At 64.9% G+C, this 48,954-nt stretch carries 46 protein-coding genes; 16 read left to right on the top strand and 30 right to left on the bottom strand.

Annotation, left to right across the window (positions count from 1 at the left end):
- The first annotated feature begins 41 nt into the window (after window positions 1-41).
- Complete coding sequence (locus I6F28_RS05555) at window positions 42-1,190, top strand: alpha/beta hydrolase (protein ID WP_275945411.1); 1,149 nt, start codon at window positions 42-44, stop codon at window positions 1,188-1,190.
- 93 nt (window positions 1,191-1,283) lie between these two features.
- Window positions 1,284-2,756, top strand: a complete 1,473-nt coding sequence (locus tag I6F28_RS05560; protein ID WP_225139429.1) for an amidase — start codon at window positions 1,284-1,286, stop codon at window positions 2,754-2,756.
- Between the two features lie 144 nt (window positions 2,757-2,900).
- On the opposite strand, the gene I6F28_RS05565 is transcribed toward I6F28_RS05560, so the two are convergent.
- Genes I6F28_RS05565 through I6F28_RS05575 form a run of 3 tightly spaced genes read right to left on the bottom strand, consistent with a single transcriptional unit; the run spans window position 2,901 to window position 6,005 of the window.
- Complete coding sequence (locus tag I6F28_RS05565; RefSeq protein WP_035997137.1) at window positions 2,901-3,989, bottom strand: Zn-dependent alcohol dehydrogenase; 1,089 nt, start codon at window positions 3,987-3,989, stop codon at window positions 2,901-2,903.
- A 44-nt stretch (window positions 3,990-4,033) separates the two neighbouring features.
- Complete coding sequence (locus I6F28_RS05570; protein WP_225139430.1) at window positions 4,034-5,818, bottom strand: acyl-CoA dehydrogenase family protein; 1,785 nt, start codon at window positions 5,816-5,818, stop codon at window positions 4,034-4,036.
- On the bottom strand, window positions 5,802-6,005 hold the full coding sequence (locus I6F28_RS05575; RefSeq protein ID WP_109142287.1) for a hypothetical protein: 204 nt from the start codon (window positions 6,003-6,005) through the stop codon (window positions 5,802-5,804). The genes I6F28_RS05570 and I6F28_RS05575 overlap by 17 nt, the downstream gene beginning before the upstream one ends.
- A 34-nt stretch (window positions 6,006-6,039) precedes the next feature.
- Here I6F28_RS05575 and I6F28_RS05580 point away from each other — a divergent pair, with 34 nt between their 5' ends.
- Both I6F28_RS05580 and I6F28_RS05585 read left to right on the top strand, forming a co-directional pair.
- Window positions 6,040-6,741, top strand: a complete 702-nt coding sequence (locus I6F28_RS05580) for an SDR family oxidoreductase (RefSeq protein WP_225139431.1) — start codon at window positions 6,040-6,042, stop codon at window positions 6,739-6,741.
- Window positions 6,742-6,863: 122 nt separating this feature from the next.
- Window positions 6,864-7,694: an enoyl-CoA hydratase gene (locus tag I6F28_RS05585; RefSeq protein WP_225139432.1), complete on the top strand. Its 831-nt coding sequence runs from the start codon at window positions 6,864-6,866 to the stop codon at window positions 7,692-7,694.
- 115 nt (window positions 7,695-7,809) lie between these two features.
- Here the strand turns inward: I6F28_RS05585 and I6F28_RS05590 are convergent, their stop codons facing one another.
- Both I6F28_RS05590 and I6F28_RS05595 read right to left on the bottom strand, forming a co-directional pair.
- Window positions 7,810-8,433, bottom strand: coding sequence for a GNAT family N-acetyltransferase (locus I6F28_RS05590; protein ID WP_225139433.1), 624 nt, complete (start codon window positions 8,431-8,433; stop codon window positions 7,810-7,812).
- 68 nt (window positions 8,434-8,501) lie between these two features.
- Entirely contained in the window at window positions 8,502-8,705 is a 204-nt protein-coding gene (locus I6F28_RS05595; protein ID WP_128266734.1) for a DUF1127 domain-containing protein, read from the bottom strand.
- A 110-nt stretch (window positions 8,706-8,815) separates the two neighbouring features.
- On the opposite strand from I6F28_RS05595, the gene gcvA reads away from it, so the two are divergent.
- Window positions 8,816-9,715, top strand: coding sequence for a transcriptional regulator GcvA (gcvA, locus tag I6F28_RS05600; RefSeq protein ID WP_225139434.1), 900 nt, complete (start codon window positions 8,816-8,818; stop codon window positions 9,713-9,715).
- Window positions 9,716-9,849: 134 nt separating this feature from the next.
- Here gcvA and I6F28_RS05605 read toward each other — a convergent pair whose 3' ends face one another.
- Genes I6F28_RS05605 through I6F28_RS05615 form a run of 3 tightly spaced genes read right to left on the bottom strand, consistent with a single transcriptional unit; the run spans window position 9,850 to window position 12,511 of the window.
- Window positions 9,850-10,263 carry a Rieske (2Fe-2S) protein gene (locus I6F28_RS05605; RefSeq protein WP_225129048.1) on the bottom strand — a complete coding sequence of 138 codons (414 nt, stop codon included), beginning with the start codon at window positions 10,261-10,263 and terminating at the stop codon, window positions 9,850-9,852.
- A gap of 51 nt (window positions 10,264-10,314) precedes the next feature.
- Window positions 10,315-11,427 carry an amidohydrolase family protein gene (locus I6F28_RS05610; RefSeq protein ID WP_225139435.1) on the bottom strand — a complete coding sequence of 371 codons (1,113 nt, stop codon included), beginning with the start codon at window positions 11,425-11,427 and terminating at the stop codon, window positions 10,315-10,317.
- A gap of 25 nt (window positions 11,428-11,452) precedes the next feature.
- Window positions 11,453-12,511, bottom strand: a complete 1,059-nt coding sequence (locus I6F28_RS05615) for an amidohydrolase family protein (RefSeq protein WP_035997107.1) — start codon at window positions 12,509-12,511, stop codon at window positions 11,453-11,455.
- A gap of 145 nt (window positions 12,512-12,656) precedes the next feature.
- On the opposite strand from I6F28_RS05615, the gene I6F28_RS05620 reads away from it, so the two are divergent.
- Window positions 12,657-13,139 (top strand): CinA family protein, encoded by a 483-nt coding sequence (locus I6F28_RS05620; RefSeq protein WP_035997104.1) that lies wholly within the window; start codon window positions 12,657-12,659, stop codon window positions 13,137-13,139.
- 201 nt (window positions 13,140-13,340) lie between these two features.
- Here I6F28_RS05620 and I6F28_RS05625 read toward each other — a convergent pair whose 3' ends face one another.
- From I6F28_RS05625 to I6F28_RS05685, 13 genes are all read right to left on the bottom strand, one after another.
- A complete protein-coding gene (locus tag I6F28_RS05625; protein ID WP_225139436.1) occupies window positions 13,341-13,943 on the bottom strand; it encodes a hypothetical protein in 603 nt (200 codons plus the stop codon).
- Window positions 13,944-14,078: 135 nt separating this feature from the next.
- Complete coding sequence (locus I6F28_RS05630) at window positions 14,079-14,354, bottom strand: DUF1488 family protein (RefSeq protein ID WP_035997098.1); 276 nt, start codon at window positions 14,352-14,354, stop codon at window positions 14,079-14,081.
- A gap of 79 nt (window positions 14,355-14,433) precedes the next feature.
- Window positions 14,434-15,903 (bottom strand): AMP nucleosidase, encoded by a 1,470-nt coding sequence (locus I6F28_RS05635; protein ID WP_225137593.1) that lies wholly within the window; start codon window positions 15,901-15,903, stop codon window positions 14,434-14,436.
- 168 nt (window positions 15,904-16,071) lie between these two features.
- Window positions 16,072-17,403: an HlyD family type I secretion periplasmic adaptor subunit gene (locus I6F28_RS05640; RefSeq protein WP_225139437.1), complete on the bottom strand. Its 1,332-nt coding sequence runs from the start codon at window positions 17,401-17,403 to the stop codon at window positions 16,072-16,074.
- Window positions 17,404-17,413: 10 nt separating this feature from the next.
- Entirely contained in the window at window positions 17,414-19,162 is a 1,749-nt protein-coding gene (locus tag I6F28_RS05645; protein WP_035997082.1) for a type I secretion system permease/ATPase, read from the bottom strand.
- A 254-nt stretch (window positions 19,163-19,416) separates the two neighbouring features.
- Entirely contained in the window at window positions 19,417-19,686 is a 270-nt protein-coding gene (locus I6F28_RS05650) for a GlsB/YeaQ/YmgE family stress response membrane protein (RefSeq protein ID WP_225139438.1), read from the bottom strand.
- Window positions 19,687-19,788: 102 nt separating this feature from the next.
- Window positions 19,789-20,766, bottom strand: a complete 978-nt coding sequence (locus I6F28_RS05655) for an ABC transporter ATP-binding protein (protein WP_035997077.1) — start codon at window positions 20,764-20,766, stop codon at window positions 19,789-19,791.
- The gene (locus tag I6F28_RS05660) at window positions 20,763-22,178 is read right to left on the bottom strand and encodes an amidase (protein WP_225139439.1); all 1,416 of its coding nucleotides are present in this window, start codon (window positions 22,176-22,178) and stop codon (window positions 20,763-20,765) included. The genes I6F28_RS05655 and I6F28_RS05660 overlap by 4 nt, the downstream gene beginning before the upstream one ends.
- Window positions 22,175-22,372, bottom strand: a complete 198-nt coding sequence (locus I6F28_RS05665; RefSeq protein ID WP_035997073.1) for a hypothetical protein — start codon at window positions 22,370-22,372, stop codon at window positions 22,175-22,177. The genes I6F28_RS05660 and I6F28_RS05665 overlap by 4 nt, the downstream gene beginning before the upstream one ends.
- Window positions 22,369-23,430, bottom strand: a complete 1,062-nt coding sequence (locus I6F28_RS05670) for an ABC transporter ATP-binding protein (RefSeq protein WP_035997070.1) — start codon at window positions 23,428-23,430, stop codon at window positions 22,369-22,371. The genes I6F28_RS05665 and I6F28_RS05670 overlap by 4 nt, the downstream gene beginning before the upstream one ends.
- A 3-nt stretch (window positions 23,431-23,433) precedes the next feature.
- Entirely contained in the window at window positions 23,434-24,339 is a 906-nt protein-coding gene (locus I6F28_RS05675) for an ABC transporter permease (protein WP_035997066.1), read from the bottom strand.
- Between the two features lie 3 nt (window positions 24,340-24,342).
- Window positions 24,343-25,296: an ABC transporter permease gene (locus I6F28_RS05680; RefSeq protein WP_074447673.1), complete on the bottom strand. Its 954-nt coding sequence runs from the start codon at window positions 25,294-25,296 to the stop codon at window positions 24,343-24,345.
- A gap of 193 nt (window positions 25,297-25,489) precedes the next feature.
- The gene (locus I6F28_RS05685) at window positions 25,490-27,151 is read right to left on the bottom strand and encodes an ABC transporter substrate-binding protein (RefSeq protein WP_109142274.1); all 1,662 of its coding nucleotides are present in this window, start codon (window positions 27,149-27,151) and stop codon (window positions 25,490-25,492) included.
- Between the two features lie 199 nt (window positions 27,152-27,350).
- Here I6F28_RS05685 and I6F28_RS05690 point away from each other — a divergent pair, with 199 nt between their 5' ends.
- On the top strand, window positions 27,351-28,946 hold the full coding sequence (locus I6F28_RS05690; RefSeq protein ID WP_035997046.1) for an ABC transporter substrate-binding protein: 1,596 nt from the start codon (window positions 27,351-27,353) through the stop codon (window positions 28,944-28,946).
- Between the two features lie 69 nt (window positions 28,947-29,015).
- Here I6F28_RS05690 and I6F28_RS05695 read toward each other — a convergent pair whose 3' ends face one another.
- The 7 genes from I6F28_RS05695 to I6F28_RS05725 form a co-directional block, all read right to left on the bottom strand.
- Window positions 29,016-30,260, bottom strand: coding sequence for an acyl-CoA dehydrogenase (locus tag I6F28_RS05695; protein WP_035997043.1), 1,245 nt, complete (start codon window positions 30,258-30,260; stop codon window positions 29,016-29,018).
- Window positions 30,261-30,387: 127 nt separating this feature from the next.
- Window positions 30,388-31,629, bottom strand: a complete 1,242-nt coding sequence (locus I6F28_RS05700) for an acyl-CoA dehydrogenase (protein ID WP_035997041.1) — start codon at window positions 31,627-31,629, stop codon at window positions 30,388-30,390.
- Window positions 31,630-31,747: 118 nt separating this feature from the next.
- Window positions 31,748-32,875, bottom strand: coding sequence for an acyl-CoA dehydrogenase family protein (locus I6F28_RS05705; protein ID WP_035997037.1), 1,128 nt, complete (start codon window positions 32,873-32,875; stop codon window positions 31,748-31,750).
- A gap of 158 nt (window positions 32,876-33,033) precedes the next feature.
- Window positions 33,034-34,905, bottom strand: a complete 1,872-nt coding sequence (locus I6F28_RS05710; protein WP_035997034.1) for an AMP-binding protein — start codon at window positions 34,903-34,905, stop codon at window positions 33,034-33,036.
- 43 nt (window positions 34,906-34,948) lie between these two features.
- Entirely contained in the window at window positions 34,949-35,755 is an 807-nt protein-coding gene (locus tag I6F28_RS05715) for an enoyl-CoA hydratase/isomerase family protein (RefSeq protein ID WP_225139440.1), read from the bottom strand.
- Between the two features lie 245 nt (window positions 35,756-36,000).
- On the bottom strand, window positions 36,001-36,759 hold the full coding sequence (locus I6F28_RS05720) for an SDR family NAD(P)-dependent oxidoreductase (RefSeq protein WP_145637290.1): 759 nt from the start codon (window positions 36,757-36,759) through the stop codon (window positions 36,001-36,003).
- A gap of 55 nt (window positions 36,760-36,814) precedes the next feature.
- Window positions 36,815-37,393: a TetR family transcriptional regulator gene (locus I6F28_RS05725; RefSeq protein ID WP_249781772.1), complete on the bottom strand. Its 579-nt coding sequence runs from the start codon at window positions 37,391-37,393 to the stop codon at window positions 36,815-36,817.
- A gap of 235 nt (window positions 37,394-37,628) precedes the next feature.
- On the opposite strand from I6F28_RS05725, the gene I6F28_RS05730 reads away from it, so the two are divergent.
- Window positions 37,629-38,801 carry an acetyl-CoA C-acetyltransferase gene (locus I6F28_RS05730; RefSeq protein WP_035997013.1) on the top strand — a complete coding sequence of 391 codons (1,173 nt, stop codon included), beginning with the start codon at window positions 37,629-37,631 and terminating at the stop codon, window positions 38,799-38,801.
- 118 nt (window positions 38,802-38,919) lie between these two features.
- Complete coding sequence (locus I6F28_RS05735; protein ID WP_225139441.1) at window positions 38,920-40,464, top strand: acyl-CoA synthetase; 1,545 nt, start codon at window positions 38,920-38,922, stop codon at window positions 40,462-40,464.
- A 128-nt stretch (window positions 40,465-40,592) separates the two neighbouring features.
- On the opposite strand, the gene I6F28_RS05740 is transcribed toward I6F28_RS05735, so the two are convergent.
- Window positions 40,593-41,135 carry a methylated-DNA--[protein]-cysteine S-methyltransferase gene (locus I6F28_RS05740; RefSeq protein WP_036020854.1) on the bottom strand — a complete coding sequence of 181 codons (543 nt, stop codon included), beginning with the start codon at window positions 41,133-41,135 and terminating at the stop codon, window positions 40,593-40,595.
- Window positions 41,136-41,269: 134 nt separating this feature from the next.
- Between I6F28_RS05740 and I6F28_RS05745 the strand changes: the two genes are divergently transcribed.
- Together I6F28_RS05745 and I6F28_RS05750 are read left to right on the top strand one after the other, a co-directional pair.
- Window positions 41,270-42,088 (top strand): alpha/beta fold hydrolase, encoded by an 819-nt coding sequence (locus I6F28_RS05745; RefSeq protein ID WP_225111502.1) that lies wholly within the window; start codon window positions 41,270-41,272, stop codon window positions 42,086-42,088.
- 2 nt (window positions 42,089-42,090) lie between these two features.
- Window positions 42,091-42,903: an alpha/beta fold hydrolase gene (locus I6F28_RS05750; RefSeq protein WP_225139442.1), complete on the top strand. Its 813-nt coding sequence runs from the start codon at window positions 42,091-42,093 to the stop codon at window positions 42,901-42,903.
- 1 nt (window position 42,904) lies between these two features.
- On the opposite strand, the gene I6F28_RS05755 is transcribed toward I6F28_RS05750, so the two are convergent.
- Window positions 42,905-43,360, bottom strand: coding sequence for a carboxymuconolactone decarboxylase family protein (locus I6F28_RS05755; RefSeq protein WP_036020878.1), 456 nt, complete (start codon window positions 43,358-43,360; stop codon window positions 42,905-42,907).
- Window positions 43,361-43,460: 100 nt separating this feature from the next.
- Here I6F28_RS05755 and I6F28_RS05760 point away from each other — a divergent pair, with 100 nt between their 5' ends.
- The 5 genes from I6F28_RS05760 (at window position 43,461) to I6F28_RS05780 (ending at window position 48,869) form a co-directional block, all read left to right on the top strand.
- Window positions 43,461-44,360: a sigma-70 family RNA polymerase sigma factor gene (locus tag I6F28_RS05760; protein WP_225139443.1), complete on the top strand. Its 900-nt coding sequence runs from the start codon at window positions 43,461-43,463 to the stop codon at window positions 44,358-44,360.
- Window positions 44,361-44,500: 140 nt separating this feature from the next.
- On the top strand, window positions 44,501-45,178 hold the full coding sequence (locus I6F28_RS05765) for a GntR family transcriptional regulator (protein WP_225139444.1): 678 nt from the start codon (window positions 44,501-44,503) through the stop codon (window positions 45,176-45,178).
- 163 nt (window positions 45,179-45,341) lie between these two features.
- Window positions 45,342-46,142: a phytanoyl-CoA dioxygenase family protein gene (locus I6F28_RS05770; protein ID WP_057028358.1), complete on the top strand. Its 801-nt coding sequence runs from the start codon at window positions 45,342-45,344 to the stop codon at window positions 46,140-46,142.
- Between the two features lie 153 nt (window positions 46,143-46,295).
- Window positions 46,296-47,609 carry an NAD(P)H-dependent oxidoreductase gene (locus I6F28_RS05775; protein WP_109142262.1) on the top strand — a complete coding sequence of 438 codons (1,314 nt, stop codon included), beginning with the start codon at window positions 46,296-46,298 and terminating at the stop codon, window positions 47,607-47,609.
- Window positions 47,610-47,780: 171 nt separating this feature from the next.
- Window positions 47,781-48,869, top strand: coding sequence for a TRAP transporter substrate-binding protein (locus tag I6F28_RS05780; RefSeq protein ID WP_035996972.1), 1,089 nt, complete (start codon window positions 47,781-47,783; stop codon window positions 48,867-48,869).
- Window positions 48,870-48,954 lie beyond the last annotated feature (85 nt).

Raw genomic sequence — 48,954 nt, forward strand, 5'->3', positions numbered from 1 at the left:
GGGCTAACCCACCCGCCGATACTGCCCGTGTGGAGAATACGATGACCGCACTCCCCGACATTCCCCTGCCCGCCGGAATCCGCTCGCGCACCGTCGACGGCATCAACGGCTTGCGGATGCATGTGCTGGAGGCCGGTTTCGAGACCAAGGGACGGCGCTGTATCCTCTTGCTGCACGGCTTTCCCGAGCTCGCCTTCTCCTGGCGCAAGGTGATGCCGGCGCTCAGCGCGGCCGGCTACCACGTGATCGCACCGGACCAGCGCGGCTACGGACGCACCACGGGATGGAGCGCGGAGTACGACGGCCCTCTCGCGCCGTTCTCGCTTCTCAGTCTCGTGCGCGATGCGCTCGGCCTGGTGTCGGCGTTCGGCTACAGGCAGGTCGATGTGGTCGGACATGATTTTGGCAGCCCGGTCGCAGCCTGGTGCGCCTTGATCCGGCCCGACGTGTTTCGTTCGGTGACGATGATGAGCGCGCCGTTCGGCGGACCGCCGCCGCTGCCGTTCGGCACGGTCGACAATCCGGCAAAGCCCGCGGTGGAAGACCCGGTGCATCGTGAGCTCGCCTCGCTGCCGCGGCCACGCAAGCACTATCAATGGTATTATTCGACACGGGAAGCCAATGCCGATATGCAGCAGGCACCGCAGGGCGTGCATGATTTCCTGCGCGCCTACTATCATCACAAGAGCGCGGACTGGACCGACAACAAGCCCTATCCGCTGCAAGCATGGTCGGCGCAGGAGCTGGCGAAGCTGCCGACCTATTACGTGATGGACTTGCACGAGACCATGGCCGAGACGGTCGCGAAGGAGATGCCCTCGCCGGCCGCGATCGCCGCGAACCAATGGCTGCGGGACAGCGACCTTGCCTATTACAGCGCCGAGTACAGCCGCACCGGATTTCAGGGCGGGCTGCAATGGTACCGCTACGGCACATCGGGCATGCTCAATGACGAGATGCAATTGTTTGCCGGCCGCAGCATCGATGTGCCCTCCTGCTTCATCTCGGGCAAGCAGGATTGGGGCACCTATCAACGGGCCGGCGCTTTCGAGACAATGCAGCGCAGCGCGTGCACGAAGATGCTCGGCTGCCATCTCGTCGACGGCGCCGGCCATTGGGTCCAGCAGGAGCAGCCGGCCGCGGTCAGCCGGTTGCTGCTCGACTTCCTCGCCAGGGCCGGCATGGCCTGATTTGACCGGGAACCACAATCTTCATCAAACAGCCGTTGCGAGATTCGGCCAGACTGCGCATCATCTTCGAGCAACCAGAGCGGGAGAAGCGCCGTGGCCGGATCGGAATGGAGTTTCAAGAGTGCGGGCGAATTGTCGGCCGCGTTGCGTGCGAAGAAGGTCTCGGTGGTCGAGCTCACGCAGGATTCGATTGCGCGTATCGAACGGCACGACGGCAGGATCAACGCGGTGTGCGTGCGCGATTTCGATCGCGCGCTCGTTGCGGCGCGCGAGGCGGATGCGGCGCTGGCGCGCGGCGAGCACAAGCCGCTGCTCGGCCTGCCCACGACGATCAAGGAATCCTTCAACATCGCAGGCCTGCCGACGACCTGGGGATTCGTGCCGCAGAAGGGCTTCAAGCCCGTGGAAGACGCGCTGGCGGTGACCCGCATCAAGCAGGCCGGCGGCGTGATCCTCGGCAAGACCAACGTGCCGGTCGGCCTCGGCGACTGGCAGAGTTACAACGACATCTATGGCACCACCAACAACCCCTACGATCTCGGCCGCACGCCGGGCGGTTCGTCCGGGGGATCGGCGGCAGCCCTCGCCGCAGGCTATTGCGCGCTCGCCACCGGCTCGGACATCGGCGGCTCCCTGCGTGTGCCGGCATTTCATTGCGGCGTGTTCGCGCACAAGCCGACCCTTAATCTCTGCGCGGCGCGCGGCGAGACCCCGCCGCCGTTTCCAGCCGTTCCGCGCGAGGGCGACCTCGCCGTCATCGGGCCGATGGCGCGCACGGCGGCGGATCTGTCCTTGCTGCTCGACGTCATGGCGGGACCCGATCCTCTCGACATCGGTATCGCCTACAAGCTCGATTTGCCGGCTGCGCGGCATCAGTCGCTGCGGGATTTTCGTATCCTGGTGATCGACAGCCATCCTCTGCTGCCGAGCGACAGGGATGTCCGCAGCGCAATCGACAAGCTCGCAATCGATCTTGCGAAGGCCGGCGTCACCGTCGCACGCGAGAGCGCGCTGCTCCCGGACTTCGCGGAGACGTCCCGGCTTTACATGCGCATGCTGCTGGGTTTCCTCGGCGCGTTCCTACCTCCCGACGAGCTGGCGGATGCGCAGGCGCGGGCGAGCCAGCTGTCACCGGAGGACACCAGCCTTGACGCGGAGCGGCTGCGCGGCATCACCGCGAGCCACCGCGCCTGGGTCCTCGACGCAGGGACCCGCGCCGTGCTCCGCGCGCAATGGCGGGCGTTGTTCAAGAGCTTCGACGCGGTGATCTGCCCGATCATGCCGACGCCGGCCTTTCCGCACGATCATTCGCCGGAACAACGCCTGCGAACGATCAGCATCGACGGCAAGGATTACCCCTATTCCGACCAGCTCGCCTGGCCGGGCATCGCAACGCTTCCGGGCCTGCCGGCAACGGCCGTTCCGCTCGGCCTGTCGAAACACGGTCTGCCTGTCGGTGTGCAGATCGTCGGTCCCTTCCTCGAGGACAGGACGCCGCTCAAGCTCGCCGAGCTGATCGAGCGCGAGTTCGGCGGCTTCGTGCCGCCGAAGATGTTCGACGATTGATGCTTCGAAGTCCTGTAGCCCGGATGGAGCGAAGCGAAATCCGGGACAGCCGATCCGCGACAAAGATCCCGGATTGCGCTTCGCTCCATCCGGGCTACGAACTTTCATGCCCGGCTTGACCGGGCGATGACACCGTAACGGCCGCTAGCTATCGAACACGATCACGCTGCGTAGCGTCTTGCCCGCTTTCATGTTGGCAAAGCCCTCGTTGATCTCGGACAGCTTCAGCTTGGCCGAGATCCAGTCTTCCAGATGCAGTCGGCCGCGCAAATAGAAGTCGACCAGGCGCGGCATGTCGACCCGAAAGTGGTTCGAGCCCATCGAAGAGCCCTGGATCTTGCGCTCGCGCAGGAAGTCGAAGCCGTGCAGCTCGATCTTCTGGCCGAACGGGATCATGCCGACGATGGTGGCGGTGCCGCCGGAGGCGAGCATCGCAAAAGCCTGCTCGGCCGTCTCCTTGCGGCCCAGCACCTCGAAGGAATGGTGCACGCCGCCATTGGTGAGGTCGCGGACCTGCTTGACGACATCGCCGTCGGCCGGGTTGATGATGTCGGTCGCGCCAAGCTTGGTCGCGAGCTGGAGTTTTGCGGGATTGGTATCGATGGCGATGATACGGCCGGCGCCGGCGATCTGCGCGCCGTTGATCGCGGCCATGCCGACGCCGCCGCAGCCGATCACCGCCACGGTCTCGCCGGCCGTCACCTTCGCCGTGTTCACCACCGCGCCATAGCCGGTGATGACACCGCAGCCGATCAGCGCGGCGAGATCGAGCGGCATGTCCTTGCGGATCTTCACAATGGCATTCTCGTGCACCAGCATCTGCTCGGCGAAGGAGGAGAGATTGAGGAACTGGTGCAGCTTCTCCGGCTTCGACCATTGCATCCGGTTGGAGACGCCCGGCAGCATCTTCACCGTCGCGTCGGTGCAGAGCACGGTGCGGCCGGTCGTGCAATTGTCGCAGGTGCCGCAGAAGACGGAGAGACATGTGACGACATGGTCGCCGGGCTTCACATAGGTGACATCGGAGCCGACCTGCTCGACCACGCCGGCGGATTCGTGTCCGAGCACTGCCGGCAGCGGATGCGGATAGAGCCCTTCCATGAAATGCAGGTCGGAGTGGCAGAGGCCGGCGACGGCGGTGCGGATCAGCACCTCGCGCGGTCCCGGCTTCGGCAGGCTGATGTCCTCGATGACGAGCGGCTGGTTGACTTCATAGAGGACGGCGGCCTTCATCGAACACTCCCTATCGCGCTTTTTGTTTGATCGCAGCGCGCAGCCTACGCCGCCAGAACCAGTTCGCCAACCTCGCTCATGCCGGCTGCGCGATCGCCGAGCAGCAGTTCGGCCATCTTCGCCTGCGCGGCATTTTCCGTCAGCCGGAACGGATCGTTCGGCGCCACGCGGTGGTCGATCACGAGGCGCGACAGCAGCAGCCGGCGTGCATCGCCGCGCATCTCGTAAATGCGGTGTGCTTCCCAGGCGAGCGCGACTGCGCTGGCGACGTGATAGAGCGCGCTGGTAGCGCGGCGCGCATCGGCTTCGTTCTCGGACTTGGCCGCAACTTCGCGTGCGAAGCCGACGGCGCGGTCGGTGAGGCCACGCAGATGATCGCGCCAAGCCTGCGGCACCGAGGCGCTGTCGCCGAGCCGGGCGTGCAGATCGGCCGCGAGCGCGGATTCCGCGCCGTGGCGGCCGACTGCCCGCCGCAGTGCATCGATCGCGACAATGTTGCCGGTGCCTTCCCAGACCGAGCCGAGATGCGCATCGCGCAGCAGGCGGGCGGTGGCGAATTCCTCGATATAGCCGATGCCGCCGCGCATCTCGAGCGCATCGCCGCAAACCTTGCGCGCATCGCGCGTAGCGCGGAATTTCAGCGTGGGGGTGAGAATGCGCAGCAGCGCCGCGGCGTCCTGGCTGCCGGCCTCGGCACGGTCGAGGGCATCAGCAGTGAGGAAGCTCATCGACAGGCCCTGCTCCACCGGCAGCATGATCTTCAGCATCTGCCGCCGTCCCAGCGGCAGATCGATGATGCGCTGCCCGAACACGACGCGGTTGGTCGCGACCGTCATCGCATCGTGATAGGCGCGGCGCATCAGTGCGGTGGACTTGACGCCGTTGGAGAGGCGCGAGGAGTTCACCATCTCGGCCATCTGCACGAAACCACGGTCGAGCTTGCCGACGGCATAGGCGATCGCGCCTTCAAGCTTGATCTCGCCCGAGGCCATCGAGCGGGTGCCGAGCTTGTCCTTGAGGCGCACGATCCGGTAATGGTTCTGCGAACCGTCGTCGAGGAAACGCGGCATCAAAAACAGGCCGACGCCGCGCGTACCGGGGCCGGCGCCTTCAGGGCGCGCCAACAGCATCACGACCTTGGCGTCGGCATTCGAGCAGAACCATTTCTCGCCATAGAGGCGCCAATGGTCGCCTTCCTGCACGGCTCTCGTGGTCAGCGTGCCGACATCGGAGCCGCCTTCCTTCTCGGTCATGAACTGGCCGCCCTGGGTCAGCTTGCTCATGTCGGTCGAGGTCAGGCCATCCAGATATTTCGCCTTGAGCGCCTCGCTGCCGAAATTCGCCAAGAGCTTGGCGCAGCCATCGGTGACGTTGATCGGGCAGCCCATGCCGAATTCGGTCTGGTTGAACAGGAAGGTGAAGGCGTGCTTGGCCACAACAGGGTATTTGTCCGACCAGCCCATGATGCCTTTGCGGATTGAAAGCGCGTGGATGCCGAACTCGCCGAACGCGGCGTTCTCCAGCTCGCGATAGGCCGGATGATATTCGATCCATTGCACGTCGCGGCCGAACTTGTCGCGCTGGTGCAGGATGGGCGTGTGCCGGTCGGCGAGCCGCGCGCATTCGTCGAGATGGCCGCCGGCGAGCTCGCCGAGGCGGTCGAGATGCGGCTCGATGTGGCGGAACAGATTCTCCGGCAGATGGATGCGCAGAAGGTCCGTGAGCGCGGGATCGGCGCGGTAGAAATTCATGCCGGATGTATCGGGCGCCAGCAGGCCGGAGGATGCGGCCGCGATATCTTTTGGCTGCGCTTTAACCGGTCTTGGCATGATCGTCCTCTTCGTTTCCGTCCGACGGCAATTCTTTGCGCTTGCCGCTTTGGATGATGTCGATCATGCTCCAGTCGCGGACAGCGATAAAGCCGCAAAATGTCAGGGCGGCATGATCGCCGCGAGGGAGCAACTCGCCCTGCGGAATTGTGATCGCGCCGGCTGGTTGTCTGCGCGGACCATGCATAGATCAGCGGCTCCTACCTCCGAGAGATCACGCCATGGAACACCCGAAGTACAAGATCGCCCTCATCGTCGGTGCCGGCGAAGGCCTCAGCGCATCGCTGGCGCGCCTGCTAGCGGCGCAGGGCATCCGCATCGCGCTCGCCGCACGCAAGATCGAGAAGCTTGGCGCGCTCTGCACCGAGACCGGGGCCAAGGCCTATGCCTGCAACGCCACCGAGCCCGACGAGGTGGAGCGGCTGTTCGGTCTGGTCGAGCGCGAGATCGGCACGCCCGACCTCGTCGTCTACAACGCCTCCGGCCGCACGCGCGGGCCGTTCGTCGATCTCGTGCCCGCCGACGTCGCGCAGGCGATTGCGGTCAGCGCCTATGGCGGCTTCCTGGTGGCGCAGCAGGCCGCCAAGCGCATGCTGCCGAACCAGCACGGCGCAATCCTGTTCACCGGCGCCTCCGCCAGCGTCAAGGGCTATGCGCAGTCCGCTCCCTTCGCGATGGGCAAGTTCGCGCTGCGGGGCCTTGCCCAGAGCATGGCGCGCGAATTGTCGCCGCAGGGCATCCATGTCGCCCATTTCGTCATCGACGGCGGCATCAGGAGCGCGACGCGAAGCGAGCCGGCTGACAAGCCCGATTCGATGCTCGATCCCGATGCGATCGCACAGAGCTATTGGAACGTACTGCAGCAGCCGCGCAGCGCCTGGAGCTGGGAGCTGGAGCTGCGGCCCTGGGTCGAGAGGTTTTGAAGGCAAGCTGACAACAACACCCGTCATTGCGAGGAGCGAAGCGACGAATCAATCCAGACTGGCTCTACGGAAAGATTCTGGATTGCTTCGCTTCGCTCGCAATGACGAACGAGGGAGGCGACATGACCACCGAAACCACCATCGACACCGGCACCAACGAGCTCCTCTGCGCGATCCGCGACCGCGTCGCTGTGATCACTCTGAACCGGCCGGAGGCGCGCAACTCGCTGTCGGATGCGCTGACGCCGGCGCTGCGCACGATGATCCGGACCTGCGGCGAGAACCCCGATGTCGGCGCGCTGCTGCTGACCGGCGCGGGCGAAGCCTTCTGCGCCGGCGGCAACGTCAAGGGCATGGGCGCGCATCGCGATCCGAAGAAGCTCGAAATGTCCTTCGACGACAAGGTCGCCGATCTGCAGGAGCGGCAGAGGCTGCTCACTGGCGCGCTGGTGTCTGTGCGCAAGCCGACGATCGCCGCGCTGCCCGGCCCCGCGGTCGGTGCCGGGCTCGCCATCGCCATGGCCTGCGACATACGCATCGCCGCGCAATCGGCCTTCGTCGCCACCGGCTATGCCCGCATCGCGCTCAGCGGCGATTATGGCATCGCCTGGCTGCTCACCCGGCTGGTCGGCACCGCGCGGGCACGCGAACTCATGTTCACCGGCGATCGCGTCGATGCCGCGCGCGCCGAGGCGATCGGCCTCGTCAACCGCGTCGTGCCCGACGACAAATTGCAGACGGAGGCGTTCGCGCTGGCCAAATCCCTCGCCGAAGGCCCGCGCCTCGCGCTGCGCTACATGAAGGACAATCTCGACGAGGCCCTGCTGTTCGACTTCGAAACCGCGCGCGACCACGAGGCCGAGCGTCTGGTCCGCCTCACCACGACCGCCGACCACAAGGAGGCCGTGCAGGCCTTCATCGAGAAGCGCAAGGCGGTGTTCACGGGGAAGTAGGCGCGCCTAACATTCACAGCGGGCTCGCGCTCCCCGCGCCCTGTAATGACGTTGAGACGAGACCGCGCAGCAAAAAAGGCCCGGCTCTGGATAACCAGGCCGGGCTGCAGTGGTGTCAGGCCGAGGCTGAGGGGCTATCGGCCTGACGGGAAAGGGCGGCGAGGCGCCAGCTGGCGCAGGGAATGTCTTGCGGCGCGAGGTTGATCTCCTTGTCGAAGCGCACCAGCTTCCAGTCATCGGGGTGGTTGATGAACGTGAAACCGGATTTGCGCGCGAGCGAGACCATGGCCTCGTTGGAGCGCAGCGTGTCGCCGTAGATGTGCTCGGCGCCGAGCGCGGCCGCGCGGCATTCGAGGTTCTTCATCAGCGCGGTGGCGATCCCGTGGCCCTGCCAGCGGTCATCGACCGAGAGGCCGAACTCGAGCATCGCGGTCTCGGCATGGAAGGCATAGCGGGCTTCGGCCACGATGGTCTCGAAGCCGTCGACCATCATGGTCGCCACGATGGTGAAGCGATCGCGCTCGCCGACCTCGAGGAAATCGTGCAGCAGGCCCTTGGGCAATTCGCTGATCGCGCCGAAGAAGCGGTTGTAGCGGGAGCGGGTCGAGAGCGCGCGGAAATAGTGCTGCAGCTCGTCGGTGTCGCGCGGCTCGACGAAGCGGACATTGAGCCGCTCATCGTGCCGGGTGCGCAGCACGTCCGAATATTGCTTGAGGTCTTCGAGGCGAAGGGTGCTCATGACACATGCCCTGCGGAAAGGGGACCGCCGGCGCCCCTGTGCTCAGGCGGCGCCGGCCTGGCGGCCTATCAGGCCCGCCAGAAGGGTTTCTCGGCCTCGTAGGCAATGTCGGACCAGGACAGCCCGACATCCTGGAGATCGCGGGCAGTCCAGTGGGTCAGCTCGCGCCGGGTCCGGTAGCGCTCGTGCCAGACGTGAAGGACCTCGCCGATCTGGTAGAGGACGCCCTGTGCATGATGATTTGTCATCGAATTGTCGGTCAATGTAGACATTTTCAGCTCCTGGAGCTAAGTTGACCGCTAATATCTGCCTTCTGCTGCGCCGCGACAAACGACAATTTGTACCTTTTCGCATGAAATAACGTCATGCATCCTGCTGCCAAATGACTGCCAGATTGCCCTCCCTGAACGGATTGCGGGCGTTCGAGGCCGCCGCGCGCCATCTCAGCTTCACGCTCGCAGCCAGCGAGCTGAACGTGACCCAGACCGCGATCAGCCATCAGATCCGCAGGCTGGAGGAGGAGCTCGGCATCCGCCTGTTCATCCGGCAGAACCGCGCGCTGGCGCTGACGCCGGAGGCGCGCGACTATTTGCCGGGCGTCCGCGCCGCCTTCAACGATTTGCGCCTCGCCACGGACCGTCTCCTGCGCAAGAACGACGACAAGGTGCTGACAGTGTCGACGCTGGCCTCGCTCGCCGCCAAATGGCTGCTGCCGCGGCTGACCGATTTCCAGGAGCAGCACCCCGGCATCGATGTGCGCATCACCACCTCGACCAGCCTCGTCGACTTCCAGCGCGACAATGTCGATGCCGCGATCCGCTATGGTCGCGGCCAATGGCCCGGCCTGCGCGCCGACTGGCTGATGGCGGACGAGCTGTTTCCGGTGTGCAGCCCGTCGCTGCTGCGCGGCGACAAGCCGCTGCGCCGCCCCGAGGATCTGCGCAACCATCCGCTGCTGCACACGTCGAGCACCAACAGCGACGACTGGCGGCTGTGGCTGACCGCGGCGGGCCTGCCGGCCGATATCGCAAGACACCCCGGCATCACCTTCGACATGATCTTCATGACCATCCAGGCGGCGATCGACGGCATCGGCGTCGCGATGGGACGGACCTCCTACGTGCAGGACGACATCGCCAAAGGCCGGCTCGTTGTCCCCTTCAAGATCGCGCTGCCGGCGGACGCCGGCTTCTACCTGGTCGCGCCGGAGGGCCATCGCGAGGCCCCAAAGCTGGCTGCGTTCCGGCAATGGGTGCTCGCGGCGGCGCAGAATAAGGCGTGAAAATGCAGCGGCTTCCCTCGGTTGTCATTCCGGGGCGCGCGTAGCGCGAGCCCGGAATCCATTTCTCACAGGATCTGTTGCCCGATGGATTCCGGGTTCGGTCCTGCGGACCGCCCCGGAATGACAGCGGAGACCTACAGCTCGACCACCACGTAGTCGCTCTCGACTTTCACCGGGATGGTCTCGGCGACATACGGTCCCTTCACCACGCTCGCGCCCGGCTCGACATGGGCGGGATAGGCCTTCACGCGGAAACGGCGGGGGTCGCAATAGGATTGGCCGGTGCGGATGTCGAACTCCCAGCCGTGCCAGGGGCAGCGGATGATCTCACCTAACTTGGTGTATTCGATCTCGCCGGGATTGCTCGACTGTGCGAGACCGATCAATGGCCCCTCGCATAGCGCCGCGCCCTGATGTGGGCAGCGGTTCATCAGGCCGAAATATTCGCCCTTGATGTTGAAGACTGCGATCGGCCGCCCATCGATCTCCAGGAGTTTTCGCGTGCCCGGCGGAAGCTCGTCGACCGCGGCAATCACATGCCGCGCCATGCTATGTTTTCCGCATGATCTGACCGAAAAACCGCTTCACACTTTTTCGCATCATGCGGTTATCCCGTACAGCTTCTTTGCGTTGCCGAGATAGAACGCTTCGCGATTGTCCTCGCTGACTCCCGCCGGCAGCACGCGCGAGGGCTCGTCATAATCCCAATGCGGATAATCTGTCGCGAACAGCAGCTTGTCCCAGCCGATCCATTTGATGACATCGAACAGATCCTCGCGCCTTTCAGGATCTTCCATCGGCTGCGTCGTCCACCACACCTGCTCGCGGATATATTCCGACGGCGGCCGTTTTACATGCGGCACCTCGCTCCTGAGCCGCTGCCAGGCCTTGTCCAGCCGCCACGCCAGTGACGGCGCCCAGCCGAAGCCGGCCTCGATCATCACCATCTTCAATTTCGGGAAGCGCTCGAACACGCCCTCCAAAACCAGGCTCGCAAGCGCCGATTGCTGGCACTGCGAATGCCCTACCATCTCCTCGATGTAATAGGATGGCCAGCCTGAGGGTGTGATCGGATTGCCGCCGAAGCCGAAGGCGTGCACGCCGACGGGAAGGCCGGCTTCTTCCGCGGCCTGATAGATCGGCCAATAGCGACGCTGGCCGAGCGGCTCGACATTGCGGCTGAGCAGCAGCACCTGCACGAAATTCTTGTCCCCGGCGCGCTCGCGGATCTCGGCCGCAGCCGACAGCCCATCCTCATTGCCCACGACGATGGAGGCCTTCAGCCGCTTGTCCTTGCTGGTCCATTTGTCGATCTGCCAATCGTTGATCGCCGAGCACAGAGCGGCCGAGAGCTCGTGATTGCGGATGCCCTGCCCGGTGTTGAGTGGATTGAGCACGCCCAGCTGCACGTTGTTGGGATCGAGCAATTGCTTCTGCATGAAGGCGAGCGAGGAGCCCTGCGGGCCGCCTTCCGGCGGATAGGCATCGCGGCGCGAGGCGTTGGGCTGGGCCTTCGGATAGGGCGGGCCTTCCATCATGCCCTGATAGGCATGGACGCCGTAAACCTCGAGATGGTGCTGCCAGCGTTTGGCGAGGTAGGGGTAGAGCTCGGTGTGGGTCGTACGCGCCGGATGGATGTCGCAGTCCGCGATTGCGGTTTTGACGTTCAGTGGGGAAGCGGCTTCTTGGTTCTCGCGGAACTGGATATTCATCGCCTTGCCTCCTTTGGCAGCGGGCTCATTTCAGGCGGGGATAGGTTGCATGCGGATTGTCGATCATGATCTTGCGCACGAGATCGGGGGACAGACCTTCGGGCAGCGCGTCCTGGCCGTCGAACTGCCAGTGCGGATAGTCCGTGGAGAATAGGACCAATTCGTCGGACTGCATATGATCAAACAGGCGAATTAATGTCTGAGGTTCCGGCGGCGCATCAAATGGCTGTAACGAGAAACGGATGTTGCTGCGCACAATCTCCAGCGGCGCGCGATCGACCCACGGCGTCTCCATCCGTACCCCGCGCCAGAACTTGTGCAGGCGCCACAGATAGGGCGCGATCCAGGACACGCCGGACTCCAGCATCACCATTTTCAGCCGCGGATATTTGGCGAACACGCCCTCGACGATCAGGCTGGTGAGCTGGGTCTGGAACGCCTGGGCCTGCCCAACATAATCCTCGATGTGATAGGACCCCCAACCCACGGCGGTCGGCGGATTGTGATAGGCGGACCCGGCGTGGATGCCTACCGGGAGTTCCAGACGTTCCGCGGCCTCGTAGATCGGCCACAGCGCGCGCTTGCCGAGCGGCGTATCGCCCATGACCAGCATCAGCACCTGCACGAAGCGCTCGTCCGGTGCACAGCGCTCGATCTCGGCAACGGCTTTCTCGACGCTTTGCGTGGGGATCACGATCGAGCCGCGCAGCCGCGAGTCGCGATCGAGCCATTCCTTCGCCAGCCAATCATTCAGCGCGCGGCAGAAGGCGGCCTGCATGTCTTCCGAAAACACCATCTGCACGCCGTAGAGCGGATTGCAGATGGCGTATTCGAGCTTGAAAGCATCGAGCACGTGACGCTGCATGGCCTCCAGACTCTCGCCGGGCTTGCCGGTCTCGGGGCGCCAGTCCGGCCGCGCGGTGATCGGCGAGTTCTGCGGATAGGATTGCGAGATAAGGTCGACCATGCCGCGCGTCGTGACCTGATCGCGCCAATAATCGTTCAGGTACGGCAGCAGGCTGGTCAGATGCGGCACGGCCGGATGCACGTCGCAATCGATGCCGCCGGCGATCAGGGATGCCATCACGTCTCCCTTCTCACGTTTTCTCGCATGTCTCTTCTTGTCCCCGCCATTCAAGCAGGCCTGCCCACCGCCCGCAACTCGGCCAAGCGTCCTGTCATATGCTAGGAAGGCTGAGCTCGGTTGCGAAGGAATGAGGGGTTACGACATGAAAGAGCTCGTCGGCATTGCGGAACAGGTCGCCGCCAAACTGATCGCGCGCAAACAGACCATTGCGGTTGCCGAATCCTCCGCCGGCGGCCTGATCGCGGCCAGCCTGCTCGCGGTGCCCGGCGCATCCGCCTATTTCCTCGGCGGCGCGGTGGTCTATACGCGCGATGCCAGGCGCGTGCTGATGGATATTTCGGACGAAGGAATGAAGGGCTTTCGGTCGTCGTCGGAGCCCTACGCGCAATTGTTGGCCGAGCAGATGCGAACGCGCTTCGACAGCGACTGGGGCCTGTCCGAGACCGGCGCCGCCGGCCCCACCGGCAACCGCTACGGCGATTCGGCGGGCCATAGCTGCATGGCGGTTGCAGGGCCCGCGTCAGAGGTGATGACGCTGGAGACGGGAAGCAACGACCGGTTCGGCAACATGCAGGTATTCGCGGCGACGGCGCTGAAGCTGTTGTTGAGAAAGCTTGAGGGATGAGCGGAGCCCACGCTCATCTCACCATCGATACCCCCGCTCAGGGGCAAGACAAGCTATTACCGGGTTCGCGGCACAGCTTCGCGCGGACCTCGACGACATCGATCTTGTTATCCCTGGCTCGCCGCAGGCGCGAGGCGTAAGCCGAGTAAACTCTGTCTACTGACAGCAGATTGAGCTGCTTCTTGATGGCCGCGCTGCACATCAAAGCGGGGTTGCCGCCGAGGTATCTCGACTCTGCCCCGAGCTCCTGCCGGGTGAGCTCCGCGAAAGGCCCCCGACGCAATTGCATCTCGATCGCTCCGAGCTCCTCGTCACCAGCCTGCACCCGGGCGACACCTTTGTCTTGCGTTCGAAACCGTTCGCGATCGCCGCCCCGTGAGCCGCCCCGAGCTCTGCAAGCTCTTGTGCTGCGTCCGAAAACTCGCCGCGCTGGGAACCCGCCATGAGGAAGGACTTGCATGCCAATGGGTCGCTCATCAGCTTCAGAAGGGCTGTCAGCTCTGCCCGGTCCACCGCATTGATGTGTTCGTCATCGGCATAGGCTTCCATCTCGTTCGCCAGAATGATGTTGAGCACGCCATTCGCGGCGGGCCATCCGCCTTCATTGAACGCCGCCTCGGTCTTTCGGAGCAAGACCTCCCGGAGGGCGGGATCGCTGCGGGCGATAGACGCCGCCAGTGGGAATCGCGCGAGGTTCTGATCGAAATCGCGTGCAAACCCGCTGGGCCCGGAGAGGCTGGCATATGCCAGATTTCCGGCCAGCAGGGCGACGGCGACGAGCAGCAGGAGTGATCTTCTGGTCATGCGAGAATGTTGGCGTGAAATACCGCGAGACATCATCGCACGCCGGGGTCGGCGCCATCCATTGCAACTACAGGCTGCCGTTAACGAATCCTTTCGCAGCCCTTTCACCGCCTGGCGGATCGCATGCAGGCTGGCTTATTTTGCCAAATGCCGCATGAAAATGCGCACCACATAGCCCGGGAATCGCGGTGCCTCGTCGTAGAGGTCCGACGCGATCCGCTCGATGGTCTCGCGCAGCGACAGGAATTGCGCCTGCCGTGCGCTGCTTTCGGTGCCCTGCATGCCCGCGAGCTCGTCCATCGCGGCGTCGCTGATCTGGCACTGCACGACCTCGCCGTCGTTCAACATGGTGAAGCGAAAGGCCAGCCGTTCCAGATCATGGCCAATGATCTTGTGGCGCATGAGCGGCATCAAGTCGTCCCGGTCGAGCCCCGCGTCGGACAATGCTGAAAATCGCTGCGCTTGTCAGCAGCAAAGTGCGGCTTCGGCCCTACTGGAACGCCACTTCGGCAAAGCTGCGGAGCTTGCGCGAATGCAGGCGTTCCGATTCCTGCTGCTTGAGCCGCTCCAGCGCCTTCAGGCCGATCTCGAGGTGCTGGCCGACGCGGCGGCGGTAGAACTCGCTGGCCATGCCCGCGAGCTTGATCTCGCCATGCAGCGGCTTGTCGGAGACACACAGCAGCGTGCCGTAGGGAACGCGGAAGCGGTAGCCATTGGCGGCGATCGCGGCCGATTCCATGTCGAGCGCGACCGCGCGCGATTGCGACAGGCGGCGGATCACCTCAGGCCCGGAAATTTCCCAATTGCGGTTGTCGACGCTCGCGACCGTGCCGGTGCGCATCAGGCGCTTGAGCTCGAAGCCTTCAAGCCCGGTGACGTCCTCGACCGCCTCCTCGAGGGCGACCTGCATCTCGGCCAGCGCCGGGATCGGCACCCACAACGGCAGCTCGCGATCGAGCACGTGATCCTCGCGCACATAGCCGTGCGCGAGCACGTAATCGCCGAGCCGCTGCGTGTTGCGCAGGCCGGCGCAATGGCCGAGCATCAGCCAGGCATGCGGCCGCAGCACCGCGACGTGGTCGGTGACGTTGCGCGCATTGGACGGACCGGTGCCGATGTTGATCAACGTGATGCCGCGATAGCCAGGTGCGACCAGATGGAAGGCCGGCATCTGCGGTGCGCGAGCCGGCGCGGTGCCGCTGATCGCGCCGCCGCTGTTCGTGATCACGTTGCCGGGCGCGACGAAAGCTTCGAGCCCGGCTTCGCCGGACTGCAGCCGCTGCTGGCACGCTTGCGCGAAGGCATCGACATAGAACTGGTAGTTGGTGAAGATCACAAAGTTCTGGAAATATTCGGGATCGGTGCCGGTGTAGTGATAAAGCCGGCGCAACGAGTAATCGACGCGGGCGGCGCGGAACAGGGACAGCGGCTCGGGCGCGCCGGGCTGGAGCTCGAAGGTGCCGTCGGCGATCGAATCGTCCATGGTCGCGAGAACGGGCACGTCGAACGCATCGCGCAGCGAGCGTGTCACGGGCGAATTCTCGCTGGTGGTGATGGCGGCTTCGATATTGATGTCGCGCCGATAGGCGAAGTGGATCGGGATCGGCTCGGCGGACTCGCCGATCTCGACGGGCACGCCGTGGTTCTGGATCAAGAGGCCGATCTGCTCGGTGAAATAGCTGCGGAACAGATCCGGCCGCGTCACGCTGGTTTCATGCACGCCGGGTCCGGCGACGAAGCCGTAAGCAAGGCGCGAATCCAGCCGCGCATGCGTCGCGGTGGTGAGACGGACGAAGGGATAGTAGGCGCGAACCCGCGTCGTGATCGCTTCCCCGCCGACATAGGCTTCGAACCGGTCGCGCAGGAATTTCGTGTTGCGCTCGTAGATTTCCTCGAGGCGGGCAACGGCGAGGGACGCGTCGGAGAAGGATGCGGTGGGGATGGAGGGTGGAGATTGCATGGTTCGACCGCCGGGTGATTGGGCCTAAGTCGAACTATAGCAAAGAAGGCGGTGTTGTAGGGTGGGTTAGCGCAGCGTAACCCACCACTTCCGCATCCTCGGTTAGAGAAGCGGTGGGTTACGGCTTCGCCTAACCCACCCTACGAGACCACGACGCGCTGTCGTGCGTCACTTCTCGCGGAAGGCGCGCATCAGCTGGTCGTGAAGCGGCTTCATCAGATAGGACAGCATGGTGCGGTCGCCGGTCTGGACGAAGGCTTCCACCGGCATGCCGGGGATCATCTTGACGTCGCCGAGCCTGGCGATCTCTTCCGGCGGCATCGAGACGCGGATGGTGTAGTAGCCTTGGCCGGTGCGCTGGTCGGTGGTGACGTCGGGCGAGACGCGGCTGACGACACCGTTGAGCTCGGGCGTGGTGCGCTGGTTGAACGCGGACAGGCGCAGCAGCGTCTTCTGGCCGATCTGGAGCTTGTCGATGTCGACCGGATTGACCTTGGCCTCGACCTGGAGATCGTCGGTCTGCGGCACGATCAGCATCAAGGTATCGCCGGCCGTGACGACGCCGCCGATCGTGTGCACCGTCGATTGCAGCACCATGCCATCCTGCGGCGCGCGGATGTCGACGCGGCGGAGCTGGTCTTCGGCCGCGACCTTGCGCTCGATCAGCTCGCCGATCTTGTCGTTGGTTTCGCGCAGGTCCTTGGAGACCTCGCTGACCACGTCCTTGTCGATCTGGATGATCTGGAGCTCGGTCTCGGTGATCTTGCCCTTGGCCTGGGCGCGCGCGGCGATGTACTGCGCGCGCTCGCCGTTGAGGCGGGCCGAGTCGCGCTCGAGCTGGGTCAGGCGCGAGATCTGCACAAGACGCTTCTCGTAGAGCTCACGCACGCCGGTGAGCTCGTTCAGCACCAGCGCGATCTCCTGGTCCTTGGCTTTTTCCTGGGCGCTGAGACCGGCGATCTCCTCGTTGAGCTGCGTGATGCGTTCGCGGAGCTGCGCCTTCTGCCCGGTGCGGCCATTGACGCGGACCTCGAACAGCTTGGTCTCGGCCGCAAGCAGCGCCTTGACGTCGGGATCACCCGCCCGCTCGATGAGGCCTTGCGGGAACTCGATTAGGTCGAGGCCGCGCTGCTCGGCCTGCAATCGCGCCGCACGCACCTGCGCCGCATCGAGGTTCTTGGTGACGATGGCAAGATTGGCCTTGGTGACGGTGTCGTCGAGCCGCACCACGATGTCGCCGGACTTGACCAGGTCGCCGTCGCGGGCGCGCACCTCGCCGACCACGCCGCCGGTCGGATGCTGCACCTTCTTGACGTTGGATTCGACCACGATCTGGCCCGGCGCAATCAGCGCGCCCGAGATCAGGACGGTCGAGGCCCAGCCGCCGAGGCCGACGACCAGGACCAGCACGATCACAAGGCCGAGCATCAGGTGGAACCTGATGGAGTCGCGGACGGTCTTCGCGGCCGCCTTGGTGCCGCCGATGGCCAACGTGCTCATGGCTTCGTGCTCATGGTTTGGCCACTCCGCCTTCGCTGACGATCTTGATCGGCGCCGGCGGCGTCACGCGCGGCTGCAGCACCTGGGCGAGCACCTGCTCCTTCGGCCCAAAGGCCTGCATGCGACCGTCGCGCAGCACCAGGATCTGGTCGACCGCCTCGACGCCGATCGGGCGGTGCGCCACCACGACGACGATGGCACCGCGCTCGCGCGCCGAGCGGACGGCGCGGGTCAGCGCCTCGTCGCCTTCGGTGTCGAGATTGGAATTGGGCTCGTCGAGCACGATCAGGAAGGGGTTGCCGTAGAGCGCGCGCGCCAGCGCCACGCGCTGGGCCTGACCTGCGGAAAGCGCGGCGCCCTGCTCGCCGACTTGGGTGTTGTAGCCCTCGCGCATCTTGATGATCATCTCGTGCACGCCGGCCTCCTTGGCCGCGGCGATGATCGCCTCGGAGGTGGCCTCGGGATCGAACCGGCTGATGTTCTGCGCGATGGTGCCGCCGAACAATTCGACGTCCTGCGGCAGATAGCCGATATGGCGGCCGAGCGCGTCGCTCGTCCATTGATCGAGCGCCGCGCCGTCGAGCCGCACCTTGCCGCGCACCGGCTGCCAGACCCCGACCAGCGCGCGGATCAGCGACGACTTGCCGGAACCGCTCGGGCCGATCACGCCGAGGCCGTTGCCGGCGGCGAGCGCGAAGGTGACATCCTGCACCACGAGACGCTGATCGCCGGGCGGCACCATGGCGACGCCCTCAACCGAGAGCCGGCTGGTCGGCGCCTGCAGCTGGGTTGGCATCGCCTGCGCCGGCATCTGCTCCAACAGGCGCGTCAGACGCTGCCAGCTCTGGCGCGCCGCGACGAAGGATTTCCAATGCGCGATGGCGAGATCGACCGGCGCGAGCGCGCGGGCGGACAGGATCGAGCCGGCGATGATGATGCCGGCGGTCGCCTCCTGGTGGATGACGAGATAGGCGCCGACCGCGAGCACGGCCGATTGCAGCATCATCCGCAGCACCTTTGCGACCGCGCCGAGACCACCGGCGACGTCGCTCGCCCGCTGATTGCCGGCGAGGTATTTTTCGTTGGCCTCGCTCCAGCGCTGGTTCATCCGGCCGGCCATCCCCATCGACACCATCACTTCGGCGTTGCGGCGGCTGGCCTGGGCGAGATCGTTGCGCTGGGCGGCGAGGCCCATCGCCTCCTTCGCCGGCTGGCGGGACATGAACTCGGTCACCAGCGTCAGCCCGACCAGGATGATGGCGCCGACCAGCGCGGTGACGCCGATCAGGACATGGAAGGCGAAGCAGATGGCGAGATAGAGCGGCAGCCAGGGCAGGTCGAAGAATGCGCTCGGGCCCATGCTGCCGAGGAAGGAGCGGACATTGTCGAGATCGCGCAGCGGCTGCAGGCCCTCGTTGCGGCTGCCGACCAGCAGCGGCAGGCGCACGATGGTATCGAACACGCGCTTGTTGAGGGCCTCGTCGAGCGCGGTGCCGATCCGCCCCAGGATACGGTTGCGGATCATGTCCAGTACGCCCTGAGCCATGTAGAGGAAGCTGGCGAGGATGATGAGGCCGACCAAGGTCGGGATGCTGCGGCTCGGCAGCACCCGGTCATAGACCTCCAGCATGAAGATCGACCCGGTCAGATAGAGCAGGTTGATCATGCAGCTCATCAGGCCGACGCCGATGAAGGCCGTGCGACAAGCGCGCAAGGCGTCACCGAGCTCCGAACGGCGGACGCCAGGGATGGCTGCCATCAGTCTGATCTCTTTCGGCTAACGGGCAAAGCCCTGATTTCAAAGGCGATTCAAGGAGTACTCGCCTTGGATTAACATCTGTTTTCCGGCCGTCCGACGCGGTCGAATTTAATCCGAGGCCTCATGGGCCACATCTACCCCCGATAGCCTTCCGCGCAAGTCCGGAATTCCACAGGCTTGCGGCTTTTTCTTGCAGGCTTTCAGCCGCTTCCGCGAAAAGCGCGGCTCAAGTTCCGCTCAGCCGAATGCAGAGGCTAGAGCCGGCCCCCGCCGCGCACAAGGCGTACCACCAGCAGCAGGATGACCGCGCCGATGGCAGAATAGACAATCTGGGAGATCAAGCCGGTGCCGAGGCGGATGCCGAGCTTTGGAAACAGCAGGCTCGCCACCAGCGCACCGCAGATGCCGATCACGATGTCGCCGATCAGGCCGAACCCGGCGCCCCGCACGATCTTGCCGGCGAGCCAACCGGCGACGAGACCGACGAACAGGACGACGAGAAGGCCTTCGTTGGAAATGTACATCCGTGAGGTCCCTCTCCGTGAAAGGCGCCATGGAACGGGAACCGGAATGAACGGGGTGTGAATGCTGGAAAGGCTCGCACAGCCCGGTTCAACTCATCCGAACTATGACAGCACGGTGGCCGGCTCCGCCAGGACGCATCTGGCGGCCCGACCCGGCCCGACCGCGACATTCCCGGGCAATTGCTCCAGGCAGCGCGGCTCGGCGAGTTTGCAGCGGGGAGCGAAGGAGCAATTGTGCGGCTTCTCGGCCAGCGACGGCGGCGTGCCGGGGATGGTCTCCAGCCGCTGTCCGCGCTTGGCGCCGTGGATGGTGGAGGCGAGCAGGCCCTTGGCATAGGGATGCACCGGCGAGCGGACGATGTCGCGCAAGGTGCCCTGCTCCACGATCTGGCCCGCATACATCACCGCGACGCGGTCGCAGATCTCGATGGCGACGCCGATGTCGTGGGTGACGAAGATGACGGACATGCCGAACTCGCGCTGCAGCTCCCGCAGCAAGAGCAGAATCTGGATCTGCACGGTGGCATCGAGCGCCGTCGTCGGTTCGTCCGCCAGCAGGATTTTTGGCCGGCAGGCCAGCGCCAGCGCAATCATCGCGCGCTGGCGCATGCCGCCGGACATTTCGTGCGGATAGGCATCCAGCCGGCGCTTGGCCGAGGGAATGCGCACGACCTCGAGCATCTCCAGCGCCCGTGCGCGCCCTTCTGCAAAGCTCTTGCCTTCGTGGCGCACCACGCTTTCGGCGATCTGCGCGCCGATCGTGTAGACCGGATCGAGCGCAAGCGCCGGCTCCTGGAAGATCATCGAGACGGTCTGGCCGCGGAACGACGACAGCTGCTCGTCGTTCATGGCCAGCACGTCCTGTCCCATGACGTTGACCGTCCCCGAAATCTGCGTGCGCTTCTTCGGCAATAGGCGCATCAAGGCACGCAGCGTCACGCTCTTGCCCGAACCGGATTCGCCGAGCAGGCCCAGCACCTCGCTATTGCCGAGCGAGAGACTGAGATCGTTCACGGCATAGACCGTGCGCTCGCCGGTGAAGCGGATGTTGAGGCCTGAGATCTCGACGAGGTTTCTCATGACGGCAGCTTCGGCAATCGGTCGTGATAGTCGGTGACGCGCTGGTACGCGGCGCCGATGGTCAGCAGGGTGGCTTCGTCGAAGGAGCGGCCGATCAGCTGCATGCCGACCGGCAGGCCGGTCGTGGTGAAGCCCGAAGGAATGGTCAGTGACGGCAAGCCCAGGAAATTCACCGGGCGGGTGAACAGCGTCAGCCGCTGCAACAGCGCCGGCGCGTTCGGGCCGCCGCCGACGTCGCTCTCCTCGATCGTCGGCGCCGGCACCGGGGACGCCGGCGCGATCACCGCATCGACGCCTGCCGTCGCGGCATTGTGGGCCGCGAGCGCCGACCCGCGCCAACGCATCGCTTCGAGATAGGTGATGGCGGGAACGGCGAGGCCGTTCTGAAGCCGCATCAAGACCTGCGGGCCATAGTCCTGCGGACGCTCGATCATCCAGCGCTTGTGGAAGGCGGCAGCTTCCGCGGCGAGCACGAGCTGGCTGGCCGAGGACAATTGCCGCTGGTCCGGCAGCTCGACTTTGACGATGTCGGCGCCCTCGCGCTTGAGCACCGCGATGGTCTCGTCCAGCACGCGCGCGACCTCGCTGTCGAGATCGTCGACATAGAACGAGGCGGGCACGCCGATCTTGAGACCCCTCAGCGAAGCCTTGGTGGCTGCGACGTAGTCCGCGAGCGGCTCGTGGCTGCAGGTCGAATCGGCGGGATCGGGACCGGCCATCAGCGCCAGCAAGAGCGCGCAATCCTCGGCGCTGCGGGCCAGCGGGCCGACGGTGTCGAGCGATTGCGACAGCGGCATTGCGCCGGCGCGGCTGACGCGGCCGACCGTGGTCTTGAGCCCCGTGACGCCACAGAAATGCGCGGGCATGCGGATCGAGCCGCCGGTGTCCGAGCCGAGCGCCGCATAAGTCAGGCGCGCGGCCACCGCCGAGCCGGAGCCGGATGAGGAGCCGCCGGTGATATGGGCGACGTTCCAGGGATTGCGCACCGGACCGTAATGAGCGTTGTGCCCGGTCGGGCCATAGGCGAACTCGGCGAGATGCAGCGTGCCGAGCCGGACCTGGCCGGCGTCCTTGAGCCGCTGCAAGGCGGTGGACGTGACGTTCGGCACGAAGTCGCGGCGGATCAGCGAGCCGCAGGTCGAGACGTGGCCGGCATCGTAGTACATGTCCTTGTGCGCAAGCGGCACGCCATGCAGGGGACCGCGGACATTGCCCTTGGCCAGCTCGGCATCGGCGGCATCCGCCGCTTTCAATGCCGCTTCTGCCTCGATCGACATGAAGGCGTTGAGATGCGGCTGCCACTGCGCGATGCGCTGCAGCAGCGCACGCGTCGCCTCGTGCGAGGACACCTGCTTCATCGCGATCGCGCGCGCGACCTCGGTGAGCGTCATCAGAGCGGGCTCACGGCTCATTTGGACACCTTCTGCGTCTGCGCGAGCACGTAAGTTGCGGGCTCCAGATCGAACGGCAGCGTGCCGGCGATCGCGGCGAAGCCTTCGAAGGCGGTGCCGATGGCATTGGAGATGCGGGTTGCGATCTCGTCGTCCACGGGGACGCCGGCGATATGCGCGATCGGCTTGATCTCTTTCGGTGTCGGTCTCGTCATGCGGTTTCTCCCCTGGGGGCGCGGCTGTGGCCTGAACCCGGTATCGCCATGTAGCACGCGGCCTCGTGGCCCATATTATCCAGCGCGGTGAGCTTTGGTGTCGCATTTGCGCAGAGCGGCTCCGCAAACGGGCAGCGGGTGTGGAAACGGCAGCCGGAGGGCGGATCGATCGGATTGGGTGGGTCGCCCGTGATCGGCGGCGTTTCGGTGCGGCGATCAGGATCGGAGGACGGCATCGCGGCGAGCAGCGCGCGGGTATAGGGATGCGCCGGGCTGTCCCAGACCTGGTCGACCGGGCCGAGCTCGACGACCTCGCCGAGATACATCACCAGCACGCGGTCCGAGATGTAGCGGACGACATTGAGGTCGTGACTGATGAAGAGATAGGTGAGGCCGAATTCGCGCTTGAGATCGGCGAGCAGGTTGAGCACCTGCGCCTCGACCGATTTGTCGAGCGCCGAGACGGCTTCGTCCAGGATCACCAGCCGCGGCGACAGCGCCAGCGCACGGGCGATGTTGACGCGCTGGCGCTGGCCGCCGGAGATCTCGTGCGGATAGCGGTTGGCGAAGTTTTCCGGGCGCAGGCCGACCTTGCCGAGCAGCTCTCGCGCCAGGTTGCGCGCCGCGCCATCGGCCATGCCATGGACCTTTGGACCGAAGGCGACGGATTCCTCGATCGTCAGGCGCGGGTTGAGCGAGGCGTAGGAATCCTGGAACACCATCTGCATGCCGCGGCGCAGCTCGCGCAAGCTTAGCGACTGGCCGACGGTCATGCCGTCATAGATGATGTCGCCGTCATCGCGCGGCATCAGGTGCATCAGCAGCCGCGCGGTCGTGGACTTGCCGCAGCCGGACTCGCCGACGATGCCGACCGTCTCGCCCTTGGCGACGGAGAAGGAGACATTGTCGACGGCACGCACGGTGCGCTTGGCGGCGAACAGGCCGCCGCGCACCGGAAAATGCTTGGTCAGGCCGTTGACCTGCAGCAGCGGCTGCGCGAGCCCACCGCGGTCCTCGACCGGCTCCAGCATTTCGACGGAGGTGTTGGTTTCGCTCATGGCCTAGTTCCTGATGTCCATGGCGCTACGCAGGCCGTCCGAGAGCAGATTGAAGCAGATCGAGACCGCGAAGATCATCGCGCCCGGCAAGGCTGCGACCCAGGGATTGACGTAGATCGCGGTGCGCAGCGTGTTCAGCATCAGGCCCCATTCCGGCTCCGGCGGCTTGGTGCCGAGGCCGAGGAAGGACAGACCGGCCGCCAGGATCATCGAGACCGAGATCAGACTGGTGGCATAGACGAAGATCGCGCCGAGCACGTTGCCGAGGATGTGGACGCGCATGATGGTGAAAGCGCCCGCGCCGGAGGCACGGGCGGCCTCGACGAAGTCCATGTTGCGCACGCCGGTGGTGACGCTCTCGGCGACGCGGGTGATCTGCGGCACGAACACGATGGTGAGCGCCACGATGGAGTTGAGGATGCCGGCGCCGAGCGCGCCGGAGATCGCGATCGCCAGCAGCACCGACGGGAAGGCGTAGAACACGTCCACCGTGCGCATGATCGCGGTGTTGAGCTTGCCGCCGACATAGCCGGCAATGATGCCGAGCGAGGTGCCGATGCAGAAGGCCAGGATCACCGGCAGGATGCCGATGACCAGCGACAGCCGCCCGCCATAGATCAGCCGGGCCAGCATGTCGCGGCCGAGCTCGTCGGTGCCGAGCGGATAGCCTGTGGTGCCGATGTGGCGGAGGCGGCGGATCATCGAACCCTTGTAGGGGTCTTCGAGACCGAGCCACGGCGCGAGGATCGCGGACAGGAAGATCAGCAGCAGCACCAGAGCGCAGGCCATGCTGACCTTGTCGCGCATGATGCGGCGGCCGACGGTCGCCCAATAACCGCGCGCCTTGGTGGCGGGCGCGGCCTGCAGCGCGGCATCGCTGGCGGTGGCGGACAACGGAAGCTCGCTCATCGGCTAGCCCCGCTTGATGCGCGGGTCGATCGCGGCTTGGGCGATGTCGACCAGGAGATTGAGGAAGACGAAGAACAGCGCCAGGATCAGGATCGTGCCCTGCAGCAGCGGCAGGTCACGCTGGAAGATCGCCGAGTTGAGCAGGAAGCCCGAGCCAGGCCAGGAGAACACGGTCTCGATCAGGATCGAGCCGCCGAGCATGTAGCCGAGCTGAAGCCCCATCACCGCGAGCGCGGTGGGCGCGGCATTCTTGATGACGTGGCGGAACACGCCGGTTTCGCGCAGGCCCTTTGCACGCAAAGCCTCGACGAAGTCCTGCGAGAGAATGTCGCCAGTGAGCGCGCGCACCGTGCGGGTGACGATGCCCATCGGGATCACCGACGTCGTGATCGCCGGCAGCACGAGATATTTGAGGTGCGCCCAATCCCAGGCCCAGGAATTGGAGCCGCTGGGGCCGGCGCCGACCGCGGGCAGCCAGTTCAGCTGGACCGAGAAAATGATGACGAGCAGCATGCCGAGCCAGTAATGCGGCACCGAGACGCCGGCGATGGCAAAGGAGGTCGCGACCTTGTCGACCCAGGTCTCGCGGAAATAGCCGGCGATCAGGCCGAGCAGGACGCCCATGGTGAAGCCGATGATGGCGGCGGCAATCGCGAGCGTGACGGTGTTGCCGACCGCGCGCATCACCTCGGCCAGCACCGGACGCCCCGTCGCGATGGAATTGCCGAGATCGCCGTGAAGGGCACGCAACAGCCACAGGCCGAACTGCACCGGCAGCGGCCGGTCGAAGCCGTAGGCGGCGCGCAGCTGCGCGGCGAGCTCCTGCGACGCATCGGCCGGCAGCACGGCGACCAGCGGATCGCCCGGCGTGATGTGCACGAGCAAGAAGCACACCAGCGCGACGCTGATGACGATCGGGACGACGTAGACAATGCGTCTGGCGGTATAGGCGAGCACTGGTCTTCTTTCTTCCTTCTCCCCTTGCGGGAGAAGGTGGCGCGCAAGCGCCGGATGAGGGGTTCGGTCCGCGGACGCAACTTTTCCAATCGAAGGGTCCGCATCCGCGGAGAGAGACCCCTCACCCGGCTTCGCTAAAGCGAAGCCACCCTCTCCCACAAGGGGAGAGGGTGCACCGAGCAAATCGACAGAGCTACTGCGCGATCGACACCGGCGAGAAGTCGATGAACCAGCTCTTCGGTTGCACGACGCCTGTCACCTTCGGGCTCATGGCGCGCGGGCCGACGTCGTGGGCGACGTAGAGGAAGGCGGCGTCATCGACGGAGGCTGCGTGCAATTCGGCGAGTGCGGCGTCGCGCGCGGCGGGATCGAAGGTCTGGCGCGCCTTCTTCACCAGCTCGTCGAATTTGGGGTTGTTGATGAAGCCCCAATTGTTCGAGACCGGCGGCGCCATGCCCGACTGCAGGAAGCGCACCAGCGCGAAGAACGGGTCCATCGCCGCGTAGGTGACGTTGGTCGCGTGCGAGCCGTTGGCGCTGGGATCCTTGGCGCCGCGGCGCCAGTTGGTGAATAGCGTATTCCATTCGATGACGTCGAGCTGGACGTCGAAATAGCATTCGGCCAACGCCTGCTGGAGATACTCGTTCATCGGCAAGGGCTGCATCTGGCCCGAGCCGGACGCCGACGTCTGCGTCTTCACGGTCAGCTTCTTATTGGGACCGTAGCCGGCCTCCTGCATCAGCTTTTGCGCAGCCGCCTTGTCGTACTTGATCTGGAAGGTGGGATTGCCGCGCCAGGGATGACCGGGCTCGAAGGTGCCGGACGCCGGCACCATCAGCCCCGCGAGCAGACCGTCCCTGAGGCCTTCGCGGTCGACGCAGAGGTTCGCGGCCTTGCGCACTCGGATGTCGTTCCAGGGCGAGCCCTCGACGCGCGAGAACTGCCACGGCCAGACGTGCGGCTGCTCGTTGGAATAGAGCTTGAAGCCGCGCTGCTTGAGCTCGGGCAGCGCGTCCGGTGCCGGCGCCTCGACCCAATCGACCTGGCCGGACAGCAGCGCCGCGGTGCGCGCGTTGGCTTCCGGCATCGGCAGCAGCACCATCTTGTCGACCTTGGGCACGCGCGCCTTGTTCCAGTAGGTCGCGTTCTTGACCAGCTCGAGCCGCTCGCGCGGGGTGAAGCTCGCCATCTTCCACGGGCCGGTGCCCGAGGCGCTCCTGGCGAAGGCGGTCCATGCGGCCTGCGATTTCGCCTTGGCATCGGCGCCTTCGGCCTTGTCGTAGAAGGACTGCCACTTCGCCGGGCTTGCCATGAACAGATTGGTTAGGTTGATCGGCAGGAAGCTGTCGGGCTCCTTGGTGGTGAGCTCGACGGTCATGTCGTCGATCTTCTTCGCGGAGGCCAGCGTCGGCATGCGCGAGGCCGTGACGCCGACCTGGCTGGCGTCGAATTGCGGCGCATCCTGCTTCAGCACCTTCTCGACGTTCCACACCACCGCGTCGGCGTTGAACGGCGAGCCGTCATGGAAGGTGACGCCGGGGCGCAGCTTGAAGACCCATTTGGTCTTGTCGGCATCGTCGACCTTCCATTCGGTGGCAAGGCCGGGGATCACCACGCTCGCCTTGTCGGCAGAGGACAGGTCCCAGCTGGTCAGCGCATCGTACATGGTGAGGCCGGTGAAGCGGTTGCCCTCGAAACCTTGATCGGGCTGGCCGAGCGTGCGCGGAATATCGGCAGCAGTCATGCCGATGCGCAGCACAGTTTCGGCAGCCGCCACCCGCGGCCATGCAGCTGCGCTGCCAAGCGCCACCAGCGCGATCAGCGCCGCCCGTGTGTTGTTGTTCTTGATAAACATCGCCTCAGTCCCTTTCCGGCTTCCGATGATTAATTTTGATGCAATCGTATGCAATGGCTATGCCAAGGGAAAACTTTTTCTGCGAATTGCCCCTGCGACGACAAGTCCTTGTGATGACGCACGGGCGAAATCGGCGCGCTGCCTATTCTGGCATCAAGATTGCAGGTTCGGTTCCAGATCCCCCCTGGAGCTTTGGGCCATGCGTATTCGCCTATCGACCTGTCTCGCCGTGCTTGCATTGGCGGTGTCCGTAATCACGGCGCACGCCGAAACGGTGGTGCGTTACGGCATCTCGATGGCGGATATTCCACTCACCACTGGCCAGCCAGATCGTGGCGCCGGCGCCTATCAGTTCACGGCCTATACGATCTACGATCCGCTGGTGGCCTGGGAAATGGACGTCGCCGACCGCCCCGGCAAGCTGGTGCCGGGCCTCGCCACCGAATGGAAGGTGGACGACGCCGACAAGACGAAGTGGCGCTTCGCCCTGCGCAAGGGCGTGAAGTTTCACGACGGCAGCGATTTCAACGCCGATGCGGTGATCTGGAATCTCGACAAGGTGCTCAACGACAAGGCGCCGCAATTCGACAAGCGGCAGAGCGCGCAGGTCAAGACCCGCCTTCCCTCCGTCGCCAGCTACGCCAAGATCGACGACTTCACCGTGGAGATCACCACCAAGACGGTGGATTCCTTCTTCCCCTATCAGATGCTGTGGTTCCTGGTCTCGAGCCCGGCGCAATATGAGAAGCTCGGGAAGGATTGGGACAAGTTCGCCAGCCAGCCCTCCGGAACCGGCCCGTTCAAGCTGACGAAGCTGGTGCCGCGCGAGCTCGCCGAGCTCAGCAAAAATCCGGACTACTGGAACAAGAAGCGCATTCCCAAGGCCGACAAGATCGTGCTGGTGCCGATGCCGGAAGCGCTGACGCGCACCAATGCGCTGCTCGCCGGCCAGGTCGACCTGATCGAGACGCCGGCCCCGGATGCCGTGCCGCAGCTGAAGGCGGCGGGCATGAAGCTGGTCGACAACGTCACGCCGCATGTGTGGAATTATCACCTCAGCGTGCTGCCGGGCTCGCCCTGGACCGACATCCGCCTGCGCAAGGCGCTGAATCTTGCGATCAACCGCGACGAAGTCGTCGGGCTGATGAACGGCCTCGCCAAGCCCGCCAAGGGCCAGGTCGACCCGTCGAGCCCGTGGTTCGGCAAGCCCAGCTTCGAGCTGAAATATGATCTCGCCGCCGCCAAGAAGCTGGTGGAGGAAGCGGGCTATTCCAAAGCAAAGCCGCTGAAGACCACCTTCATCATCGCGCAAGGCGGCACCGGCCAGATGCTGTCACTGCCGATGAACGAATTCCTGCAGCAGAGCTTCAAGGAGATCGGCATCGAGATCGACTTCAAGGTGGTCGAGCTGGAGACGCTCTATACGCATTGGCGCAAGGGCGCCGCCGACGAGATGAACGCCGGCATCACCTCCAACAACATCGCCTATGTCACCTCGGATCCGCTCTACGCCATCGTCCGCTTCTTCCATTCGGGCCAGATCGCGCCGGTTGGCGTCAATTGGGGCGGCTACAAGAACCCCAAGGTCGACGCGCTGATCGACGAGGCCAAGCAGACGTTCGACAGCACCAAGCAGGACCAATTGCTGGCGCAGGCGCACGCGCTGATTGTGGACGATGCCACGCTGGTGTGGGTCGTCCACGATACCAACCCGCACGCGCTGTCACCGAAGATCAAGCAGTTCGTGCAGGCGCAGCACTGGTTCCAGGATCTGACGACGATCGGGGTGGAGTGAGCAACACGCAAGGGTGGGCACGGCGCTTTGCGCCTTTGCCCACCCTTGGTGCATGCTCAGCGCGCGCGATCACCGCCCCTTGGTCGGGATCTTGTTGTACGGCACGTCCTTGTCGACGCGGATGTCGCCCGGCAGGCCGAGCACGCGCTCGGCGATGATGTTGCGCAGGATCTCATCGGTGCCGCCGGCGATGCGCATCGAGGGCGAGGACAGCAGCATCTGCTGGAATTGGCCCTGGGCCGTTTCCTCGTCATTTCCGGTGAGAACACCGGCCGCGCCCTGCAGGTCCATGGCGTAAGTCGCGATGTCCTGCAGCATCATGCCCGAGACCAGCTTGCCGATCGAATTCTCCGGGCCCGGCCGCTCGCCCTTCGACAGCGCCGAGATTGTGCGGTAGCTGGTGTATTTCAGGCCGTTCGACTTGGCCGCCCAGCTCGCAAGCTTCGAGCGCACGGCGGGATCGTCGATGGCGAGGCCATCCTCCAGCATCAGGTTCGAGCAGAGCTCGAACATCTCGGGCACGCCGGTCGCGAGCCGCGCACCGATCGACATGCGCTCGTTCATCAGCGTGGTCAGCGAGACGTTCCAGCCGTCGCCGACGGCGCCCAGCCGCTGGCTGTCGGGGATCACGACATCGGTGAAATAGACCTCGTTGAACTCCTGCATGCCGTTGGCCTGCTTGATCGGACGCACCTCGACGCCGGGGCTCTTCATGTCCAGGAAGAACATCGTGAGACCCTTGTGCTTGGGCACGTTGGGATCGGTGCGCGCGATCAGAAGGCCGTAGTCGGAATAATGGGCGCCCGAGGTCCAGATCTTCTGGCCGTTGACGACCCAAACGTCGCCCCTCTTCTCCGCGCGGGTGCGAAGCCCTGCGACGTCGGAGCCGGCAGACGGTTCGGAGAACAGCTGGCACCAGATCTCCTCGCCCGATGCGAGCTTCGGCAAGTAACGGCGCTTGGCCTCCTCGCTGCCGAACGCCATCACGGTCGGGCCGCACATGCCCTCGCCGATCTGGAACGGCTGCGTCAGCTTGCCGTAGACGCCCTCCTCCTGCTGCCAGATCACCTTTTCGATCGGCGTCGCGCCGCGGCCGCCATACTCCTTCGGCCAGTGCAGGCAGGCCCAATTGCCCTCGAACTTCTTCTTCTGCCAGGCCTTGCCGACATCGACGATGTCGCGATTGGCAAGGCGGATGCGGCCGAGCGAGGACTTTGACAGCTCGGCCTGCAATTCCTTCGGCGCATTGGCCTCGATCCATTTGCGCGCGGTCTCGCGGAACGCGGCTTCCTGCGGGGTGTCGTCGAAATTCATGGCGGACCTCTCAATCCTTGCGCGGTGCGTAGGGTGGGTTAGCCGAAGGCGTAACCCACCACTTCTGTCGAGTATCGTTGCGAACGTGGTGGGTTACGCTTCGCTAACCCACCCTACGAATTCGAAGTCATCTTCCCTTCGTCGGGATCTTGTTGAACGGCACGTCCTTGTCGACGCGGATGTCGCCGGGCAGGCCCAGCACCCGTTCGGCGATGATGTTGCGCATGATCTCGTCGGTGCCGCCCTCGACGCGTGTACCCGGCGCACGCAGCAGCATGGCCTGGAAACGGCCCGCCAGTTCGCCATCCTCGCCGCTGACGATTCCGGACGCGCCCTGCAGATCGAGCGCATAGGTCGCAACGTCCTGGATCATGGAGCCGGCCACCAGCTTGCCGATGGAGTTCTCCGGTCCTGGGCGTTCGCCCCTCGACAGCGCCGAGATCGCGCGCATGCTGGTGTATTTCAGCCCGCTTGCCTTCACCGCCCAGTTCGCCAGCTTGGATCGCACCGCGCGATCCTCGATCGCCGGGCCGTCGTCGAGCATCAGGCTGGAGCAGTACTCGAACAGTTCGGGGAAACCGGTCGAGACGGCCGCGCCGATCGCACTGCGCTCGTTCATCAGCGTGGTCAGCGAGACGTTCCAGCCGTCACCGACCTCGCCGAGGCGCTGATGGTCGGGGATGCGGACATTGGTGAAATAAACCTCGTTGAAGTCCGAGGCGCCGCTCGCCTGCTTGATCGGCCGCACCTCGACGCCCGGGCTCTTCATGTCCAGGAAGAACATGGTGAGGCCCTTGTGCTTGGGCACGGTCGGATCGGTGCGCGTGAGCAGGATGCCGTAGTCTGAATAATGTGCACCCGAGGTCCAGATCTTCTGGCCGTTGATGATCCAGTCGTCGCCGTCCTTCTCGGCGCGTGTGCGCAGGCCCGCGACATCCGAGCCGCCGGCGGGCTCGGAGAACAGCTGGCACCAGACCTTCTCGCCGGAGGCGAGCGGCGGCAGATAGGTCCGCTTGTGCTCCTCGCGCGCGAACGCCATCATGGTCGGCCCGCACATGCCGTGACCGATGATGAACATGCGGGACAGCTGGCCGAACGGCCCCTCCTCCTGCTGCCAGATCACGCGCTCGATCGGCGAGGCGCCACGGCCGCCATATTCCTTCGGCCAGTGCAGGCAGGCCCAGCCGGCGTCGGCCTTCTTCTTCTGCCACGCCTTCGCCACTTCGAGAATGTTGGCGTTCTTGAGCACGGTGCGGCCGAGTGAGGATTTGCGCAGCTCGTCCTCGTATTGCTTGGGCGCGTTGGCACTGATCCAGGCGCGGGCGGTGGCGCGGAACTCGGCTTCCTGCGGGGTGTCGTCGAAGTTCATCTTGCTTCTCTGTTGTCCGTAGGGTGGATTAGCCGGAGGCGTCATCCACCAATTCTGTCGAGCACTGCCGGTCGAGGGTGGGTTACGCCTTCGGCTAACCCACCCTACGCACCTGTCGTTACGCTGCGTTCTTCTTCCGCATCCGATCGATCAGCTGATCTTCCCAATAAGTGAGGCTGCCGAGCCCGAGCGCCATCGCGTTGGCGCGGCGATAGTACATGTGGCAGTCGAACTCCCAGGTGAAACCCATGCCGCCGTGGACCTGGATGTTGTTCTTGGCGCAGTGCTGGAACGCCTGCGTCGCGCTGATGCGCGCGGCGGCGGCGGCTTCCGGCAGTTCGGCCGCATTGGTCGAGAGCGCCCAGGCGCCGTAATAGCTGTTGGAGCGCGCCAGCGTCGCCGAGACGTACATGTCCGCGAGCATGTGCTTGACCGCCTGAAACGAGCCGATCTGGCGGCCGAAGGCGATGCGGTCCAACGCGTAGTCGCGGCCCATCTCCAGCGCTCGGTCGGCGCCGCCGACCTGCTCGAACGCGCACAGCACCGCGGCGCGGTCGAGCACCTGGGTGAGGATGCTCCAGCCGTCGCCCGCAGCTCCGAGCGGCTCGGCTTTGGCATCCTTGAAGGTGATCTCGGCCTGTCCGCGGGTCGGATCAAGATTGGTGAGGCTCTTCACATCGACGCCGCCGGCTTTGAGATCGACCAGGAACAGCGAGATGTCATTGTCGCGCCCACTCGATCCCGTGCGCGCGGCGACCACCGCAAAATCGGCAATCGCACCGTCGGCGACCGGCTTCTTGACGCCGTTGAGCACGCCGTTCGCAGCCGTCAGCTTGACGTTCTTCGGCGACGGGTTGCCCTTGCCCTCGAACAGCGCCAGCGTGCCAATGGCCTCGCCGGAAGCAATCGCCGGCAGCCATTTCTTCTTCTGCGCGTCACTGCCGGCGATCAGCAGCGCTTCGGCGGCGAGGTACACGGTCGAGGAAAACGGCACCGGCGCGTTGGCCCGGCCCATTTCTTCCGCGATTACGCACAGCTCGAGATGACCGGCGCCGGCGCCGCCGAACTCCTCGGGAATCGCGACGCCGAGGAAGCCCATCTCGGCGAGGCCTTTCCACAGCTCCTTGTCGTAAGGCGCCTTGCCGTCGAGCACGACACGCACCGCCTTGGGCGAGCATTTCTCGGCGAGGAACTTGCGCGCCTGGTCGCGGAGCTGTTTTTGGTCGTCGGAGAAATCGAAGTTCATGGCGGGCTTACCTCTTATTCGTTGTCATTTATTGCCGTCATTCCGGGGCGCCGCGCAGCGGCGAACCCGGAATCCATTTCGCCACGCATATGCGGCCCGATGGATTCCGGGCTCGCGCTGCGCGCGCCCCGGAATGACGAATGGAGCGAGTGTCGTCTTCATTTCAGCACGATCACATCCTGATCCGGCTTGTCCGCATAGAGCCGCTCCACCAGCGCGGCGCGGCGTTCCAGGCCGGCACGCTGGTTGATGTAGCCCTTGTCGGTGAGCTCGTTGCCGTCGATCGAGGGCGGCTCGACCATCAGCATCGCGCGCGCGATGATACGGCTGCTGGCGCCTTCGCATTCACGGTTGTGGGCTTCCAGGCCGCGCCTGAAGCAAGCGATCACCTCGGGATGCTTCACAGCATCCGCAAAGCTGAGATCGGGATTGCCGACCAGCTGGCGGCAGGCGTGCAGGTTCGGCCAGGCCAGGAGGCCGATGAAGGGACGGTCCTGCCCCGCGACCAGCGCGTCGTGCACCACGGGCGTGGCGGCCGCGATCGCATCGGTCCGCAGCGAGCCGACATGTACGAATGTGCCCGTGGTGAGCTTGAAGTCCTCCACCACGCGGCCGGCAAAGATGATGCCTTGCACCGGATCGGAATCGTCGACGAAGACGCCGGCATCGCCGATGCAATAAAAACCTTCCTCGTCGAACATCTTCTTCGTCAGCTCAGGCTGGCCGAAATAGCCGGGCGTGACATTGACGCCGCGCAGGCGCAATTCGTATTTCGAGCCGCACGGCACCATCTTCAACTCGACGCCGGGGAACGGCAGGCCGATCAGGCCGACGCGCTCGGTGTCCCAATAGGTGCCGGTCGAGGTCGGCGCGGTCTCGGTCGAACCCCAGCCGGTGTAGAACACGATGCGCTCGCCTGTCGTCTTCACCGCCAGCGACTGCATGCGGTTGTAGAGATCGTCGGGCAGACGCGCGCCGCCATAGGCCATGATCGAGAGATTCTTGAAGAAGGAACGGCAGAGCGCGTCGTCCTTCTCCATGGCCGCTGCCAGCGCGGCATAGCCGGCCGGCACGTTGGCATAATAGGTCGGCGAGATCTCGCGCAGATTGCGCAGCGTCTCCTCGAACTGGCCCGGCATCGGCCTTCCGTCGTCGATATAGAGCGTGCCGCCGTCGACCAGGATCGGGTGGAACGCGGCATTGCCGCCCATGGTGTGGTTCCAGGGCATCCAGTCCAGCATGGTCGAGATCGGCCCGTTCGGATCGCGCGGCCGCACCTGCATCATCATCGCCGCATTGGCGCACATCATCTCCTGCGTGTTGATGACGGCCTTGGGCATGCCGGTCGAGCCTGATGTGAACAGCAGTTTGCCGACGGTCTGCGGCGTAATCTTCGCGATCGATGCCTCGACATCGGTCATGACAGGCGTTGCCGCGAGCTCGGCGAAGCTGACGCTCTTGATGCCCTCGCAGGGCCGAGCGACGTGAACGACTGTGACGCCGCGGAGGTCGAGCGCCTTCAGCGCCTTCTCGAAGGTCGGGCCGTCCTGCACCATCAATACGGCCGGCTTGATGAGTTCGAACAGGTACTTCAGCTTGACGTGGTCGTGGCTCATCAAGGAGTAGGCCGGCGACACCGGCGCTGCCGGGACGCGCGCCTGCATCGCGGCCTGCGTCATCAGCGCATGCTCGATCGAATTGCCGGAGAGGATCGTGACGGGCCGGCCGTCGAGTTTGAGATTGAGCAGGCCTTGCGTCAGCGCGTCCACAATGCGCTTGGCTTCGCCATAGGACACCTTACGCCATTCGCGGTTCGGACCGCCGCGCTGCGCCAGCCAGATGCGTTCGGGCGCTTCCTTCGCCCATTTCGCCAGCGACGCCGGGATGTGCTTCTCATAAGGCTGCAGCGGAATGCGCGACTTCAGCACCACCGTGCCGTCGCCGCGACGCTCGACGTCGATGTCGCGCGCGAGCCACTGGACCTTGCGAAAGGCGGGCTTCGTCATCACTGCCGCCGCGCTTCCACTCATTTTGCGTCTCCCGGAATTATTGTCCTTTGCGGATCTTCATCGTTCAGCGCCTGATATAGACAGGCTTTCGCTTCTCAAGGAAGGCCCTGATGCCTTCCGAAAACTCTTCCGAGCGGCTGCACAGGACCTGGTTGCGATCCTCCATCGCGATCGCGGCTTCGAGCGAGCCGGCATCGACGCTCATGTTGAGGCATTCCTTGGATAGCCGCAGGCCCACGGGCGAGGCCGTCATCATCGCCTCGACATAAGACGCGGCCGCGTCATCGAGCTTGTCCTCGTCCACGACCTCCGAGACGAGGCCGACCGCGAGCGCGCGCTCCGCTCCGATGAAGCGCCCGGTGAGGATCAGCTCGGATGCGACGGAGACGCCGACGAGGCGCGGCAGAAAATAGCTGGTGCCGATGTCGCAGCCGCCGAGCCCGAGCTTGATGAAAGCGCAATTCATCCGCGCCGATCTCGTGGCGACACGGATGTCGGAGGCCAGCGCCAGCGCAAAGCCGCCGCCGGCCGCCGCGCCCTGCACCAGCGCCAGGATCGGCTGCGGACAGCGCCGCATCAGCATCACGATGTCGGCGATGCGCCGCTGCGAATCCAGCGACTCCGTGATGCCCGGCGGCTCCTGCTGCCCGGCCCGGCGCGCCATCGCAGCTTTGAGATCGAGGCCGGCGCAGAAATTCCTGCCGGCGCCCTTGAGCACGACGACGCGGGTGTCGCGATTGCGTTGCAGGCCCTGGAAATAATCGTTGAGCGCATCGATCAGCGCGGGATCGAGCGCGTTGAGGTGCTCGGGCCGATTGAGCGTCACCCGGTCGACGCCATCGTCATGCTCAATCAGCAGCGGTTGGGACATGGGGCCTCGCACTTGCCGCGAGTCGCGGCGCCGATTGCTGCGCCCTCTCCCCTTGCGGGAGAGGGCATGTAAATCGCTAGCCGCACAATCGCTTGTGTGAGGGGTCTGCCTCCACAAATTAGATTGTGGAGACAACCCCTCATCCGGCCCCGTAGCCGAAGCTTCGCTTCGGCGTTCTTAAGAACGGCGGCCTAAGGCCGCCTATGCCACCTTCTCCCACAAGGGGAGAAGGAAGAACGAACCGCCTATCGCGGCGCCATGCGGATCGCACCGTCGAGGCGGATGGTCTCGCCGTTCAGCATCGGGTTCTCGACGATGTGCACCGCGAGCATGCCGTATTCGTTGGCATCGCCGAGACGCGAGGGATGCGGTACCTGGGCGCCCAGGCTCTTGCGGGCCTCTTCGTTCAGGCCCATCAGCAGCGGCGTGAAGAACAGGCCGGGCGCAATGGTGTTGACGCGGATCTTCTGGCTGGCGAGATCGCGCGCGGCCGGCAGCGTCAGGCCGACGACGCCACCCTTCGAGGCCGAATAGGCGATCTGGCCGATCTGGCCTTCGTAGGCGGCAACCGAGGCGGTGTTGATGATGACGCCGCGCTCTTCGCCGACGGGCTCGATCGTGACGAGACGCTCGGCGAACAGACGCAGACAGTTGAACGTGCCGATCAGGTTGACGTTGATGATGCGCGCGAACTTTTCGAGGGGATAGACGCCGTCGCGGCCGACGATGCGCTGCGAGCCGCCGATGCCGGCGCAGTTCATCAGCACGCGGGCGACGCCATGGGCGGCTTCCGCTTTGGCAATCGCAGCCTTGATTTGCTCCTCGCTGGTGACGTCGGCGTGGAGCGCGACGCCCTTCACTTCAGCAGCGACCTTCTCGGCGTTTTCCTTGCTCTGATCGATCACGCCGATCTTGGCGCCCTTGGCGGCCATGGCGCGGGCGGTCGCGGCACCAAGGCCCGAGCCGCCGCCGGTGATGAGAACGGCTACGTCTTTTAATTGCATCGCTTGTACCTTTCCTTGAGCGTTTCTTCTCTAGACTTGTCACGTGTCGGCCGGACTATCCGGCCGCAGCGGCTTCCCCGGCTTGCGTGAGGATGCCGCCGCAGATCAGCGTTTCCATGTGCTTGATGTATTGCCGGCAGACATCGTCAGTGACCGGGCCGACGCCGGTGGCGCGGGACATCGCGTGCCGGCCGAAGAACAGGTGATCGCAGGCACCGATCAGGCTGGTGTAGAACAGTACCGGATCAGTCGGGCGGAATTCGCCGCGGCTGACGCCCTCGGCAAGCAGCCGGCGATGGAAATCCAGAAGCGGCGCGACGAAGAATTTCGAGACTTCATCGGCGGAGCTCGCGCTGGTCTCGTGCAGCAGATAATGGATCAGCCGGTTCATGTAGGGGAACCGGTGATAGGCGCGGATGATGCCGGCGATATGCAGCTTCAGCTTCGCCGTCGACGTGATCGGCTGCGCCAGCAGATATTCGAGATTGGACATCTCGGTCGCAGCATCCCGCGCGAGCAGCGCCAGCAACAGGCCGTCCTTGTTGCCGAAGTGGTATTTGACCAGCGCGGCGTTGGCGCCCGACTTCTGCGCAATGTCGGAGAGTGAGATCTCGATCGAGGAGCGTTCGATCATCAGCTCGCTCGCGGCCACCAGCAATTTCTCTGCCGTGGAATTTTTCCCGCTGGGGAGCCTGTTCGGTACGCTGGTCGCCACGGAGATCCCTGTTTGGCCGCTGGAAGCGGGGCGCAGATAAGCGCAAGCAGCGCCTCATCACAAGAGTTAATTGATCGATTGACTAAACGATCTCCGGCCCCTTAAATCCGCCCCCGACAACCAACCCCAATCAAGAATTCAGGGAGAGACCGACATGGCCGAGGCTTACATCGTCGCCGCTGCGCGTACCGCCGGCGGGCGCAAGGGGGGCCGCCTCGCCGGCTGGCACCCGGCCGATCTCGCCGCGAAGGTGCTCGACGAACTGGTCGACCGCACCAAGGTCGACCCAGCCCAGGTCGAGGACGTGATCATGGGCTGCGTGATGCAGGTCGGCGAACAGTCCAACAACGTCGCGCGCAACGCGATCATGGCCTCGAAGCTGCCGGAGAGTGTGCCAGGCACCTCGATCGATCGTCAGTGCGGCTCCTCGCAGCAGGCGCTGCACTTCGCCGCGCAGGCGGTGATGTCGGGTGCGATGGACGTCGTGATCGCGGCCGGGGTGGAATCGATGACGCGGGTGCCGATGGGCCTGTCATCGCAGCTTCCGGCCAAGAACGGCTTTGGCAACTACAAGAGCCCGGGCATCGAGAGGAAATATCCGAACATCGTGTTCAGCCAGTTCACCGGCGCGGAGATGATGGCCGAGAAGTACGGCCTCTCCAAGGATGAGCTCGATCAATATTCCTACGACAGCCATCAGCGCGCGATCGCGGCGACGCAAGCAGGTCACTTCAAGAAGGAGATCGTGCCGCTCGAGATCACCCGTGCCGACGGCAGCAAGGACACCCACCACATCGACGAAGGCATCCGCTTCGACGTCACGCTCGACGGCATCAAGGGCGTCAAGCTGATCGCCGAGAACGGCAAGCTGACCGCGGCCAGCGCCAGCCAGATCTGCGACGGCGCCTCCGGCGTCATGGTGGTGAACGAGAAGGGCTTGAAGCAGCTCGGCGTCAAGCCGCTCGCGCGCATCCATCACATGACCATGACGGGCGGAGATCCCGTGATCATGCTCGATGCTCCCTTGCACGCCACCAAGCGCGCGCTGGAGAAGGCCGGCATGAAGATCGGCGACATCGACCTGTTCGAGGTCAACGAGGCGTTCGCCTCGGTGCCGACCGCCTGGCTGAAGACCACCGGCGCCGATCCGGAGCGTCTCAACGTCAACGGCGGCGCCATCGCGCTCGGCCATCCGCTCGGCGGCTCCGGCACCAAGCTGATGACCACTCTGGTCCATGCCCTGCACCAGCGCGGCAAGCGCTACGGTCTGCAGACCATGTGCGAAGGCGGCGGCATGGCCAATGTGACGATCGTGGAGCGGCTGTAAGAAAAACAAAAGCGAGTAGCGAGTGGCGAGTAGCGAATGGTGAGTAGGCGAAGAGCGGTTTGCCCTTCTTCCCTATTCGCCACTCGCTACTCGCCATTTCACGTTTTGAGGAAACGCCATGACCCACCCCTGTATCCACGCCAAGACGACGCCCGACAAGATCGCCTACCAGATGGCCGGGACCGGCAAGGCGATCACCTATCGCGAGCTCGACGAGCTCTCGAACCAGGGCGCGCATCTGTTCCGCTCGCTTGGCCTCAAGGCCGGCGACCACATTGCGCTGTTGATGGAGAACCGCCTCGCCTTCATGGAGCTGTGCTGGGCGGCACAGCGCAGCGGGCTCTATTACACCGCGATCAGCCGCTACCTGAAGCAGGACGAGATCGATTACATCATCGCCGATTGCGGCGCCAAGGTCGTGATCACGACGCCGAAATGCGCCGACCAGATCAAGGGCCTGATCAAGGGCGCGCCCGGTGAGCCGATCTTCTACATGATGGACGAGCCGCTGCCCGGCTTCCGCTCCTACGACAAGGAAGCCGCCGCGCAGCCGACGACGCCGATCGCCGACGAGGTCGCCGGCTACGACATGCTGTATTCGTCGGGCACCACCGGGCGCCCTAAGGGAATCAAGAAGGCTTTCGAAGGCAACAGGATCGACGTGCCGAACGCCTTCCTCCGCGTGCTCTGCGCCGACATGTGCGGCATGAATGCGGAGAGCACCTATCTGTCGCCAGCGCCGCTCTATCATGCGGCACCCCTGCGCTTCAACATGATGGCGATCGTGCTCGGCGGCACCTCCATCATCATGGAGCATTTCGACGCTGAAGAGTTCCTGAAGCTGGTCGAGAAGTACAAGGTGACACAATCGCAGCTGGTGCCGACCATGTTCGTGCGCATGCTGAAGCTGCCGGACGAGGTGCGCACGAGGTACGACGTCTCCACCCTGAAGGGAGCGATCCACGCCGCCGCGCCCTGCCCCATCGACGTCAAGGCCAAGATGATCGAATGGTGGGGGCCGATCCTGATCGAGTATTACGCCGGGTCTGAAGGCAATGGCGTCACCGTCTGCAACTCGCAGCAATGGCTGGAGCATCGCGGCAGCGTCGGCCGCGCCGTGGTCGGCAAGATCAAGATTCTCGACGAGAACGACGAGGAGCAGCCGGTCGGTGAGATCGGCACCGTCTATTTCGCCGACGCGCCCGCCTTCACCTATCACAACGACCCCGAGAAGACGAAGAAGGCCTACAACGTCAAGGGATGGTCGACGCTCGGCGATGTCGGCTATCTCGACAAGGACGGCTTCCTCTATCTCACCGACCGCAAGTCCTACATGATCATCTCCGGCGGCGTGAACATCTATCCACAGGAGACCGAGGACGTGCTGATCACGCACCCTGAGGTCGCCGACGTCGCGGTGTTCGGCGTGCCGAACGAGGAGATGGGCGAAGAGGTCAAGGCGGTGGTGCAGCCGCACGACATGAGCCGCACCGGCAAGGCGCTCGAAGCCGATTTGATCGCTTATTGCAAGAGCCGCCTCTCCGCCATCAAATGCCCGCGCTCGATCGATTTCGAAGCCGAGCTGCCGCGCACGCCGACCGGCAAGCTGGTGAAGCGGCATTTGCGTGATCGGTATTGGCCGAAGACGGCGACGAAGATTTAGGGAGAGCGGCCGCTCTCAACACCGTCATGCCCGGGCTTGTCCCGGGCATCCACGTTCTTTGTACCGCAAAGGAAGACGTGGATGGCCGGGTCAAGCCCGGCCATGACGCCGAGCAAGCTTTGGCATCTTCAATCGAACAAGCTCGGCGTGTGGTTCACCAGCGCGCCTTCGATCTCCAGCATCTTCAGCTTCGTGACCACGCCGCCATTCGCCGAGAAGCCGCCGGGCTTGTTGCCCGCGGCGAGCACGCGATGGCAGGGCACGACGATCGGGCACGGGTTGCGGCCGAGCGCCTGACCGACGTCGCGCGACAGCTGGACGCCACCGAGCTGCTTGGCGATGTCGCCATAGGTGACGGTCTTGCCGGGCGGAATCGCGCGGGCGATGTCGTAGACGCCGCGGTTGAATTCGGGCACGCCGTCGAGATCGAGCGGGATGTCGGTGAGATCATCCGGCTCGCCGGCGAGCAGTTTCGTCATGCGGTCGATCGCCTGTTGCACCTCGGCGGTCGGCTCGGTCTCAACGGCGTCGGCATGACGCTGGCTGATGCGGGTGCGGATCTTCTGCTCGCCGCCCATCGGCAATTGCGTGCCGTTGATGCCCCGCGGGCCCCAGGCGATGGCGCACAGGCCGATCCTTGTGTCGAACAGGGCAAAATGCTGGTCGGTCATGTCTAGGTTCCTGGCTTGCTTCCGTTGCAGGCCCCCACTTTGATGTCGTGCCAAATCTAGGCTTGGAAATAGTTGCGATCCACCCGGTTTCCGGGAATCTTGCACAGGCGTTCCAATCCTCTCCCGAGTCCATCATGCAGAGCCTCCACGTCAACGGTTACGACATGCCCTATCTCGACGTGGGCGAAGACAGGGGCCGTCCGCCTCTGGTCTGCGTGCATGGATCGCTGAACGATTTTCGCGTCTGGGGCTGCGTGCTGGGGCCGCTGACGCAGCGGCACCGGGTGATCGCGGTCAGCCTGCGCCACTTCTTCCCGGAGCGCTGGGATGGCGTCGGTGACACCTATTCGATCGCCCAGCATGTCGAGGACGTCATCGCCTTCATCGACAAGCTCGATGTGGGACCGGTCGATTTGATGGGCCATTCCCGCGGCGGGCATATCTGCTTCCGCGTGGCGCAGCAGCGGCCCGATCTCTTACGCCGGCTGATCCTGGCCGAGCCCGGGGGCGAGCTCGATGCGAGCCTTGATCCGGACTACGTCGGCGGCCCCTCGCCGCTGCTGGCGCGCTTCACGGCCTCGGCCGAGAAGATCGCGGCCGGCGATGTCGACGGCGGGCTCGCCGTCTTCGTTGACACGCTGGAAGGCCCAGGCACCTGGCCGCGATTGCCCGCGATGGTGAAGCAGAACCTGCGCGACAATGCCTTTACGCTGATCGGCCAGGTCCGCGACAGCCGCCCGCCGTTCTCGAAGGCGGATGCGGAGGCGATCAAGATGCCGACGCTGTTCATCCTGGGCGCGCGGACCAAGGGCCTCTTGCCGAAAGTGCTGCATGCGCTGGCCACGCATGTGCCCTATTCCAAGACGGCGATCATCCCGAACGCGACGCATCCGATGTTCGAGCAGGCGCCGCAGAAATTCTCCGAAGTGGTTTTGGATTTTCTGGCGAGCTGACCATGCAAAGCTTCCGCGTCAATGGTTACGACATGGCCTATCTCGAGGTCGGTGAGGGCCCGCCACTGGTCTGTGTGCACGGCACACTCGGTGATTTCCGCACCTGGTATTCGGTGCTCGGTCCGCTGTCGAAATCCCATCGCGTGATCGCGGTCAGCCTGCGGCACTTCTTTCCCGAGCATTGGGACGCCGTCGGCGACGACTACAAGATGGCGCAGCACGTCGCCGATACGATTGCCTTCATCGAGCAGGTCAGGCCCGGCCCCGTCGACCTGATGGGCCATTCGCGCGGCGGACACATCGCCTTTCGCGTGGCGCAGGCGCGGCCTGATCTGTTGCACAAGCTGGTGCTGGCCGAGCCCGGCGGCGATCTCGACCCATCCCTGCCTGTTCCCGAAGGCATGCCCGCGCATCCGCCGCTCGCGGCGCGCACGGCGCGCTCGGTCGAGATGATCCGCGGCGGCGACCTCGAGGGCGCGGTGCGGAATTTCTACGAAGGCATCGAGGGCGACGGTTCCTGGCGGCGCGTGCCGGCTGCGGCCAAGCAACAACTCCGCGACAACGCGCTCACCTTCCTTGGCCAGATCAACGAGCAGCGCCGGCCCTACACCCTCAGCGATGCGCAGGCGATCAGGACGCCGACGCTGCTGATCGGCGGCGGCGCCACCACCGGCAGCCTGTCGGTGATGTGGCGCGTGCTGGCCGCGCACATCGCGGGCGCCGAGACGGCAGTGATCGCGAACGCCGGCCACTGGATGTTCGAGCAGGCGCCGCTCGAGTTCGGCGAGGTGGTGAGCAGATTCCTGACGGAGTAGCTCACACCTTCCACACGCCGACCGGCATCTTGATCGTCGCGTTCAGGCGGTTCCAGACGTTGATCGTCGCGATCGCAACGATCAGCGTGGCGAGCTCGCGCTCGTCGAAGTGCTTGGCGGCTTCGTTCCAGATCGCATCGGGCACCGGATCCTCGCGATCGGCGAGGCGCGTGACGGCTTCGGTCAGGGCCAGCGCGGCGCGCTCGGCGTCGGTGAAGTAGGGTGCCTCGCGCCAGGCGGAGACGGCGAACAGGCGCTCGTCGGTTTCGCCCAGCCGGCGGGCGACCTTCGGGTGCATATCGACGCACACGCTGCAACCATTGATCTGGCTGGCGCGCAGGTGCACCAGTTCGAGGAGCTTTTCCGGCAGACCCTGCTTTGTCAGGTTCCCGAGGGACTGAAGGACCTTCATGGCCTCCGGCAGGACCATGACGGGATGATTCATGCGGGCGTGCATCATGTTGCGTGTCCATCTGTCGAATTTAGAGGGTTCCGGTCACATCGGCCGGATTGGCTTCGTCATGGGCATGACGGATCGCGACGAGGGAATGTGACCGATGACCGAAGAAAATTCTCTGACCGGGCAGTTCGAGGCGAGCAGGGATCATTTGCGTGCGGTCGCCTATCGAATGCTGGGCTCGCGCGCCGAGGTCGACGATGCCGTGCAGGAGGCTTGGCTGCGGGTCAGCCGCTACGACCTGTCCGACATCGCGAATTTGCGCGGCTGGCTGACCACGGTCGTGGCGCGCATCTGCCTCGACATGCTGCGCGCCCGGAAGTCGCGTCGCGAGGATCCGATGGGTCCGCACGTACCCGAGCCGGTCGACGATACAAGCGAGCGAGAGGCGGAGATGGCCGATTCCGTCGGCGCGGCACTGCTGGTCGTGCTGGAAACGCTGCAGCCCGCGGAGCGGCTCGCCTTCGTGCTGCACGACATGTTCGCCGTCCCGTTCGAGGAGATCGCGCCGATCGTCGGCCGTTCGGTCGATGCCTCGCGGCAACTGGCGAGCCGCGCCCGGCGGCGCGTGCAGGGCGCACCGGTGCCCGAGACGGATCTGACGCAGCAGCGAAGGATCGTCGATGCATTTCTTAAAGCCTCGCGCGAGGGCAATTTCGAAGGGCTGCTCGCGGTGCTGGATCCCGAGGTCGTCTTCCGCGCCGATCAGGCCGCGGTGCGGCTCGGCTCGCTGGCGGAGGTGCGCGGCGCCGAGGCTGTCGCGCAGCTCTACAAGGGCCGCGCCCGGACGGCGCGCACGGCGCTGGTCGATGGTGAGTTGGGTGCTGCCGTCATCCTCGGCGGACAGCTGCGCATTGCCCTGCGCGTGACGTTCGTGGGCGAGCGGATCGGGGCGATCGAGGCGGTGGCCGATGCGGACGACATCGCCACGATGGAGGTGGAGGTGCTGGATGGGTCAGATCCGGACCCGTTGTCGCGAAAACAACCCCATGCACAGTAGACGGACTCAGGAAATTCAACAGCTTACCCGGGTGACGTGAAGCCCTTGGGATCGCCCGAGATACGGCTTGACGCTCCACCTCGCCGAGCGTAAGTTCGAATACGGAATTCCGTATTCCGAGATGGCTTGGAGCTGCCGGCGTGATCCCTCTCGACCCGCTCCCGAACCTGATCGACCAGGTCTATGCGCGAATCCTGGAGGCGATCTCCGACCGCACGCTTCAGCCCGGCCAGCGCATCCGGCAGAACGAGCTCGCCGACCGGCTCGGCGTGTCGCGCCAGCCGGTGTCGCATGCGCTGCATCTGTTGCACCGGCAGGGCCTGGTCGCAGAGAGCGGCCGCCGCGGCTTTGAAGTGACGCAGCTCGATCCCGCGCGCATCCGCCAGCTCTACGAGGTGCGCGGCGCCATCGACGCGCTGGCGGCCGGGCTTGCCGCTCAGCGCGCGGCCAGCGACGCAGCGGGACGCGCGCGACTGGAGGCAGCGCTCGCCGCCGGGCGCCGCAGCGACCGCAACACCACGCTATCCGAGCTCATCACCCTCGATGTCGATTTTCACCGCGCGATCTATCAGCTCGCCGGCAATCCCGTGATCGAGGAGACCATGGCGCCGCAATGGCCGCACATGCGTCGCTCGATGGCGACGGTGCTCTCCGAGCTCGATTATCGCGCCAGCGCCTGGGCGGAGCATGCCGATATTGCCGCGCACATTTTCAGCGGCAACGCGAAAGCGGCCGAACGCGCCGCGCTCGCGCATGCGCAGACGGCGGGACGGATGACCGAGGAGAGATTGCGGGCGACGGAAGAGGCGGCGGCGTAGCACGCCGTCATTCCGGGGCGACGCGACGGGACCGCTCGAAGCGCGGCCCGGGAGCGTCGAGCCCGGAAATCCATCGGGCGGCAGAGACTGCGGAGGAATGGATTCCGGGCTCACGCTTCGCGTGCCCCGGAATGACAAAACAAAGCAAACAGGAGGACGACCCATGAAACTGTCTCAGGAGCAATTGGAGTTCTTCCACCGCGAGGGCTGGCTGTTCCTGCCCGAGCTGTTCGCCCCAGAGGAGGTCGACCTGCTCGCGCGCGAGGCGGTCGCCATCTATGACGCCAACCGGCCCGAGGTCTGGCGCGAGAAGAGTGGCGCTCCGCGCACGGCCTTTGCCGCGCATCTCTACAACGAGGCGTTCGCGATCCTCGGCGCGCATCCGCGCATGATCGAGCCGGTCGAGCAATTGTTCGGCGAGCCCGTCTACATGCACCAGTTCAAGATCAACGCCAAGTCGGCCTTCACCGGCGACGTCTGGCAATGGCACCAGGATTACGGCACCTGGAAGCGCGATGACGGCATGCCGGAGCCGCGGGCGATGAACATCGCGATCTTCCTCGACGAGGTGATGCCGATCAACGGCCCCCTGATGCTGGTGCCGCGCAGCCAGAACGCCGGCGATCTCGAGGCTTCGCACGATCTTGCCACCACCTCTTATCCGCTATGGACGCTGGACGAGGATACGGTCACGCGCCTCGTCAAGCAGGGCGGCATCGTCGCGCCCACCGGCAAGCCCGGCGGCATGCTGATGTTCCACGGCAATCTCGTGCACGGCTCCAGCGGCAACATCACGCCCTATCCGCGCAAGATCGTGTACCTGACGCTGAATGCGGTCTCGAACCATATCCGCACACCGACACGACCGGATTACATCGCCCATCGCGATTTCACGCCGATCAAGACGGTGGACGACGACGCGCTGCTGCGGCTGGCACGGGCACCACGGCAGGCGGCGGAGTAACCTGTCATTCCGGGGCGACGCGGAGCGTCGAGCCCGGAATCCATCCGGCCGCAGTGCTTGTGGAGAAATGGATTCCGGGCTCGCGCTTCGCGCGCCCCGGAATGACGAAGTTTGACAGTGTCACCTGACAGCCATAGCGATCTCGGACCCCCCATGAACCTCTTCCGCCTCCTGCAAGCCCGCGCATCCGCCGGCAAGCCCGTCCGTGTCGCGCTGATCGGCGCCGGCAAGTTCGGCTCGATGTTCCTCGCACAGGTGCCGCACACGCCGGGGCTGGAGGTGCCCATCATCGTCGACATCGACCGCGACCGGGCCCGCGAGGCCTGCCGGACCGTCGGCTGGGATGCCGAACGCATCGCCGCGACCGTGTTCACCGATGACGGCGCGCGCGCCATTGCCGGCGGCGCCATGGACGTGGTGGTAGAGGCGACCGGCAATCCCGCCGTCGGCATTGCCCACGCGCGCGCCGCGATCGCGGCGGGCAAGCATATCGTGATGGTCAATGTCGAAGCCGACGTGCTGGCGGGCCCGCTGCTCGCCGACGAAGCGCGAAAAGCGGGCGTGGTCTATTCGCTCGCCTATGGCGACCAGCCGGCGCTGACGGCGGAGATGGTCGATTGGGCCCGCGCCACCGGATTTCACGTCATTGCCGCCGGCAAGGGCACGAAGTACCTGCCGGCCTATCACGACGTGACGCCCGACGGTGTCTGGCAGCATTACGGCCTGACCGCGGGCGAAGCGCAGTCGGCCGGCATGAATCCGCAGATGTTCAACTCGTTCCTCGACGGCACCAAATCGGCGATCGAGATGGCCGCGATCGCCAATGCCTGCGGCCTCGACGTGCCCGCGGACGGCCTGGCCTTTCCGCCGTGCGGCGTCGATGATCTGCCGCACATCATGCGGCCGCGCTCGCGCGGCGGTGTGCTGGAGCGATCCGGTGTCGTCGAAGTCGTCTCCTCGCTCGAGCGCGACGGCCGGCCGGTGTTTCGCGACCTGCGCTGGGGCGTCTATGTGGTACTGGAGGCGCCCAACGACTATGCCGCCGATTGCTTCAGGCAATACGGCCTCAAGACCGATGGGAGCGGACGCTATGCCGCGATGTACAAGCCCTACCATCTGATCGGGCTCGAGCTGAACATCTCGGTGCTGTCGGCCGCGCTGCGGGGCGAGCCCACCGGGCAGCCTTACGGCTTTCGCGGCGACGTCGCCGCCGTGGCCAAACGTAACTTGCGTGCCGGGGAGATGCTCGACGGCGAAGGCGGCTACACGGTATGGGGCAAGCTGATACCGGCGGCCGCGAGCCTCAGGGCTGGGGCCCTGCCGATCGGGCTCGCACATCGCCTCAAGCTTAAGCACGACGTCGCCCATGGCACGTTGGTACGCTGGAGCGATGTCGAATTCGACCCGGGCAACGAAACGGTGAAGGCGCGCAAGGCCATGGAAGCCGCGTTCGCGCCGCAGCATTGATCGGCTTGGCAGGCGCACAACCAAAGCGAGCTTGATTTGCTGTTCCCCTTTGGTCATGCTGCCTGCGCATTGAATTTCGGACACCAAGAAACGTCGGCCACCGGCGAAAGATGAAGCGGCGTCAAGACCGCGATCCCTCGTCGAGGACACGACACCGCAGGAGGGAAACGCATGGAACGTCGTAAATTTCTGAAGGCAGGCGGACTGGGCCTTGCCGCAAGCGCAATTGCAGCGCCGGCTGTCGCACAATCAATGCCCGAGGTGAAATGGCGGCTGGCGGCGAGCTGGCCGAAATCACTGGATACGCTCTACGGCGGCTGCGAGTATTTCTGCAAGCGGGTCGCGGAGATCACCGACAACAGATTCCAGATCCAACCCTTCGCGGCCGGCGAAATCGTCGGGGGCCTGCAAGTGCTCGATGCCGTGTCCAACGGCACCGTCGAAATGGGCAACACCGCGCTCTACTATTATTGGGGCAAGAATCCGGCATTCACCTTCGGCACCTCGCTGCCGTTCGGCCTCAATACGCGTCAGCACATTTCCTGGCTGATATGGGGCGGCGGTCAGGACATGCTCAATGATCTCTTGAAAGAGCACAACGCGATCGGCGTGCCGACCGGCTCGACCGGGGCTCAGATGGGCGGCTGGTTCCGCAAGGAGATCAAGACCGTCGATGATCTCAAGGGCCTGAAATTCCGGGTTGGCGGCTTCGCCGGCACCATTGTCGCAAAGGTCGGGGGCGTGCCGCAACAGATCGCGGCCGGCGACATCTATCCCGCGCTGGAGAAAGGGACGATCGACGCTGCCGAGTGGGTCGGTCCGTATGACGACGAGAAGCTCGGCTTCGTCAAGGTGGCGAAGTACTACTACTATCCCGGTTGGTGGGAAGGCACCGGCCAGGGCCACAACATCATGAACCTCGAAAAGTGGAATGGGCTGCCGAAGCACTACCAGGCCGCCATCAGCACGGCATCGATGGACACCTTCACCTGGGTGACCGGCAAGTACGATTCGGTGAACCCGCCCGCGCTGAAACGGCTGCTGGCGTCCGGCGCAATCCTGAAGCCGTTCCCGCAGGAGGTGCTCGAGGCCTGCTACGGCGCAGCCAACGAGATCTACGCCGATCTCGCCAAGAACAACCCGCATTTCGGCAAGATGTATGCGAGCCTGACCGCCTTCCGCAGCGAGTCGCTCGCCTGGATGCAGGTGGCCGAGCTCAGCTTCGATACCTTCATGATGCGGATGCGGACGCGGACTTAAGGCGACGACGGTTCGCAGCGCTTGAAACGACGAAAAGCCCCGGAGATGTCTCCGGGGCTTTTTGCCGTTGAACGGCTCTCGTAGG

It is taken from the genome of Bradyrhizobium sp. NBAIM14, from assembly GCF_020193895.1.
Taxonomy (GTDB): domain Bacteria; phylum Pseudomonadota; class Alphaproteobacteria; order Rhizobiales; family Xanthobacteraceae; genus Bradyrhizobium; species Bradyrhizobium yuanmingense.

Coding starts and splice junctions, on each gene's coding strand:
- I6F28_RS05555 (WP_275945411.1), top strand. CDS start 42: ATGACCGCACTCCCCGACATTCCCCTGCCCGCCGGAATCCGCTCGCGC.
- I6F28_RS05565 (WP_035997137.1), bottom strand. CDS start 3,989: ATGAAGGCCGCCGTCCTCTATGAAGTCAACCAGCCGCTCGTCATCGAG.
- I6F28_RS05570 (WP_225139430.1), bottom strand. CDS start 5,818: ATGCCAAGACCGGTTAAAGCGCAGCCAAAAGATATCGCGGCCGCATCC.
- I6F28_RS05575 (WP_109142287.1), bottom strand. CDS start 6,005: ATGCATGGTCCGCGCAGACAACCAGCCGGCGCGATCACAATTCCGCAG.
- I6F28_RS05580 (WP_225139431.1), top strand. CDS start 6,040: ATGGAACACCCGAAGTACAAGATCGCCCTCATCGTCGGTGCCGGCGAA.
- I6F28_RS05585 (WP_225139432.1), top strand. CDS start 6,864: ATGACCACCGAAACCACCATCGACACCGGCACCAACGAGCTCCTCTGC.
- I6F28_RS05590 (WP_225139433.1), bottom strand. CDS start 8,433: ATGAGCACCCTTCGCCTCGAAGACCTCAAGCAATATTCGGACGTGCTG.
- I6F28_RS05595 (WP_128266734.1), bottom strand. CDS start 8,705: ATGTCTACATTGACCGACAATTCGATGACAAATCATCATGCACAGGGC.
- gcvA (WP_225139434.1), top strand. CDS start 8,816: ATGACTGCCAGATTGCCCTCCCTGAACGGATTGCGGGCGTTCGAGGCC.
- I6F28_RS05605 (WP_225129048.1), bottom strand. CDS start 10,263: ATGGCGCGGCATGTGATTGCCGCGGTCGACGAGCTTCCGCCGGGCACG.
- I6F28_RS05610 (WP_225139435.1), bottom strand. CDS start 11,427: ATGAATATCCAGTTCCGCGAGAACCAAGAAGCCGCTTCCCCACTGAAC.
- I6F28_RS05615 (WP_035997107.1), bottom strand. CDS start 12,511: ATGGCATCCCTGATCGCCGGCGGCATCGATTGCGACGTGCATCCGGCC.
- I6F28_RS05620 (WP_035997104.1), top strand. CDS start 12,657: ATGAAAGAGCTCGTCGGCATTGCGGAACAGGTCGCCGCCAAACTGATC.
- I6F28_RS05625 (WP_225139436.1), bottom strand. CDS start 13,943: ATGACCAGAAGATCACTCCTGCTGCTCGTCGCCGTCGCCCTGCTGGCC.
- I6F28_RS05630 (WP_035997098.1), bottom strand. CDS start 14,354: ATGCCGCTCATGCGCCACAAGATCATTGGCCATGATCTGGAACGGCTG.
- I6F28_RS05635 (WP_225137593.1), bottom strand. CDS start 15,903: ATGCAATCTCCACCCTCCATCCCCACCGCATCCTTCTCCGACGCGTCC.
- I6F28_RS05640 (WP_225139437.1), bottom strand. CDS start 17,403: ATGAGCACGTTGGCCATCGGCGGCACCAAGGCGGCCGCGAAGACCGTC.
- I6F28_RS05645 (WP_035997082.1), bottom strand. CDS start 19,162: ATGGCAGCCATCCCTGGCGTCCGCCGTTCGGAGCTCGGTGACGCCTTG.
- I6F28_RS05650 (WP_225139438.1), bottom strand. CDS start 19,686: ATGTACATTTCCAACGAAGGCCTTCTCGTCGTCCTGTTCGTCGGTCTC.
- I6F28_RS05655 (WP_035997077.1), bottom strand. CDS start 20,766: ATGAGAAACCTCGTCGAGATCTCAGGCCTCAACATCCGCTTCACCGGC.
- I6F28_RS05660 (WP_225139439.1), bottom strand. CDS start 22,178: ATGAGCCGTGAGCCCGCTCTGATGACGCTCACCGAGGTCGCGCGCGCG.
- I6F28_RS05665 (WP_035997073.1), bottom strand. CDS start 22,372: ATGACGAGACCGACACCGAAAGAGATCAAGCCGATCGCGCATATCGCC.
- I6F28_RS05670 (WP_035997070.1), bottom strand. CDS start 23,430: ATGAGCGAAACCAACACCTCCGTCGAAATGCTGGAGCCGGTCGAGGAC.
- I6F28_RS05675 (WP_035997066.1), bottom strand. CDS start 24,339: ATGAGCGAGCTTCCGTTGTCCGCCACCGCCAGCGATGCCGCGCTGCAG.
- I6F28_RS05685 (WP_109142274.1), bottom strand. CDS start 27,151: ATGTTTATCAAGAACAACAACACACGGGCGGCGCTGATCGCGCTGGTG.
- I6F28_RS05690 (WP_035997046.1), top strand. CDS start 27,351: ATGCGTATTCGCCTATCGACCTGTCTCGCCGTGCTTGCATTGGCGGTG.
- I6F28_RS05695 (WP_035997043.1), bottom strand. CDS start 30,260: ATGAATTTCGACGACACCCCGCAGGAAGCCGCGTTCCGCGAGACCGCG.
- I6F28_RS05700 (WP_035997041.1), bottom strand. CDS start 31,629: ATGAACTTCGACGACACCCCGCAGGAAGCCGAGTTCCGCGCCACCGCC.
- I6F28_RS05705 (WP_035997037.1), bottom strand. CDS start 32,875: ATGAACTTCGATTTCTCCGACGACCAAAAACAGCTCCGCGACCAGGCG.
- I6F28_RS05710 (WP_035997034.1), bottom strand. CDS start 34,905: ATGAGTGGAAGCGCGGCGGCAGTGATGACGAAGCCCGCCTTTCGCAAG.
- I6F28_RS05715 (WP_225139440.1), bottom strand. CDS start 35,755: ATGTCCCAACCGCTGCTGATTGAGCATGACGATGGCGTCGACCGGGTG.
- I6F28_RS05720 (WP_145637290.1), bottom strand. CDS start 36,759: ATGCAATTAAAAGACGTAGCCGTTCTCATCACCGGCGGCGGCTCGGGC.
- I6F28_RS05725 (WP_249781772.1), bottom strand. CDS start 37,393: ATGATCGAACGCTCCTCGATCGAGATCTCACTCTCCGACATTGCGCAG.
- I6F28_RS05730 (WP_035997013.1), top strand. CDS start 37,629: ATGGCCGAGGCTTACATCGTCGCCGCTGCGCGTACCGCCGGCGGGCGC.
- I6F28_RS05735 (WP_225139441.1), top strand. CDS start 38,920: ATGACCCACCCCTGTATCCACGCCAAGACGACGCCCGACAAGATCGCC.
- I6F28_RS05740 (WP_036020854.1), bottom strand. CDS start 41,135: ATGACCGACCAGCATTTTGCCCTGTTCGACACAAGGATCGGCCTGTGC.
- I6F28_RS05745 (WP_225111502.1), top strand. CDS start 41,270: ATGCAGAGCCTCCACGTCAACGGTTACGACATGCCCTATCTCGACGTG.
- I6F28_RS05750 (WP_225139442.1), top strand. CDS start 42,091: ATGCAAAGCTTCCGCGTCAATGGTTACGACATGGCCTATCTCGAGGTC.
- I6F28_RS05755 (WP_036020878.1), bottom strand. CDS start 43,360: ATGCACGCCCGCATGAATCATCCCGTCATGGTCCTGCCGGAGGCCATG.
- I6F28_RS05760 (WP_225139443.1), top strand. CDS start 43,461: ATGACCGAAGAAAATTCTCTGACCGGGCAGTTCGAGGCGAGCAGGGAT.
- I6F28_RS05770 (WP_057028358.1), top strand. CDS start 45,342: ATGAAACTGTCTCAGGAGCAATTGGAGTTCTTCCACCGCGAGGGCTGG.
- I6F28_RS05775 (WP_109142262.1), top strand. CDS start 46,296: ATGAACCTCTTCCGCCTCCTGCAAGCCCGCGCATCCGCCGGCAAGCCC.
- I6F28_RS05780 (WP_035996972.1), top strand. CDS start 47,781: ATGGAACGTCGTAAATTTCTGAAGGCAGGCGGACTGGGCCTTGCCGCA.